Here is a 57,671-nt window from a genome sequence, read left to right as displayed (position 1 = left end):
TTAACAAATGAAGAGATACATCAGAGAATTGCCTATTTTAAAGAACAAGGCATTAAAGTAATTAATTACGGCATGTTATTTGCATATGATGCTGGGATATTGGAGAGAGCACTTAAGCCTCTAGGAGGTGAAGCGTTTGCAGATCGTTTCAACGGATAAGGAAAAATGCAAAGCGTGTTACGCCTGTGTTCGTAACTGCCCGGTGAAGGCAATAAAGATAGAAGATCAAAAAGCTGAAGTGCTGGAAGAAAGGTGTATTGCTTGTGGGAGTTGTGTTCGGGTCTGTAGTCAGGAAGCTAAAAAAATTTATTCCTTTAAAGATGAAGTTTTAGCAAGAATTAAAAAAGGGGATAAGGTGATAGGACTTTTAGCGCCTTCTTATCCGGTATCTTTTTATCCCTTAAAACCTGAAGAGGTTCATGGAAAGTTACTGGCGTTTGGTTTTTCTAAAATTGAAGAAGTAACAGCTGGGGTGGAAATTATCTTACCAGAATACGGTAATTACCTTCGGGAAGCGAAAGATTATGTTATAAGTTCGGCGTGTCCTGCTATTGTGTCATTAATTGAAAAACATTATCCAGAATTAGTTAATCATTTGGCTCCAATAAAGTCACCGATGGGAGCTTTAGCAAAGTATTTAAAAACGCAGGAGCCAAAATCTTTTTTGGTATTCATAGGGCCTTGTATAGCGAAAAAAAATGAAGCTTTAAACTTTAATGAAAGCCATATTGATGCAGTATTAACTTTTAAAGAAATTAAAGAGATGTTAAAAGAGGTAGCTCCGCGAAGGGTTTCGGAATATCCGAGAAATTTTACTCAATCTTTTCCTTTACCTGGTGGATTAATAAAATCGCTAAAACATAGAGGTTATGAAATTGAAAGTCAAAGGGGAATTTCTATTGAAGGACAAGAGCAAGTTATTGAGACTTTAGAAAGTTTAAAAGAAAAGAAAGTTTCTGGAGTTTTGTTTTACGATTTATTGTTCTGTCGAGGATGTATTGACGGACCGGAAATTGACAGTGTATTGACGTATATAGAAAGGCGCCAGTATCTATTAGAATTAAGTAAAGAAAATAAAAAGATTTTGGTAAAAAAGCCTGTTGGCAACTTTCGGGTTAAATATACGGTAAAGGCCAGGGAACTTCCGTTACCTACCGAAGAAGAAATTAGAGAAATATTGGCTTATACGGATAAATTTCAACCGGAAGATGAACTAAATTGCGGGGCTTGTGGATATAATTCCTGTCGGGAAAAGGCTATTGCGGTTTATCAGGGGCTTGCGGAAATTGATATGTGCTTACCCTTTTTATTAAAAAAGACCAGAGGGGAAGCGGAATTTTACCGTAATAAATATGAAATGGAAAATCGTAAAAAATACTATTTGGACGGGATTACTGGCCAAACGGAAAAAATAATTGAAGTAAAAAAGTTAATTGAAAAAGCTGCTCTTTCCGATGGCAATGTTTTAATTCAAGGGGAAAGTGGCGTGGGGAAGGAGATTGCGGCAAGAACTATTCATTATTTAAGCGAAAGGGCAGAAAAGCCTTTTGTTGCTATTAACTGTGCGGCAATTCCGGAAAATTTATTGGAATCTGAACTATTTGGCTATGAAGAAGGGGCATTTACCGGAGCAAAAAAGGGGGGCAAAGCAGGAAAGATTGAACAAGCTGATGGCGGAACGCTATTTCTTGATGAAATTGGTGATATGCCACTAAACATGCAGGTAAAGCTATTACGTTTTATCCAAAACCGGGAGTTTGAGCGGGTGGGAAGTAACGCACCGCGTAAAGTTGATATAAGGATTATTGCCGCAACAAATCAACCCTTAGCTAAGTTAGTTAAGGAAGGACGGTTCAGGATGGATCTTTATTATCGGTTAAACGTTTTTAATATTAGTATTCCACCCCTGAGAGAGCGCAGAGACGATATACCTCTGTTGATAAACCGTTTTATGATCGAATTTTGTGAACGGCGAAAAATGGTACCTAAGATTGTTACTCGTGAAGCTATGAGCATTTTAATGAATTACTCTTGGCCTGGAAATATTCGGGAGTTACAAAATGTAATTGAAAGAGCGTATTACCTGGCGGAAGGTAATTTAATTAAGCCAGAACATTTGCCTGCCCAAATAACATCGAAAGCACTATCCGGAGAGAAAGTGACAAAGATAACAACTTTTAAAGAAGCAGTAGCGGAAGTGGAAAAGAAATTAATAATTGAAGGATTAAAAGCAACTAATTACAATAAATTGGCATGTGCTAGGCTATTAGGAATACCCAGAGCAACCTTATATCAAAAAATAAAAGAGTACGGAATAAAAATCTAATATTACGAATTTGTACTAAAAGGAACATACTATATAAATTAATCTTATATAATTAATCCAAGAAAATTACTAATTTCACAATCATGTACGATTGTTTTATTTTTTGCTAAAAATGTCTAATTATTAGACATGTCTAAAAAATGGACAAATTAATAAAAAATTATGAAACTCGCGCATTTTTGTGTCAATCTGTCTAAAAAATAGACACATAAAAAATCCCAGACTTAAAAATCTGGGATTTTTCTTTGGCATGGAAATTGCAAGTAGTACTTTTTACGATAAAACAAAAAAGAGGGGGTTTTGGGTTTGAACAAGTTTTCCAGGAGGGAATTTTTAAAGTTTGCTTCTTTTACTGCTGCAAGTCTTGGATTGTCCCAAAGGGTTCCAGAAGTGGCTCAAGCCCTGGAAAAGGCGGCTAAGGGCCAGCCGCCAGTTATCTGGATTCAAGGCGCTTCCTGTACCGGCTGTTCAGTTTCCCTGTTAAACTCCGTCCATCCGGATATTAAAGAAATTCTTCTGGAAATTATAAGTTTAAAATTCCATCCCAATATTAGTGCAGCAACAGGACATGTTGCCGTTGAAGCGTTTTTAGGAGAAGCTGAAAAAAATAAAGGAAAATTCTTTTTGGTAGTGGAAGGGGCAGTGCCTACAAAAGATAACGGCGTTTACTGTTCAATTGGTGAAAAAGACGGTCGGGAACTTTATTTTAGTGATGTTGTAAAGGAACTTGGAGAGAAAGCGTCGGCAGTTATTGCTATTGGTACTTGTGCCGCTTATGGTGGAATTCCAGCGGCGGAGCCCAATCCCACCGGATGTGTACCAGTAACAAAAATCATTGATCCCCAAAAAGTTTTGAATATTCCTGGCTGTCCGCCCCACCCTGATTGGTTTGTGGGGAGTTTGGCGCATGTACTTTTATACAATGAATTACCGGAAACTGATAAATTTGGACGGCCCAAAATGTTTTACGGAGGAATAATCCACGACAATTGTCCGCGGCGCCAGTATTTTGATAACAGCATATTTGCCAAAGATTTTAGCGAACCGGGATGTTTGCTGCTACTTGGTTGTAAAGGGCCTGTTACCCATTCGGATTGTCCTACCAGGCTTTGGAACGGCGGGGTGAACTGGTGTATTAAAGCTGGACACCCTTGCATTGGTTGTACAGAACCAGGATTTCCGGACAAAACAGGGCCAATATACGAAAAGATGCCCGAGATTAAATTACCAGGTATTTCGGCTTCCGCTGATACCTTTGGCGAAGTGGTGGGAGCGGCTACCGCAATTGGACTTGGTGCTCATTTAATCGGAAATATTGCTACTGGCCGCTTAGGTGGGCATAAGAAAAAAGATAAGGAAGGTGAAAACTAATGGCCCAGAGAATCGTAGTTGACCCGCTTACCAGGATTGAAGGACACTTAAAAGTTGAGGTAATGGTGGACGGTGGCAAAGTAGTAGATGCCAAAAGCTCAGGGGTCCTTTACCGGGGTATTGAAACTATTTTGGTAGGAAGAGATCCGCGGGATGCTCAGCAAATTACTCAGCGGATTTGCGGGGTCTGTCCCACTGCCCATGCCACTGCTGCCACCTTTAATTTAGACAACGCTTTTGGGATTCAACCGCCAAAAAATGGTCGAATTTTAAGAAATTTAATTTTTGGAGCAAATTATTTGCAATCCCATATTTTGCACTTTTACCATTTAACTGCTTTAGACTATGTTAAAGGGCCTGATGCTTCACCCTTTATTCCCCGTTATGAAGGGGATTACCGGCTGCCGGCTGCGGTTAACCAAAAAGCGGTGGAGCACTATATTCAAGCTCTGGATATGCGGAAAAAAGCCCATGAAATGTTAGCAATCTTTGGGGGGAAAATGCCCCATGTGGTCGGGATAGTGCCCGGAGGGTCTTCGGAAAATGTTGATGCCCAAAAAATTATTAATTTTCGCTCTCGTTTGCAAGAACTTATTTCTTTTATTGATAATGTTTATATACCTGATGTATTAGCTATTGCTGAGTATTACAAAGATTATTTTGATATTGGACGGGGTTGCCAAAATCTTATGAGTTACGGAAGCTTCCCCCAAAAGGAAGATGGTAGTGAAAGATTCTTAAAACCTGGAATTTACCTGCAGGGGCAAGATCAAGAATTAAATCCGGAAAAAATTACAGAGCATTTAAAATACTCTTGGTTTGAAGATAGCGGTACCCAAAAGCATCCTAAAGATGGTGTAACTAATCCTCAACCGGGCAAAGAAGGAGCTTATTCTTGGATGAAGGCACCACGGTACGAAGGTCATCCTATGGAAGTAGGACCCTTGGCTAGAATGTGGATAGCAGGTGAAAAGAAGATTCGCGGATTGGGTGAAAAGGCTTTCTCCGTTTTAGGGCGTCATTTGGCCCGTGCCCTGGAAGCCTCACAAGTGGCTCATGCAATGGAGGAATGGCTTAATGAGCTAGAACCGGGTAAACCCACCCATACGCCTTTTGAGATTCCTAAGGAAAGTGAAGGGATGGGTTTAACCGATGCACCCCGGGGAGCTTTAGGACACTGGATTAAAATTAAAAACCACAAAATTGCCAATTACCAAGCAGTAGTTCCAACTACCTGGAATGCTTCTCCCCGTGATGATAACGGGGTGTTAGGACCTATTGAACAGGCTTTAATAGGAACTCCGGTCAAAGACCCAGAAAATCCAATTGAAGTTGCTCGAGTAGTGCGGGCTTTTGACCCTTGTCTTGCTTGTGCTGTTCATTTATTTACCCCGGGTCAGGATTTGGGTAAATTTAAAATTTATTAGGAGGTGGAGCCATGACCCGGAAGGTATTACGTCATCCCCTGTTTATTAGATTGACCCACTGGATTAATATGATAGCAATAACTTCATTGATTATCTCAGGCTTTTATATTCACAATCCTTTAAAGTACAACTTCTTTTCAACTATGGATGCAGCGAGAAAGCTTCACTTTTTTATGATGTACGTTGTCATGGCAGGATTATTAGCTCGAGTCTATTATGCAATTGCTACCAAAGATTATCAAAATATCTGGTTTAGATTTAGAGACTTAAAAAATTTTCCGGCCCTTTTAAGATATTATCTTTTCTTAACTGATGAACACCCTAACTGGGGAAAGTACAACCCGGGACAAAAGCTAGTTTATTCGGGGTGGGGTATTTTACTGATTATTCAAATCTTGACTGGACTTGCCTTATATAAACCTGGTAGCTTTCCAACTTTAGCTTATATCTTTGGGGGTTTAAACATTGCCCGTCTTATTCACTATTTAGTAAACTGGATTTTTGTCATAACAGTTGCTATCCATTTGTATCTCGATTTAACCGAAGGTTTGGGAATTATCAGATCGATGTTTACCGGCTATGTTTCTGTGGATGAGGAAGAGACAACGGTGGTAACTAAGGAACAATTAAGGCAAACCCTGTAGGTGATTTCTTTGGCAAAAATACTAGTTTTGGGCATAGGTAACAGCATATTTAAAGACGAAGGGATTGGCGTTCACATTGTTAAAGAATTAGCAGCTGAATACACTTTAGATGATGTCGAGTTCGTTGATGGTGGAACTGCTTCTTTGGACCTTCTTGACTTTATAGAAGGCAAGGATAAAGTTATTATTATCGATGCGGTCCGGGGAGGAGGCGTTCCAGGAACTATTTACCGTTTCAAGCCTACTGACATCGAAATAAATTTACCCCTTTCCCTTTCCCTGCACCAGGTAGGCTTGATGGAAGTTTTGGGAATGCTAAAGTTTCAGGATCCCTCCTCCTTAAATAGAATTATCCTTTTTGGCATTGAACCAAAAGAAATGGGCTGGGGATTAGATTTAAGTTCCGAATTACAGGCAGTTAAAGAAAAAGTAAAGAAGGAAATTTTAAAAGAGATAAATTCCGGGGATTAACCCGGTTTTCTCTTTTTGAAGGGAAGGTCGAATTTTTATGCATGAAACGGCTTTGATGGAAAGTGTTTTGGCTATTCTTGAGGAAAGTGCCAGAAAGAACGGTATTAATAAAATTACTAAAGTTAAGCTAAAAGTTGGTGAGCTGACCAATGCTCTACCAGAGGCCTTGGAACTTGCCTTTGAAGCCGCTAAAGGCGATTTATTAACTAAAAATGCTGTCTTGGAAATAGAGCAGGTTAAGGCTTATTTTAGGTGTCAATCCTGTGAGAAAATATTTTCGCTTGAAAGCCCAGGTTTTTATTGTACCTTTTGTCACAGTAGATATGTTAAAATAATTTCTGGAGACGAGCTCTTAATTGATTACTATGAGGGGGAATAAAAAGTGCAAGTCCAACTTACCACCAATATTTTAAAGGCAAATGATGCAATTGCCGCTTTAAACCGAAAAATATTTTCGGAAAAAAACATTTTTGTTATGAACATCATTAGTTCTCCCGGTGCCGGTAAGACTACTATTTTGGAAAAACTTTTACTGAAGCTTCCTCCCGATATAAAACCGGCGGTGATTGAGGGAGACTTGGCTACTACAAAAGATGCGGAAAGAATTGAGAATACCGGTGTTTTTGCTTTACAAATTAATACCTTGGGCGGATGTCACCTCGATGCAAATATGATAAACCAGGTCCTGGAAAAATTGCCGCTTGAAGAAATAAATCTTTTAATTATTGAAAATGTTGGAAACCTTGTGTGCCCTGCGGGGTTTGATTTGGGTGAAGATATGAAAATGGTGGTATTAAGTGTTACCGAAGGAAATGATAAACCTCTGAAATATCCGGTGATTTTTAGAGAAGCAGCGGTTTCTGTACTAAATAAAATAGACCTCTTAAATTATGTTGATTTTGACTTAAATCAGTATGAAGAAGATCTTATAGCATTAAACCCAGACCAGCGGCGTTTTTACATTAGTGCCCGTACGGAAGAAGGTTTAGAACCGTTAATTGAGTTTATTGTGGAAAAGGTTAGAGCCAAAAAAGGCGGAGAGTAAGAAATGAAAGTTTCTAAAAAAATAACTGTATCTGGGTTAGTCCAGGGGGTTGGTTTTCGCCCTTTTATCTGGCGGATTGCCCGGGAAAATCAAATCACAGGGTGGGTAAAAAACAGCTTAGCGGGGGTGGAAATTTTAGCAGAAGGGAAAGAACACCAAATAGCGCAATTTATCAAAACAATAAAAAAAGACAAGCCACCTCTGGCAATAATTGAAAAAATATCAGTAACGCAGGCGAAGAAAATTTATAATTTTGAAACCTTTGAAATCATTGAAAGTTATCGGGATAAGGAAGGAGTTTTGATCGTTCCTGCTGATTTACCGGTTTGCGAGGATTGTTTAAAAGAACTTTACGATAAAGAAGACCGGCGTTTCCGATATCCCTTTATAAACTGTACTAATTGCGGTCCCAGATTTACCATCATAGAAAAATTACCTTATGACCGGATTAATACTTCCATGCAAGAGTTCCCTCTTTGTCCTGAGTGTTATGAGGAATATAAAAATCCTGAAAATAGGCGTTTTCATGCTGAACCTGTGGCCTGTTCCGCCTGTGGGCCACAACTTTTTCTATATGATACGGAAAAAAACTTAATTGCACAAGATGATAAGGCGATTTACAGGGTTTATAAGCTATTAAAAGAGGGAAAAATACTTGCCCTAAAAAGCCTTGGGGGCTACCATTTGGCGGTTGATCCTCTTAATCCTCAAGCTGTCTTACATTTGAGGCAGCGAAAACGCAGGGAAGCAAAACCTTTTGCCCTAATGGTTAGGGATTTAGTTTCTGCCAAAAAATATGTTTTGTTAACTAAAGCTGAGGAAAAACTTTTGACGTCAAAAATAAGACCGATAGTTTTATGTCGAAGGAAAAAAAGTTCAAAAATAGCGCGGGAAGTAAGTCCAGATAACAACTATTTGGGCATTATGCTTCCGTACACGCCGCTTCATTATCTAATAATGGAACATTTTGACGCACTGATTATGACCAGTGCTAATCTTACGGAGGAACCAATCGTTTATCAAGATGAAGAAGCGTTTATTAAATTAAAAGGCATTGCCGATTTTATATTGACCAATAATCGACCAATATTAAGACCGGTTGATGATTCTGTGGCAATGATTCACAAAAATAAGCCGGTTATTATAAGACGGGCCCGGGGCCTTGCTCCCCTTCCCGTTAAAGTTTCGGGTATACGGGAGGGGATTTTGGCCTTAGGTGGGCAGCTTAAAAACAGTTTTGCCCTTACCAAAAAAGATTACGTTTATTTAAGTCAATATTTTGGTGACCTTGATAATTTACTCTCCAGGCGTTCGTATCTGAAGGGAATTGAAGATTTTTGCAATTTTTTTGAGTTTACCCCAAAAATTGTGGCTTTTGATTTGCATCCTGGTTATTTTACTTCTACTTTAGCAGAAGAAAAATATCCTAAGCTTCAAAAAATCCCTATCCAACACCATAAAGCTCATTTAGCGGCAGTTGTAGCAGAAAAGAGGATAAGTCCTCCCTTTATGGGGGTAATTTTTGATGGCACCGGTTATGGTGAAGACGGTATGATCTGGGGAGGAGAATTTTTTGTTGCTCTTACTGATGAAAAATATGAGCGTATTGCTCATTTAAAGTATTTTCCTCTATTAGATGGCGATGATGCAGTTAAAAAACCCTGGAAATCTGCCCTAAGTTTAATTGCGACAACTGGGGTAGACTTATCGGAGAATATTTCAAAATGGGAGGTAGCTGCAGACGAATTAGAGCTTGCTATAAATAGGCTTTCCCGGCAAACTTTGTATACTTCAAGTATTGGCCGACTCTTTGATGGAGTTAGTGCTTTACTTGGTTTAAAGACTATTATTAGTTATGAAGGACAGGCTGCAGTACTACTGGAAACCAGAGCCCAAAAAGAAGAGACAGGGCGGTATGATTTTAATATTATAGATAAATTTCCTTATGAAATAGACTATAAGCCATTAATTCTAGAAATTCTTGAGGATAAAAGAAAAGGAACAGCAATTGAGGTAATTTCAGGTAAATTTCATAATACAGTTGTTGAAATGATTGTTGCTGTGGCCGAGATAGTTAAAAAAAGTTATGGAATTGAAAAAATCCTTTTTGCCGGTGGAGTTTTTCAAAACCGAATATTGTTGCAAAAAGCTTTTAAGCGTTTGCAATCTTTAAACTTTAAACCAGTGGTTTCAGAATATGTTCCAGTAAATGATCAGGGTATAGCATTGGGTCAGGTATATATTGCCAATAAGCTTATTAGGGAGTGATGGTAAATGTGTCTTGCTGTAGTAGGTAAGGTAGAAAAAATAGAAGGAGAGCTTGCTATTGTTGACTTAGGTGGGGTTTTACAGCCGGTTAGCTTGGTAATGGTACCTCAAGTCCAGGTTGGAGATTTTGTTTTAATTCACACCGGGTATGCGGTAGAAATTATTTCCGAGGAAGCTTATAATGAAACAATGGAATTATTGAAGGAGTTAAGATGGGAATGATAAATGCCAATCTTTTAAAGATGTTTAACAATCTTATGAACCTTGCTAAAGAAAAGGGACAAACGATAAATCTAATGGAGGTTTGCGGTACCCATACCATGGCTTTGTTTGAACATGGAATTCGAAGCCTGCTTCCTGAAAATATTAACCTCGTTTCGGGACCAGGTTGTCCGGTATGTGTTACTGGAGAGGAAGTAATTGTTGAAGCCATGGATTTAATTGAAAATAACACCGTAACAATGTTTACCTTTGGCGATATGATGAAAGTACCAGGAGAAGGTCGAACCTTAAATGAACTAAAAGCCCAAGGATTTCCGATAAAAGTAGCTTATTCACCTAGGGTAGCATTGGAATTTGCTGAAAAAAACCCCAAGATTGAGGTGGTTTTTTTTGGGGCTGGTTTTGAAACTACGGCTCCGGCTTTAGGAGCTGTAATCTTAGAGGCTTTTAATAAAAAACTTAACAATTTTTCGGTGATTTTATCCGTTAAGACAGTACCTCCCGCAATCCACTTTTTATTTTCCCAAGAAATTAGGATAAACGGCTTTATTTTACCAGGACATGTTTCAGCGGTAATAGGAGCAAAATCTTTTAGGTTTATTACCGAAAAATATCAAGTACCAGCAGTGGTTACAGGATTTACCGCGGAAGAGTTACTGTTGGGAATTTCTCTAGTAGTAAATTCAATTTTAAAAAGGGAACCAGGTTATTACAACGCCTATCCAACGGTGGTCCGAGAACACGGTAACATTGTTGCCCAAAAAATTATTAGTGAGGTATTTGAGATTGGTGATGCTTATTGGCGAGGTATAGGTAATATTCCTTCTTCCGGTTTATTTTTAAAGGAAAAGTTCGCAAAATTTGATGCTAAGAAGAAGTTTGGTTTAAAAGATCGGCAGCCAATTATACCGCGGGGATGTAAATGTGGAGAAATTATGCTTGGTAAAGTTTTACCTCCCGCTTGTCCTCTTTTTGGTAAAGCCTGTACTCCCGAAAAACCGGTAGGGGCTTGCATGGTGTCTAGCGAAGGTAGTTGTGCAGCTTATTTTAAATATGGTAGGAGGTAAGGGGATGGATTTGATTACCTTAGCCCATGGGGCAGGCGGCAAATTAACGGCAAAGCTTATTGATAACCTTTTTAAAAAATATTTAGGGAATGAATATCTTTTCCAAGGTGATGATGGGGCTGTTTTATCATTACCTACTTCTAAAATTGTCTTTTCAACTGATAGCTTTGTAGTAAGTCCCCGCATTTTTCCTGGAGGGGATATCGGCAAATTAGCAGTTTATGGAACCGTAAATGATCTTGCGGTGATGGGAGCAAAACCGTTATTTTTATCGCTGGGGTTAATATTAGAAGAAGGGTTAATGATCCCGGAACTTGAAAGAATCATTCAATCAATAGCCGAAGCTGCTAAAATTACTGGGGTAAAAATAGTTACCGGTGATACCAAAGTAGTTGAAAAAGGAAAGGGCGATCAAATTTATATTAATACTTCTGGCATTGGGGTTATCAATGCTCCCTTTATTCCTACGGGGCGAGCAGCTAAACCGGGGGATAAAATTTTAGTAAATGGTTTTTTAGGAGACCATGGGGCAGCAATATTAGCTTGCCGGGAAAATATTACCGGGGATTTTATAAGTGACTGTGCCCCTTTGAATGATTTAATTGAGCTTATATTAGAGAATTTCCCAGTTCATACTATGCGTGATCCCAGCCGTGGAGGACTTGCGGCTACTTTAAATGAAATTGCCAAACAAAGCCGAGTGGGAATTGAATTATGGGAGGAGTCTATACCTATTCGACCCCAAGTTAAAACTTTATGTGGGTATTTGGGCTTAGATGCTTTTGCTTTAGCCAACGAAGGCAAGGTAGTGGTGATTTTACCTTCGGAAGTTGCAACTGAAGTTTTAGAAACAATGAAGACCCATCCATTAGGACAAAATGCTGCAATTATAGGCGAGGTAAAAAATGAGCCCCAAGGTATAGTTTATTTAAAAAATGCTTTTGGTGGTGAAAGAATTATAGATATGCCTTTAGGGGAAAATTTACCAAGAATTTGTTGAAAAAGTTTAAAAAAATTTTTTATCAGCAGGAAAAGTAAAAAGATTGTCGAATTATGAAGCTTAGAAAAGCAGTTGCTAGTTTAATTGTATTGTAATACAGTATACATTAATAGGAGGTGAAAAAGGAAAGAAAGAAGTATAATTTGGTTATTATAATATTATATATTATAAATTTTAAGGAGGATATGGTATGCGAAAATTTAAGTCTTTATTAGCAGCTTTTATTTTAGTAATATTTGCTGCATCAACTTTGCTTGCCGGTTGCGCTAAGAAAACTGAAGAACCAGCCAAGAAGGAGGAAACTAAGAAAGTTAGAGTTGGTCTTGTATTTGACGTGGGTGGCCGTGGGGATAAGTCCTTTAACGATGCTGCTTATGCTGGACTGGAGCGGGCTCAAAAAGAATTTGGGGATAAAATTGAAGTAAAATACTTAGAGCCGTCTGCCGGTGGTGAAAACCGGGAACAGCTTTTAAGATTACTGGCTCAAGATAAGTATGATCTTGTTTTTGGTGTGGGTTTTATGTTTACCGATGCTATTGCCAAAGTGGCTAAAGACTTCCCCCAAACCAAGTTTGCCTTAATTGACGGGTATGTTCCTGACTTAAAAGAAGACAGCAACATTTCTTGTTTGCTCTTTAAAGAACATGAAGGCTCTTTCTTGGTAGGTGCTGCGGCAGCTTTAAAGAGTAAAACTGGTAAAATTGGCTTTGTTGGTGGTATGCAAATTCCTTTAATTGAAAAGTTTGAAGCGGGATACATTGCGGGTGCCAAATATATAAATCCTAAGATTGTAGTATTGTCTGATTATATTGGAACTACTGGTGATGCTTTTAAAGACCCAGTTAAGGGTAAGGAATTAGCCTTAAAACAAATTAAAAATGGTGCCGATGTAATTTATCATGCTTCGGGTGCTTCCGGCGTAGGGGTTATTGAAGCAGCGGCTAGTCAGAAAAAATTGGCGATAGGGGTTGACTCCGACCAATCTTTAACTGCTCCTGAAGCGCAAAGACCTTACATCTTAACCAGTATGTTAAAACGGGTTGATACCGCGGTATTTGATACCATCAAGAGCATGGTAGAAAACAACTTTAAGGGTGGGTACCAAGAATTTGGTCTTAAAGAAGATGGGGTAGGATATGCTGTAAATGAATATAATAAAGACCTTATTGCAGATATTAAACCCAAACTCGAAGAAATTAAGACCAAGATCATAAATGGAGAAATTAAGGTACCAACCAGCAAAAAAGAGTTAAAATAACTTTAAAATTAACTTAATAAATGCTTTACAAAAAAGTTTGATGCCATTATACTAAGCGAGGGGGGGATGACAATAGTCATCTCCTCTTATAGTTTTATTGCCTTAATAGGAAAAACGAGGAAAGGGGAAATACGGTGGAAAAAGTTCTGGAATTAAAGGGTATTACCAAACGCTTCCCCGGGCTGGTTGCTAATGACAATATTTCTTTTGATGCTATTAAAGGAGAAGTTCATGCTTTAGTGGGAGAGAACGGCGCCGGAAAAAGTACCTTAATGAAGATTATAACTGGCCTTTACCAGCCGGATGAAGGTGAAATGTATTTAAAGGGACAAATTTTAAAACTTAGTGGGCCACGGGATGCGATAAAAAAAGGCATTGGGATGGTCCACCAGCATTTTATGCTAATTAGCCGGTTTAACGTGGTTCAAAACATTATCCTTGGTCATGAAAACAGTTCCGGTGGTATTATTGATTTTGTTAAAGCGCGGAAAAGAGTTGAAGAGCTGTGTGAATTATATGACTTTAAGTTGGACCTTGATGCTCCAGTGGGTGATTTATCGGTAGGGCATCAACAGCGGGTGGAAATTTTGAAAGTTCTTTACCGCGGAGCAGAAATATTAATTTTAGACGAACCAACAGCAGTTTTAACTCCCCAAGAAGTAAAAGAACTTTTTGTAAACCTTATAAAATTAAAACAAGAAGGTAAAACGATTTTATTTATAAGTCATAAGCTTGACGAAGTGTTAGAAATTTCTGATAGAATTACAGTATTGCGTCGAGGAAAAGTAATTGGTACGGTAAAGGCTTTTGAGACTAATAAAAAACAACTGGCAGAAATGATGGTTGGCCGTCCAGTATTATTTAGATTGGAAAAGCCGGAAGTTAGAGCTGGTGATACCATCTTAGAGGTAAAAAATTTAGAAGTTAAAGGTAGCTTAGATCGGCATCAGTTAAACAAGCTTAGCCTTGCTGTGCGGGCTGGTGAAATTTATGGAATAGCTGGGGTAGAAGGAAATGGCCAGCGGGAGCTGGTAGAAGCTATAATGGGACTTTTGCCTTATGACGGCGGGGAGATATTGATAAAGGGGAAAAGCAATAAAGGACTTGATACCAAAGCCATTAGAGAGATTGGTGTTGGTTATATTCCTGAAGACAGGCATCATCGGGGCTTAGTTTTACCAATGACCGTATGGGAAAATATGGTACTTGGATTAGAGCGAAATAAAGCTTATAGTACCTGGTGGAAATTATTCCGGGATAAAATTAAAGCTCTCACCAACCAAAAGGTTGAAGAATATGATATTCGCTTGGGTTCTATTGAGCTGGCTATTCGTAATCTCTCGGGGGGAAACCAACAAAAAGTAATTTTAGCCCGGGAATTAAGTTATGAACCTGACCTTATTATTGCAGCTCAGCCGGTGCGAGGCTTAGACATCGGGGCAATTGAGTTTGTGCACAAAAAGTTAATTGAAGCAAGAAACCATGGCAAAGCAGTATTATTAATCTCTGCGGACTTGGAAGAGGTGCTTTCTCTATCTGATCGGGTAGGAATTATGTACAATGGAGAAATTGTTAAAGAGTTTGTGCCGGGCGAATTAGAACTCGAGAAAATTGGTCAATACATGCTAGGGGCACATAAGGAAGCGGGGGTAGGTCAATGAATAAACGGGCAAAAATTATTTTACTACAGCTTTTGACTCCAGTTCTAGCGATACTGTTTGCTATTGCTTTAAGTTCGATCTTAATTGTAGCAATTGGGAAAAGCCCGCTGGAAGTATATCAAACGATGGTTGAATTTAGTCTTGGACGATCTGATAGTATTGGAGCTATTTTATTTAACGCAACACCCCTAATTTTTTCAGGTTTGGCAGTAGCCCTTAGTTTTAAAGTAGGACTTTTCAATATTGGTGTGGAAGGACAGTATTTCATTGGAGCCTTTTTTGCTGCTTTTGTGGGTTTTACGTTTACCGGACTTCCAGCTTTTATCCATTTACCTCTTGCAATTTTTGCGGCAATGCTTGGAGGAGTTTTATGGGCTCTGGTACCAATTTATTTAAAGATCCGGCGTGGTGTTCATGAAGTCATCAGTACTATAATGCTAAACTATATTGCCTATTCTTTAATTCACTATTTTATTGCGGACCTCTTTATGGACCGGAATCAAAAAGTGCCAGAAGGATTGGGTAGTCCTTTAATTCGAACTCCGCACTTTGCCGAATCAGCGTTAATGCCAAAACTCCATGGATTTTTAAGCTTTTTTGGTATCGATTTACCTAATTACGTTTATCTTAACTGGTTCTTTGTAATTGGTTTACTTTTAGCTGTTGGGATTTATTATTTACTTTGGCATACCCCCTTTGGCTATGAAATCCGAGCAGTAGGAAGTAATCCTAAGGCTTCTGAGGCTGCCGGAATAAATCCCAACAAAGTATATTTTAAAGGGTTTTTACTAAGTGGTGCAGTTGCAGGCTTAATTGGTCTTTCCCACCTCTTAAGCTTTTACGGATATATGGATTTGGACTTTCCGAAAAACTTTGGGTTTAATGGTATTGCCGTTGCTTTGATGGGTAACAACAACCCCTTTGGTATTATTTTAGCGGCCTTATTGTTTGGCTTTTTAAACCGCGGAGCAGAAGGTGTCCAAACTTTTATGGGGGTTCCTATGGAAACAATAGTTATCATGCAAGGAATAATTATATTAAGTGTTGTGGTTGCAGCTAATATTTTAGGAAGATACATTAAGAGATTAGAGAAGAAGGAGGCTTAATAATGGGCGATATTATGGAAATGTTAGCCTCGGCTCTTCGCATGACCATTCCTGTATTAATTACTGCCTTGGGAGCAATTTACTCGGAGCGAAGTGGTGTAACCAATATTGGTCTTGAAGGAATGATGATGACCGGTGCCTTTTGGGGAGCTTACGGTGCTTTACATTACGGCCCGGTAGGTGGTTTTTTACTGGCGATAGCAATGGGCATGCTGGTGGCTTTAATCCATGCGGTGGTTACAGTAACTTACCGGGTTGACCAAATTGTTTCGGGGGTGGCTATAAATATTCTTGCTTACGGTTTAGCAAGATTTTTCAGTATTGCTTTGTTTGGGATGGCAACTACCAGCCCCAGCGTTAATGGTTTGCCGAAAATCGATATACCCTTACTAAAAAACATTAATGCCTTAAAGCCAATTGCTACCGATATTTCTCCAATTATTATTCTTGGAATTCTCCTTGTTTTTATAACTTACTGGGTTTTGGAAAGGACAGTTTTTGGTTTACGCTTAAAAGCCGTTGGGGAAAATCCACTGGCTGCCGATACCCTGGGGGTAAAAGTTATCCCTTATCGCTATTTAGGAGTGATTATCAGTGGAGCTTTTGCTGGCCTTGCTGGGGCGTATCTTTCTATAGAACATACCCATATGTATGTAGAAGGGATGACCCAGGGCAAAGGTTTTATCGCTCTTGCTGCTATGATTTTTGGCAACTGGATGCCCTTTGGATCTTTTTGGGCCTCTTTCCTGTTTGGCTTTGCAGAAGCGATAAGTATGCGGGTTGTCCAAAGTAAAGTTATTCCCTACCAGTTCATAAAGATGATACCTTATCTTTTAACTTTATTAGTACTGGCAGGCGTAGTTAGAAAAGCACAACCCCCAGCTTCGGTAGGAATTCCATATTCCCGGGAAGGAGATTAAGGGTGTAGTTTCAAGCTACACCCTTTTTTTGCAGGAAAAGGCGTTCGCGAAAAAGAATTATTAAAGTAACACCTTAAATTGGGGGAGGAAAAGTTTGAAACCTTTAATGAACTTTCATATTCGGCAGCAAGCCATTACAATTGGACAAAATATTAGCAATTTATTCCTGAGATTAATTTTAATTAGTGGGGTTATTTTGTTATTTATAATTATATATCTGTATTTAATACCAACAAACTTGGAAGTAGCATTAATTTCAAAGGTAACAAGTTATAATCCTCCCTATAGTGTTACTTTAAAAGAATTTAAGCTAGACCGAAAAGCTACCTTTTCTTTTAAAAAAGAAAAATATTACGAATTTAAAGAAGGACTAAAAGATACCATTGCTTTTATTGGGCATGAACTTAGAAACTTTAAAGTAAAAGAAAAGGATAAAAAAGATATGAATATTTCGGCTGGTTACATCATTAAAAGCAATATTAGAAATTCACTGGTAGCTTTTGCTGATTTTTTAACAATACGAATTTATACCACCAGTGACCAGCAAAAAGTGGCTATTGGCCCTAAAAATTTTATTCAGTTTTTAGACCAAAAGCATAAAGTATTACGTTGGTCCCAATATATTTTCAAAGCGGCGGAATTATATAATCTAGATCCAGCATTAATTGCTGCAGTAATTGAGCAGGAATCGGGGGGCAATCCTAATGCTATAAGCCCTGCTGGGGCAATTGGGCTTATGCAGCTAATGCCTAGTACTGCTCGCGGCTTAGGGGTAAATCCTTATGATCCCGAGCAAAATATAATTGGTGGTGCTAAATATTTAGCTATTCAATATAAACGTTTTGGTGATTTACAGCTAGCATTAGCGGCATATAACGCTGGACCTGGGAATGTTTATAATAACAATTATCTATATATTTCTGAAACACAAAATTATTTGCGTAATGTTCCCAGACTTATGGAAAAGTACCGGGGCATTTTTGCTCAAGCAAAAGTTTTAGCTAAAGAGAAAAAGGGGGATCATAGTGCGGATTGATAAATTTTTAGCTCATATGGGATTTGGTACGCGAAAAGAAGTCCGAAAACTTCTTAAAGCTCAAAAGGTAGAGGTAAATGGTACCGTGGTAAAAGATCCCGCTTATAATTTTAATGAAAAGGAAGCTATCGTTAAAGTAAAAGGGGTGGAAATAACTTACAAACCTTTTGTTTACTTTATGTTAAATAAGCCCCAGGGGTACGTCTCGGCTACGATAGATAAATATTACCCAACGGTGGTAGAGTTAATACCTTTTCATCGCGAAATCTTTCCTGTGGGAAGGCTTGATGTAGATACTGAAGGGCTAATGATTTTAACTGATGATGGTAAGCTAGCCCATCATTTAACCTCTCCGAAAAAAGAAGTGGAAAAAGAATATTATTTTGAATTAGACCAGCCTTTAGAAGAAATGGATTTTGAAAAAATAAAAACCGGGATCAGGCTTGATGATGGTTACCTTACCAAACCTGCCCGGCTTTTAGGTAAAGGAGGGGAAAAAAAAGGTACAATTATTCTTACAGAAGGGAAATATCATCAAGTAAAAAGAATGTTTCAGGCCTTAGGGAAACGGGTAGTGTATTTAAAAAGATTAAGAATAGGAGGATTAACTTTAGATAGTGAGCTTTTACCTGGTGAATACCGGGAATTAACTCCGGAAGAAATTGAGCTTTTAAAAAAGGTTTAGCTAATTTTTTGGCTTAACATTTCCTGTTTTGCCCGCCGGTTTTGCATTTCCTCGGCATAATCTGAGGCAATTAAATAAAGATTTACCCAGAGATCGTGTTCGTTGCTTTTACCTTCAAACTCCCGGGCAATTTCTTTAAATTTTTTATTGACCCGGTCTTTAAAAGAGGAAAACTCTACCAAAAGTTCAATTACATCTTTTTGGCCAAAGGTTGTTCCCTCTCTTACCAGTTTTACCATATAATAACACCTCCCCTAATATCATAACAAAAAAATGCTAAAATAGTAAGGGTGAATTAATGTCGGATTATAAAAAAAGTTGAATTAATTTATAACTTTGATTAAAATTTTTATGTAGTATAAAAAATCTTTATTGTTTTAAAAAAAATTGGAATAATTGTGTGAAAGAGGGGAATTTAATGAATAAAACTTTTATTGTTGCTGACTCAATTGGCTATTTAACCCCGGATTATATGGAAGAAAATAAGGAAATTCTAGAAATTGTACCGCTTACAGCCCATATCGGACAATATGATTTTATCGACAGCTTAACGGAAATTAAAAGGTATTATGAAGTTTTAATGAGTACAAAAGAACGACCTACTACCTCTCAACCACCTTCCTCAGCTTTTAAAAAAATTTTTGAGGAAAAGTTAAAATTAGGGTATGAGATTGTATGTATTACGATTTCTTCGAGATTTAGCGGCACCTATAATAGTGCTTTAGCCGCAGCTAATGAGTTAGATGGACGAAAAATATACGTTTTGGATTCAAAAGCAATTGTAGGGGCTCAAACGTACATGATAAAATATGCGGTGCAAAAGGCTCGGGAGGGGGAAGAAGCGTTAAAAATTTATCAGGAGCTCAGAAGTATAGTTCCCCGAATGAAACTTTATTTTGTTCCCGATAGTTTGGAGTTTTTACATCGGGGTGGACGAATTGGAGGTGCGGCGGCACTTTTTGGAAGTATATTACAAATAAAACCGGTTCTTACTATGGTAGATGGGGCTATCGAGGTTGTGGAAAAGATAAGGACATTTAATAAAGCCTTTGAAAAGTTATATGATTTGATCCCTTCTGATGCTTTATGGGCAGGAGTAGTTGAATTTTATGCTCGTGATGCAGCGATTAAAATGCAAAATAAACTTAAAGAAAAATTAGGCCGGGACGACATTGAAATCCATTCAGTTGGACCAGTTATCGCAAGCCATATTGGGCCTGGTGCCCTTGGTACAGTTTACTTAGCAAAAGATTAAGGAGTGGTTTGTTTTGGAAAAGTTAAATGGAATAGATTATGCAAAAATGATAATAGCAGCTGCTACTACTCTTGAACAAAATAAAGAAAAATTAAATCAGTTAAATGTATTTCCGGTTCCCGATGGCGATACTGGAACAAATTTGGCTGCAACAATGCGAATAGCCGCGGAAAAAATAAGTCAGGTAAAAGATGACCATTTAGGGAAAGTAGCTGATCTTGCAGCCCAGGGAGCATTATTTGGAGCAAGGGGGAATTCGGGGGTTATCCTTTCCCAGGTTTTAAGAGGTTTTGCCCGGGGCTTTAAAAATAAGCGAGAAGCAGGAGTTGCAGAGCTATCTAAAGCTTTTCAATACGGGGTAGTTTATGCTTACCGGGCAGTTGCCCAGCCGGTGGAAGGAACAATCCTAACTGTGCTAAGGGAAATTGGTAAAGGTTTTAGAAAAAATATCCGAAGTAAAAACAATATTGTGGAGCTTATTGAAGAAGCTATCCAATACGGAGAGATGGCCTTAGCTAAAACGCCAGAACTATTACCAGCTTTAAAAAAAGCCGGTGTGGTTGATTCCGGAGGTATGGGTTTAGTGCTATTTTTACAGGGCAGTTTAGCTGGCCTTAGGGGAGAAAATCTGGTATTAAATCCGGCAACTACCAATTTAACGTCCAAAGCTGAAAGCATACCTTTAAAGGAAGAGGTTAGCTTAGACTACATCTATTGCACAGAGTTTATAATTAAGGGAGAGAAATTATTTTTAGATAAAATTCGCCAAGAATTAAATGATATCGGAGGCTCACTAATTGTTGCTGGTGATGAAAATACGGTTAAAGTTCATGTTCATACCAATCACCCGGGAGAGGCATTAGAATTAGGGTTACGCTGGGGACTTATTTATAATATTAAGATCGATAACATGTTAGAACAAAGTCAAAGTAGGCAAAATGCGTTGAAGAAACTTGGCACGGTAGCGGTATCTCCTGGTGAGGGGTTTAGCGAGATTTTTAAACAATTGGGAATTGATGAGATTATTGAAGGTGGACAAACTAATCCTTCGGTTGCTGCCATTGTAGATGCTATAAACCGTGTTCCTGCGGAAAATGTTTTAGTTTTTCCTAATAATAAAAATATTATTTTAGCAGCGGAGCAAGCTAAAAATCTTACTAATAAAAATGTATTTATCGTAAAAACTAAAAATCCAGCGCAAACTGTAACGGCTTTTTTGTATTTTAATGAAGAGGCGCGTCCTGAGGAATTGGTATCTAAGATGGAAGAACATATCCAAGACTTAAAAGTTATAGAAATAACTTTTGCTGTTCGGGATGTTCAGTTTGGTGACCTTATGATTAAGAATGGTGAATATATTGCAATTTTTAACGGGGATATTGTTGATGCGGATAAAGATTTGCTTTCGGTTGCCCTAAGAGCAACTGCAAAGGTGGTTACCGTTGATTCCGGTTTAATTTCTATCTTTACCGGAGAAGAAGTGGCAAAAGAAATAGTTGATGAGCTGGTTTTACAGTTGCAGGAAAAATATGAAAACTGTGATGTAGAGATATTTTTTGGGGGGCAAAAGAATTATCCCTTTTATATTGCTGTGGAATAGTGGGGGATTGGATGAAAACAGAGTATTTTAAAACGTTTATTACCGTAGTAAATGAAAAAAGCTTGAGTAAAGCTGGAAAAATATTGAATTTAACCCAACCGGCAATTACTAAGCATTTGCAGTCTTTAGAGGAACATTATAATACAATTTTATTAGAAAGAAACGTCAAGGGAATAAAACTAACGGAAGATGGTACACTTTTATATAAATATGCTCAGGAGCTTCTAAGTATCCTCGAAGAAGCAGAACAAAATATTTCAGGAAACAAAGAAAATCCCAAAGGTATTTTAAACATAGGTGCCAGCAATATTCCTGGGCAGTACCTTTTACCTTTAATCTTGGGTAAATATAGCAAATTGTATCCACAGGTAAAAGTAAATTTGGAAATTAGTGATACTGGTGAGGTAGTGGCTAAAATCTTAGAGGGAGTATATGATGTAGGAGCGGTAGGGTCAGAAATTAAAAATCCCCGCCTTGAGTTTATCCCTTTTTATCGGGATGAATTGGTTTTTATTTTACCCGCAAATCACCCCCTTTCCCAAAAGGAAGTATTGGAACCAGAGGATTTGTTAAAGGTGCCACTTATTTGGCGAGAAAGAGGTTCAGGAACAAGAATGTTTTTGGAAAAAGTCCTTAAAAATTTTGGGATTCAAGAAAAAAAGCTTAATATTGTAATGGAATTGGGAAGCAATCAAGCAGTATTAACGGCGGTGGAAGGCGGGCTTGGGGGAGCTTTTTGTTCGGAAATTGCCATTAGAAATGCAAAAAAACTTGGGTTGATATCGGCACATAGAATTGATGGTTTGGGTTTTCAAAGAGATTTATATCTGATATATTTAAAAAGAAAAAAACAACATCCTTTAATTAACAGCTTTATTAACTTAACTGTTTCAGAATTTACTAATTGGGGGGCGAAAAATAATGAATTGGCAGGAAAAAACCGATAAACTTGTTAAGTGGTTAAAACAAAAAGCTGCTGAAGCCAACGCTAAGGGGCTTCTCGTAGGGGTATCCGGTGGGGTTGATTCGGCGGTAGTGGCTGCTCTCATTAAAAAAGCTTTTCCTGAGGACAGTTTAGGGATTATTATGCCGTGCTTTAGCAATCCCCAAGATGAAGAAGATGCCCGTCTGGTAGTAAAGCACTTAAATCTTAGACATATTATTGTAAGTCTGGATGAAACCTATACGGCTTTTGTTAATAGCCAAAATAAAGCATTTAAGCATGAGCCAAATAAAATTGCTCTAGCAAACATTAAACCTCGACTTCGAATGGCAACTCTTTACTATTGGGCAGCTAATTTTAATTATTTGGTGGTTGGAACAGGAAACAGAACGGAACTAGAGATAGGTTATTTCACCAAATGGGGTGATGGTGGTGTTGACCTTTTACCCATAGGAGGTCTTACAAAAACCGAAGTTTGGGAATTTGCCCGTTTTCTTGGTCTTCCGGACAGAATAATTACAAAGGCTCCTTCGGCGGGCTTATGGGAAGGGCAAACCGATGAAGGAGAGATGGGTTATAGGTATAAAGATATTGACCGTTACTTATTAACAGGAGAAGGCCCAGCGGAAATAGAAAATTATGTAAAAGTGATGCAAATAAAATCCCAACATAAAAAGAATATGCCTGAGATTCCAATGTTGTAATGGGATGAGGAGGTAGGAGGTACTTTATGGCTGGTCATTCAAAGTGGGCCAACATTAAACATCGAAAAGAAAAAATGGACTCGGTTAGAGGAAAAATTTTTACAAAACTTGCTAGAGAAATAATGGTTGCTGCTAGATTAGGAGGAGGAGACCCGGAAGCAAATCCCCGGCTAAAAGCTGCCATTGCCAGGGCTAGAGAAGCAAATATTCCCAATGAAAATATTCAAAGAGCTATTTTAAAAGGGACAGGCGAATTGGGTGCTGAAAATTATGAAGAGGTCTTTTATGAAGGTTATGGTCCCGGAGGAGTGGCCATTTTATTAAAGATTATGACAGATAATCGTAATCGTACTGCGGGGGAGATTCGACACCTATTTTCAAAACATGGTGGCAATATGGGAGAAGCAGGGAGTGTTCAGTGGATTTTTGAAGAAAAAGGATATATTACTGTCTTAAAAGAAGAAAACCCGGGAGTTACAGAAGAAGAACTGCTTTTAATGGTCTTAGAAGCTGGTGCCGAGGACTTAAAAGATGATGGGGAGCAATTTGAAATTATTACGTCTCCTGAATCTTTTGAAAACGTAAAAGAAGCTTTAATAAGCTCTAACATCAAAACAAGTGTGGCGGAAATAACCATGCTACCTAAAACAACGGTACCGGTTTCGGGGGACGATGCCCAAAAACTTTTAAAACTTTTAGACCTTTTTGAAGACCATGACGATGTTCAAGAAGTCTACGCCAATTTTGAGTTAGTGGACTAAATAGTAATAAAAAGAGCCGCAAAGGCTCTTATTTCGCTTTTGGAGGTAATGATGAAAATTATTGGTATAGACCCCGGAACAGCATTAATGGGTGTAGGGATACTAGAAAAAGTTGGTAACAAATTAAAGGTGATATCTTATGAGGCTATTTCTACCCCAAAAATAACAAAAGAGCAAAGATTAAAATTGATATTTCAAAATTTAAACTCCATAATAACCAAAGAACAGCCGGAGTTAGTAGCAGTTGAAGAGTTATTTTTTAGTAAAAATGTTAAAACTGCTATTTCCGTAGGGGAAGCCCGTGGGGTTGCCTTGCTGGTTGCGGCCCTAAATAACTTACCGGTAATAGAAATAAAACCGGTGGAAGTGAAAAATATTGTTACCGGTTATGGCCATGCCCCTAAATTTCAGGTCGAGTATATGATAACAAAGCTTTTGGGGTTAAAAGAACCACCCAAACCGGATGATGTGGCCGATGCTCTGGCGATAGCTTATGCCGGATTAATAAAATTGGGGGGATCTGTTTGATTGCGGTTTTAAGGGGAAAAGTAATAGGAAAATTAGGAGATGCTGTTATTTTAGAAACTAATGGGATTGGGTTTAAAGTTACGGTTTTAGGGCGAGAAATAAATAAATTATTTTTAAATTCCGAGGCAGTTTTATTTACCTCGTTGCTAATAAGAGAAGATGGATGGTTTCTCTATGGCTTTGAAGATGAAGAAACGAGACAGCTTTTTGATTTGCTCTTAAGTGTTTCCGGTATAGGGCCAAAAGCGGCGTTAGCAATATTAAACGAATTTCGACCAAGTGAACTTAAGCAGATTATCGCCACAAAGAACGAAAAGGCGTTAACACGGGTGTCTGGAATTGGCCAAAAAAATGCCCAGCGTCTTTTTCTTGAGCTAAAAGATAAAATAGAGGGGGTTGTAACTACAGGGGATTATTTTGAGGAAGAAAACGATTTTGCGGATATCTGGAATGATGTTCAGCAAGGGCTTATAAATCTTGGGGTTTCGGCAGCCGAGGCTAGAGAACTAATCCGCAAAGTTGATAAAAAAGGAATTAAAACCCCAGAAGAAGGCCTTGCTTTTGCTTTAAAATTCCTAAATAAATAGAAAACAGGTGAGAAAATGGAAGAAAGAATCGTTTCGGGTTTTGAACTGGTGGAGGATGAAAACGAGTTTAGTTTAAGGCCACGAAAATTAAGTGAATATATTGGGCAAAAAAAAGTAAAAGAAACCCTTTCCATTTTTATTGAAGCAGCAAAAAAGCGGAATGAAGCCTTAGACCATGTTCTTCTATTTGGCCCTCCTGGATTAGGGAAAACTACTTTAGCAACAATAATTGCCAATGAGCTAGAAGTAAACATAAAGGTAACTTCAGGACCAGCCATTGAACGTCCAGGAGATTTGGCCGCCCTTTTAACTAATCTTGGGGAGAAAGATGTGTTATTTATTGACGAAATTCATCGTTTGCCAAGGATTGTTGAAGAAGTATTGTATTCGGCTATGGAAGATTACGCCTTGGATGTCATGTTAGGTAAGGGCCCTGGAGCCCGAAGTTTAAGATTAAATTTACCAAAATTTACTTTAGTGGGGGCAACCACTCGAGCCGGACTTTTGACTTCTCCCTTACGCGACCGTTTTGGCCTGGTGCATCGCTTGGAATTTTATACAGTAGAAGAATTAATGTTAATTATAAATCGTTCGGCAGCCCTTTTAAGGGTGGAAATTACCCCTGAAGGTAGTGAGGAAATTGCAAAACGTTCGAGGGGGACACCGCGGATTGCTAATAGACTTTTAAAAAGGGTTAGAGATTACGCTGAAGTCCGTGGGAAGGGCATTATTACTAAAGAAATTGCTCAAGCGGCTTTAAACCTCTTAGAAATTGATGAATTAGGGCTTGATCCTACCGACCGGTTAATTTTAAAAACAATGATTGAAAAATATCAAGGGGGACCGGTGGGAATAGAAGCACTTTCCGCCTCACTTGCAGAAGAAACGACTACTATTGAAGATGTTTATGAACCTTTTTTATTGCAAATTGGCTTTATAAAAAGAACGCCAAGAGGTAGAATAGTTACCAAACTTGCCTATGAACACTTAGGCATTCCATATAATAAAAACGAGGCAGAACAAACCCTTTGGTAGAGGTGAAACTATGGATCTTTTACTTCATATCTGCTGTGCCCCTTGTAGTATTTATCCCATAGAACGTTTAAAAGAACGGGGTTATCACATAACAGGATATTTCTATAATCCTAATATCCATCCTTATCAGGAGTTTAAAAGACGCCGCGAAACTTTAAAGCAATATGCTGCCCTTATAGATTTAGAAGTAATTTATGAAAACGAGTATCCTCTCGTTGAATTTCTCACGGGGAGTTTAAACTATCCAGGCTTTCGTTGTGACTACTGCTATGAAATCCGGCTTGATAAAAGTTTTCAAAAGGCAAAAAGTTTAGGTATTAAGAATGTGTCAACAACCCTGTTAGTAAGTCCTTATCAGAAACACGACCGTATCAAGGAAATTGGTTTTAACCTAGCCTCAAAATACGGACTTAACTTTATTTATGAAGATTTTCGGCCAGGATACCGTGCTGCATACCAAAAAGCAAAGGAACTGGAATTATATCGGCAACCTTATTGTGGTTGTATTTTTAGCGAAAAAGAAAGATACTACAAGGAAGGGAAGTAAGCAATGGGAGAAATTGGTAAATTTCTCATGTTAATCGGGGTAATTTTAATTATCACCGGTTTTTTCTTTTTTGTTGGGGAGAAACTTTTGCCCCTGGGGCGCTTACCGGGGGATATCTTAATTCGGAAAGGAAATTTTACGTTCTTTTTTCCGCTGGCTAGTTCTATTTTGCTGAGTATTTTATTAACAATAATTCTTAATCTTCTTTTCCGCCGTTAAGGCCCCCTTAAAAATTATTGTTGGCTACGAATAAGTTATTGGGGGCTTAAGTATGCAAGAATTTAATGCCGATAACAGGGAAAGTTACGATGCTTTAATTTTACAACATGAGAAGCTAATATTTAAAATTGCAGCAAGGCTTACCGGGAGATTTATTACTAAATCGGATGACGAGTACAGCATTGGTCTTTTGGCTTTACATGAAGCTAGCCAAAATTATATTAAAACAAAAGGTGCTGATTTTGAGAGTTTTGCTGCAAAAGTAGTACGGCGGAGGTTAATTGATTATTATCGCCAAAATAACCGCTTATCACAAAATTATCCATTAGATGAAAATTTACTTTCTTCTCAGGATTTCTTTGCTGAAGTAGATATGCGTCTGGAAATTGAAGAATATAAAAAGTTATTAAAAAAATTTAACATAACCTTTAAGGACCTTGTCAAAATCTCACCCAAACATAAAGACAGTCGTCAAAAGATAATTTCCTTGGCGCAAAGAATTTCCGAAGATGATGAAATTACTCAACATTTAGTAAAAACGGGAAAGCTATCTTTGCAAATTATTACTACTCGCTATGGGGTAAATATTAAAACTTTAGAAAAGTACCGGAAGTACCTGGTGGCTATCGTCTTAATGTATTGGGGAAAGTTTACGAGTTTACAAGCTTATCTTGGCCAGGGTGGTGAGGAGTAATGGGCCGGGGTGTTGTGATAGAAAAAATTAGTAAAAATAAATACTTGGTCTTAACTGAGGGTAAATTCTGCCAATTAAAGTTAAAGGGTGATTTCAATGTCGGGGATAAGGTAATAATCCCTGCTAAATTTTCTGGAACCTTATGGGTGAAGATTGCAGCATTGGCTGCAGCCTTATTACTGTTTTTTACTCCGGTCTACCTCACTTACGCCAAAGAGCGAGAAGTGGTAGCTTATTTGACAATAGGAGGCAAAGATGGGGTAAAAATTGGCGTAAATAGAAAGGAGAAAGTCGTGAAAGTTTTACCCCTTAATCCCAAAAACAATAAATACATTTTAGAGCTAAAAGGCCAGACTGTGGAAAAAGCTATTGAAAAAGTTAGTTCCGAATTAGGTGGGGATGTAAGATTCGAAATTTTACCCGGGAAAAAGTTTAACACAAAAAAGTACCAAAATTTCCTTCAAAAAAATAAAATAGACAAACAATCAAAACAAAATACTCCAAAAGAAAAGGGAACACCTCCAAAAGAGAAGGAAGATAAACAAAAAAATGCAGGTTCAAATAGCTTTAAAGAAAGCGTAAAAAATGTTAAAATAAACAACAAAATAATGAAAAATCAAGGAAGTGAGCCAAGTGGGGGAAGGAGCGAAAAGAGTGCGGAAAAAAATAATAGTAGTATTGGTAGGATTTTTAATTTTAATGCTAAGTCCACTCCCAGGGAATCTAAGCTTAGCGGGGGAACCGATAAAAGTAAGGGTGCTACTAAAAGATTTACCCAAGACCGAGAGCCAAAAAGTAAAGTTAACCGGTAATTACTTACTTTACGATGGTAATACTTTAGTAAATAATGTAGCAGCATTAATAAATCAAGATCCCGACCAAACTATTTTAACGATAAAGTTAAAAACGGTAGATATACCGGCAAGTCTTACCGAATACTGGATTGAGTTATATAAAAATAATGACCCCAATCCCTTTTTTGTTACCAAAAACACGGTAATTTTGCAGGCGTATAGTGATAGTACGGGAAATTTCAATTTAACGCCTGAGCGGTCCTACCCGCAACGTTTAGAACGCTATCGAGGGGATTTAATTCTTATTCCTAAACCTACAGGAATACGTCTTATAAATAGACTATCACTGGAAAAATATTTGTATGGAGTAGTTCCTAATGAAGTGTCTGCTTACTGGCCTACGGAGGCTATAAAAGCCCAAATCCTGGCTGCTAGAACTTATGCTTACAGTCACCGAAATCCTAATTCGGAGTTTGACTTATATTCCGACCAACGGAGTCAAGTATATGAAGGCTTAAGTAGTGAGTTTACATCGGTAAATGCTTTAGTTGACCAAACTGCCGGAGAAATAATAACTTATAATGGTGGAGCAATCTCGGCCCTTTTTCATTCCAGTAATGGAGGATATATTGAATCAAACGCAACGATTTATGGTACTTCTGAATATCCTTATCTAAAAGCTAAGAAAGATATATACGACGATGAAGCCGCTGACCTCTTAAAAGCTAGAGGTTCTAGTAGCTATAATGTTATCCGGTGGACTAAAGAGTATACAGCTTTGGAATTGCAACAGCAATTAGAAAAAAATGGATATGGTGTTGGGGCGATAAAAGAAGTAAAGGTTACAAAAGCTGCCGCTACAGGACGGGCTATGGAAGTAACTGTAATAGGAGAAAAGGGCAGTAAAATATTAAAATATGACGGAACCATTAGAAAAGCTTTGGGTTTAAATAGCTCCCGGTTTACGGTAAAAGTTTCTGATAAAAAGGATGAAACCAAGTTTATCCCTTTGAATTCCAGTGAGCAAGCAACGGTTTATGCAATTACTGGCGATGGCGAGAAAAGGGAAGTGGACAAACAGGATTTAAACGTTATTGGTGCCGATGGAATTGCCATGGAAAATGGAGGAGCTGGTTATACTATAGTTGAAGAAATTCCTCAAAAATATACCTTTATTGGTCAGGGATGGGGCCATGGGTTGGGTATGTCCCAGTGGGGAGCCTGGGCTATGGCGCAAAAAACCTCTAAACATGATCCCTTTGACTATAAGGATATAATAAAATATTATTATACTGGAGTAGAAATTACCAAGAAGTATTAGAGGTGAAAAATGGAGCTAAAAGATTTTGATTACTATTTACCTGAAGAATTGATCGCGCAAACTCCTTTAGCCCAGAGAGATGAATCAAGGCTTATGGTTTTACGGCGCCAGACTGGTGAAATTGAACATGATGTTTTTAAAAATATAAAAAGATATTTGCGACCCGGCGATCTTTTAGTTTTAAATAAAACGAGAGTTATTCCTGCCCGGCTTTTTGGGGTACGAGAACAGGGAGGAGAAGTGGAAATCCTTTTAATTAAAAGGCTTGGCATCACCGAGTGGGAGGTCCTGGTGAGACCCGGAAGGCGTGCCCGGGTTGGCACCAGGCTTATTTTTGCACCAAATATTTTAGAAGGAGAAATTATTGCCCAGACGGAAGTGGGGCGGATTATTAAATTTAGTTTTCAGGGAGTTTTTGAAGATGTTCTAAATAAGCTGGGAGAAACTCCCCTTCCTCCGTACATTAAAGAAAAGTTATCAGATCCGGAAAGATACCAGACCGTTTATGCTAAAGAACCGGGTTCAGCTGCTGCTCCTACGGCGGGCTTACATTTCACCAAAGAATTAATGGCTGATTTAAAAGATCATGGGGTGGAAATTACCGAGGTTTTGCTGCATGTTGGGCTGGGGACTTTTAAGCCGGTGAAGACGGAAAATATTTTAGAACACAAAATGCACGAAGAGTATTATGAAGTGGAGCAAGAAGCGGCTAATAAAATAAATAAAGCTAAAGACGAGGGGAGACGAATAATTGCAGTGGGAACTACCGTGGTGCGGGTTCTCGAAAGTGTGGCCAAGGATGGACAAGTTATTCCCTCCAAAGGCTATACCGATATTTTTATTTATCCCGGCTTTCAATTTCAGATAATTGATGGTTTAATTACCAACTTTCATTTACCCAAGTCAACTTTAATTATGCTTGTTTCTGCTTTTGCCGGTCGGGAAAAGGTGCTAAAAGCCTACGAAACTGCGGTAAATTTACGTTATCGCTTTTTTAGCTTTGGTGACGCAATGTTGATACTCTAAGGAGGAGTAACATGTTTTCTTTTAAGGTTCTTAAAAAAGACCCCAAGACCCGGGCGCGGCTTGGGCTATTAAAAACTTTTCACAATGCCGTGGAAACTCCGGTTTTTATGCCTGTTGGTACTTTAGCTACCGTTAAAACCATGAGCCCGGAGGAGTTAAAAGAATTAGGTGCAGAAATTATCCTATCCAATACCTATCATTTATATTTAAGGCCGGGAGAACAATTAATCGCTAAAGCCGGCGGTTTACATAAATTTATGAATTGGGACCGGGCAATTTTAACAGATTCGGGAGGATTTCAAGTTTTTAGTCTAGGACCTTTACGGACCATTACCGAAGAAGGGGTTACATTTAAATCCCATATCGATGGCAGTACCCATTTTATGAGTCCCGAAAAGGCTGTAAAAATTCAAGAAGCCCTGGGTTCGGATATAGCTATGGTTTTTGATGAGTGTGCCCCTTATCCTGCTGATTATAGTTACGCCAGAGAAGCTATGCTTCGTACCCACCGCTGGGCAAAAAGGTGTAAGGAAGTTCACCAAAGAGAAGATCAAGTCCAGTTTGGTATTATTCAAGGAAGTACTTATGCCGATTTAAGGGTGGAAAGCGCTAAGTATTTAACCGAACTTGATTTTCCGGGTTATGCTATTGGGGGGTTAAGCGTTGGAGAGCCTAAACCCTTGATGTATGAAATGTTAGAAGTGCTAGAACCTCACTTGCCTGCGGATAAACCCCGCTACTTAATGGGGGTGGGCTCACCGGATGCTTTAATTGAAGGGGTAATCCGGGGGATAGATATGTTTGATTGTGTCTTACCTACCCGCATTGCGCGGAATGGGACGGTATTTACCAAATATGGTAAGCTTGTGGTACGAAATGCCATTTTCAAGGAAGATTTTCGTCCTATTGAGGAAGATTGTCAGTGCTATACCTGTCGAAACTATAGCCGGGCTTATATTCGCCATCTTTTACATAACGATGAAGTGCTGGGAATTCGACTTACTACCATTCACAATTTACACTTTTTAATAAATCTTATGCGGGAAATTAAAAAAGCAATTCGGGAAGATAGATTACTATCCTTTGCCTGGGAATTTTTACAGAACTATGAGCAGGGAAAAGAATAATTAAGTCGAATATAAATTTAGATGTTTTTTATACTAAAAAGGGAGGTTTTAAAATGACCAGTAAAATTTTCACACCACAAGTTGTAACAATTATTTATCTTGTAGTCTTTTTTTTAATTGTTTATTTTTTAATGATTCGGCCACAAAATCAAAGGCAAAAACAGCATCAGGAGTTTTTAAAGGCCCTAAAAGTGGATGATAAGGTGATAACTGTTGGAGGTTTAATTGGTGACGTAATGAAGATTAAAGATAAAACTGTAATTCTTCGTCTTTCCGATAATGTTAAAGTGGAAGTATTAAAGTCAGCGCTTACTGGACCTTATAAAGAATAAAAACTACAGGGTGGTGGCTCTGTGCTGACCTTGGATAGGGTGAAAAAGGATCCAATGGTAGAAGCCTTTATCAAGAAAAGCAATGAGCATCTAGGGACTCTGGGTTTTACTGAACATGGCTTTAGGCATTTAGGTCTTGTCTCCTCCATAGCTAAAAATATATTGGACCGCCTTGGTTATCCTGAGCGGGAAGGAGAACTGGCGGCTATAGCTGGATACCTTCACGATATCGGAAATGCTATTAATCGCCAGGAACACGGATTAACTGGAGCTTTGCTTGCCTCGCAAATTTTAGAGCGGCTTGGCATGGATTATGAGGAAATAGCAGTAGTTATTTCAGCAATTGGCAATCACGAAGAACAATATGGCCAACCCGTAAATAACGTGGCGGCTGCCCTAATTTTAGCTGATAAGTCGGATGTTCACCGCTCTAGAGTTAGAAACCCCGATCCTGCTACTTATGATATTCATGACCGGGTAAACTCGGCGGTTGAGCATTCTTTTGTTTGGGTGAATGAACAAAAGCGGACAATTACGTTAGAATTGGTAATTAATACAAATATATGTCCGGTTATGGAGTATTTTGAGATATTTTTAACCCGGATGATCTTATGCCGCAAGGCGGCGGAATTTTTAAAGTGTCAGTTTGAATTGGTGATAAATGGCACAAGATTGCTTTAAAAAATTGACAATAATATTCATTTAAAAGTATAATAGCTTTGTTAATGCCAACGGAGGAGGAATAAGGTAGTGAGATTAGGGAAATTTACCATCTTTAGTGGAGTACTTATTTTCATCTTAATTCTTGGCTGGTACATGTTTTTAGGCTTTGGACCGGTTAAGCCCTTAGTAAAATACACCACTTTGGGGCTTGATTTACAGGGTGGTGTTCACGTTGTCTTTCAGGCGAAAGAACTTCCAGGAAGTCCGGTAAATGATAAAACGATGCAAAGCACTATCTCGATCATCGAAACCAGGGTTAATGAACTGGGTATTTCAGAACCTATAATTCAAAAACAAGGGAAAGACCGTATTATTGTGGAAATTGCTGGCTATAAAAACCCCGAAGAAGCGGTTAGAACTTTAATTAAACCGGCGGTTTTGGAATTTAAATCCCCGGAAGGTGAGCTGGTAGTATCCGGCAAAGATCTTAAAGATGCTATTGAATCGAAGGATCCCAATACTGGACTTGCTGAAGTTGACTTGACCTTTAATGCCGATGGAACTAAAAAATTTGGTGATTTTACCAGTAAAAATGTTGGTAGAAACTTAGGGATTTATCTTGATGGTAAGCTCTTACAAAATCCTGTTATTCAGGAGCCAATTACTAACGGTAAAGCAAGAATTACTGGGTATAAAGATCTCAATGAAGCCCACAGGATTGCGGTGTTATTACGTTCTGGAGCTTTGCCCTTAAAACTTGAAATTTTGGAAAAGAAAGTGGTAGGGCCAACTCTTGGGGCTGATTCCTTAAGGCGTTCGGTGAAAGCTAGTATAATTGGGGTAATAGCTATCTTTCTTTTTATGATTTTGTATTATCGTTTTCCCGGTTTTATTGCCGACTTTTCCTTAATATTATATGCAACAATCGTTTTAGGGGTAATGATAGCCCTTAAAGCAACTTTAACCTTACCGGGTATCGCTGGCTTTGTTTTATCCATGGGTATGGCCGTTGATGCTAATATTTTAATATTTGAAAGGTTAAAAGAAGAACTGAGAATGGGTAAAACTTTAAGGTCAGCCATTGATTCCGGTTTTAAAAGAGCTTTTTTAACAGTCTTTGACTCTAATGCTACCACCCTTATTGCCGCCGTTATTCTTTACTTTTTGGGGACAGGACCTGTTCGGGGCTTTGCGGTGACTCTTAGTATCGGTATTCTGGCCAGCTTTTTTACTGCTATTACCTTCACTCGTTGGCTCTTGTTCTTAGCAGCTGATTCTAAAGTAGTGAAAAATCCCAAGCTTTACGGGGCATAAGGGGGGAAGAAAATGTTTCACATTATTAAAAATAGGAAGTACTGGTATATTATTTCGCTTTTAATTATTATCCCGGGAATAATTTCTTTGTTTCTTCAAGGACTTAACTGGGGCATTGACTTTACCGGTGGTACAATATTAGAAGTTAAGTTTGCCAAAGATGTTCAATCTCAGGATATTAGGAGTATCATAACCCAAAAGGGAATAAAAGTAAGTTCCATTCAACAAACCAGTGAAGGAAATTATCTTATTAGAACTGAGGAATTAGATACTGCCAAACGGGACTTACTGGTTAAGGCCCTAGAAAATAATCTGGGTAAAATGGATGTTTTGCGGGAAGATAGGATAGGTGGCATTGTAAGTAGGGAACTTTTACAAAAAGCTTTGCTGGCTCTTTTGATTTCTTCAGTTTTAATGCTTATATATATTACCTTTCGCTTTGAGTTTTATTTTGGTGTTGCGGCCATTATTGCTCTTTTACACGACGTTTTTGTCACAATTGGGATTTTCTCTATTTTTCAATGGGAAGTTGACAGCAGCTTTGTGGCGGCAATCTTAACCATTATTGGTTATTCAATTAATGATACTATAGTGATTTTTGACCGTATCCGGGAAAACCTTAAGTATCGGGAAAAAGGCGAAGCTCTAGAAGACTTAATTAACAAAAGCTTGTGGCAAACAATGACGCGTTCAATCAATACGGTGATGACGGTAATTTTTGTTTTAGTTGCGTTATTATTGTTTGGAGGCTCCAGCATAAAAGTATTTGTTACGGCAATGTTAATTGGGGTAACCAGTGGAGCTTATTCCTCGATTTTTAATGCAAGTCCGGTCTGGTTTGATTTAAAGAGGATGAGTTCTAAAGGGGATAATGCAAAAAAGCAATAAAACGAGGTTAATGCCTCGTTTTTTTTTAAATTAACTAGCGAAAAACTACTGAAAGGGGATGTGAAAATTGCAGGAAAAAGCTTTAATAACCGTTATTGGGGAAGATCGGGTGGGCATTATTGCCAGGATTGCTACTCTTTTAGCACAGGCCGATGTTAACATTTTGGATATCAGCCAGACCATTACCGGAGGGCTATTTACAATGATCATGATGGTTGATATAACCAATTGTAAAATTGAGTTTGAAGAATTAAAAAAATTGCTAAAGGAAGTTGGGCAGGAGCTCAAATTAAACATAGAAATACAACATGAAAATATTTTCCGGGCAATGCATCGTTTGTAGGAGGGATAAGATGTTTAACTTTGGTGAAATATTAGAAACGCTAAAGATGATTCAGGAGGAGAATCTTGATATCCGGACAATTACCCTGGGAGTGAGCCTTCTTGATTGTGTTGACGGTAGTTTAGAAAAAACTTGTGAAAATATTAAGCGGAAAATTAAAGCAAAAGGACAACATTTAGTGGAAACAGCAAAAAAATTAGAGGTAAAGTATGGCATTCCAATAGTTAATGCTCGAGTTTCAGTAACTCCAATTTCTCTCTTGGCAGGGAGCTTTGATGAAGAGGGGACTCTTAAAATTGGTTATGCGTTAGAAGAAGTGGCGGAAGAAATAGGGGTTAATTTTATCGGAGGCTTTTCTGCTCTTGTCCATAAGGGCTTTACCAAAGGGGATTTAAATGTCTTTAAAACTATTCCCCGGGTGCTTTCGGAAACTGAACGGGTTTGTGCTTCAATTAACGTGGCAACTACAAAAGCCGGTATTAATATGGATGGAATAAACTATGCAGCCAAGATAATCAAGGAAACGGCGGAGTTAACTCGAGAAAAAGATGGCTTGGGATGTGCTAAAATTGTTGTTTTTGCCAATGCTCCTGAGGATAATCCCTTTATGGCGGGAGCATTTCATGGAATTGGGGAAGCGGAATATGTAGTTAACGTTGGAGTAAGTGGCCCTGGTGTTGTAAAAAGGGTTGTAGAAAAAATGCCGCAAGCGGATTTAGAAGAATTGGCTAACGAAGTCAAAAAAACCTCTTTTAAAATCACCAGGGTTGGGGAATTAATTGGCAAAGAAGCAGCTAAATTGTTAGATGTAAAATTTGGAATAGTGGATTTGTCCCTGGCGCCTACTCCGGCAATGGGAGATAGTGTTGCAGAAATTATTGAAGCAATGGGCTTGGAATATTGTGGGGCTCCAGGAACTACTGCTGCTTTAATGATGTTAACCGACGCGGTGAAAAAAGGTGGAGCAATGGCTTCGTCTATGGTTGGAGGTTTATCAGGCGCATTTATACCGGTAAGCGAAGATATGGGCATGGTACGGGCCGTAGAAGTGGGGGCTTTAAACCTGGAAAAATTAGAAGCAATGACTGCAGTATGCTCGGTTGGTCTTGATATGATAGCAATTCCCGGGGATACACCCGAAACTACCATTGCCGGGATAATTGCCGATGAAATAAGTATTGGGGTAATTAATGGTAAGACTACAGCGGTGCGGATTATCCCGGTTCCTGGTAAAAAAGCTGGGGAATACGTAGAGTTTGGTGGCTTGCTTGGGCGTACGGTTATTATGGAGGTAAGTTGTTTTGGAAGTCAAAAGTTTGTCTTACGGGGTGGGCGTATTCCGGCACCAATCCAAAGTTTAAGAAATTGATGATTTGGCTATAATAAATTTGAAAGCAGGGGTTGTGATGGAGAGTGATAAGTTAACCGCTGTAGTGGAGAAATTAGTGTTAAAACTGGAACAAGTTAAAATTAAAGAATACGTGGAAATGCTTGAACATCCCGGAAGGCTAATTTTTTTAAATTTTCTTTTAGGAGTTGGTCGGGGGGTTGGTGCGGCAGTTGGTTTTTCAATAGTAAGTGTTGTCTTAATTTATTTTTTAAAACATCTGATGGTTTTAAATTTACCTGTAATAAGTGATTTTATAGCTCAAATTGTCAAGCTTGTGAGTTTAAAGCTTGGCTATTAAAAGGAGATAGGGAAATGGAACTGGCAAAATTTAAAAAACTTTTATTGGAGCAAAAGGCGGAGTATGAATCGAGATTAGCTGAATTTAAAAAAGTTAAAGAAGTGCCTTTTTTTGAAAATATCCAGGAGCTTTCTTTTTATGATAATCACCCCGGGGATTTAGGTAGCGAAAGCTTTGAAAGAAGTAAAGATTTAGCGCTGCTTGATAATTTGCAAGTTAAACTACGTCAGATAGATGAGGCCTTGGCTTTGCTTTCCCAAGGAAAATACGGAGTATGTATCGATTGTGGCCAGAAGATTCCGGAAGAAAGGCTTCTTGCAAATCCCGTGGCAATTCGTTGCGTTGATTGCCAAAAGAAGGTTGAAGAACGAACTGTTCCTTCAATTAGACCGATCGAGGAACAAATTCTTTCCCCTTTTCTGGAGAAATTTAATCTTGATAATACCACTCAGACGATGTTTGATGGCGAAGATTCCTGGCAGGCGGTAGCTAGCTTTAATTTAAGGGAAAATATTTTTTATGAAGATTTACCCCCTGAAGAAAATAATAATAGTGTTGAAGAGGTTGATTCAATCCCCTATGAAGTTGGGGATAATGGAGTATTTTATCAAAACTATAGAGGTTTAGATGATGAAGGTAAACCACGGGAATACCATTTAAAGTGAGGTTGAAATAGGTGTTGTATTTTTTAATTATTTCTTTTGTGTTTTTTTTACTAGACCAATTGTCGAAATATTATATTATAAAAAATTTTGCAATTGGACAGTCGCTCAATTTATTACCGTTTTTAAGTATTACCCATGTCAAAAATCCTGGAGCAGCTTTTAGTTTATTACCCTATCAAACAGAAGTATTTATTGTAATAACTATTTTTGTATTAAGCGGTATCCTTATTTATCTGGTGGTAACTAAAAACAGAAACCGCTTGCTTTTAACTTCTTTAGCGCTTATTTTTGGTGGGGCCTTGGGGAATTTTTACGACCGTATTACCCAGGGGCAAGTTACGGATTTTCTGGATTTTCATTTTTGGCCGGTCTTTAACTTAGCCGATAGTTTTATTACCATTGGGCTGTTACTTTTTACGTACCAGTATTTATTTAAGAAGGAGTAGTAAAAATGGAAGCTGAAATTAAAGTTATGGTTAGCGCTGAGTTTAACGGCTTTAGGCTTGATAAATTTTTAGCGGAACAAGAGGAATTAGATTTATCGAGAAGCTTTATTCAAAAATTAATTGCTGAAGGTAGAGTTAACGTTAATGGAATAAATAAGAAAGCAAGTTATAAGGTCAAAGGGGGGGAGATCATAACGGTAGTAATTCCTCCCCCACATAAGCTTACCGTGACTCCTGAAAAAATACCCTTAGATATTATTTACGAAGATGAGGATTTGGTGGTAGTAAACAAAAAAGCCGGCATGGTAGTCCATCCCGCTGAGGGAAACTGGGAAGGCACACTGGTAAATGCCCTTCTTTATCATTGCCAAAACTTATCAGGGATTGGTGGGGTATTGCGGCCGGGAATTGTTCACCGCTTAGATAAAGATACTTCGGGTTTACTGGTGGTAGCCAAGAATGATTTAGCCCATCAGTCGTTGGCCGAACAAATAAAAACAAAAAGAGCTATCCGGGAGTACTGGGCAATCGTCCATGGTTTACTAAAAAACAAAAAAGGATTAATTGACCTACCAATTGGTCGTGATCCCAGAGATAGGCAGAAGATGGCTGTAGTGTCTCACGGGAAACCTGCCCAAACAGAGTATTTTGTCCTGGAAGAGTTTAAAAAAGGTTTTACTTTAGTTAAGGCCAAACTGTTAACGGGACGGACTCACCAGATAAGAGTACATTTTAGCTATCTTGGTCATCCGGTCTTGGGGGATCCCAAGTATGGAGCTAAAAGTAACCCCTTTGGTCTAAAAAGACAAATGCTCCATGCTTTAAAACTTTCTTTTACTCATCCCCGTTCGGGAGAATTATTGGATTTTACTGCTCCGCTACCGGAAGACTTTCAAGAGGTTCTGGAGAAGTTAAGGATTAATTAAGGCTTTTTTTCCATTCTTCAAGTAAGGGTTGAAGTTCTTTATCGAGATCTTCTGGTAAATTTGTTATAGGATAAGTAGATAACTCAACTTTTTCCGTAATGTAAATTGGAGCTTTAAAATAAAGGGCTAGAGCAAGTCCATCGTTTATTCGGCAGTTATAAAATTGTTCTTTTCGGCCTTTTAACACAGAGAGGACCGAAAACACTCTGTCCGCAAGGATATCAGTTATAGTTAATTTTTTTACTTTTAAATTATTAATTTTTAAAATTTCCAATAAAAGATTATAAGTTTCCGGTTGGTCGGGAATAAAATTTTCTAAAGAAAAAAGAATAGGTTCTAATTCTTTAGGGGTAAGGAAAAGAGGGAGAACAAACTCTTGATTTTCATCTACTAAAAGCACCACCGGATTCATTTCTCCATCAAAGACAATAGTATGAAATGCTACTTTCTTCATTTTAATTCCTCCTTTTAGCGACAAATAATTTCGCTCTTCAATAAAGATATTCCTTCTTGACAACTATAATAAAAACTGTTAATCTTAGAATAACTGAATGACCTTTAAACTAGTCCGGTGAGGCTGGTAAGGGTTTAATAACGATATTATAAACCTGCATACGCCTCCCGTGTGCAGGTTTTAATTTTTTGGAGGGATAAAAATGAATCTTAAGACCAAAGCTAAAATAATGGATGAAGATGGGGTAAGACGAGCAATACGGAGAATTGCTCACGAAATCGTGGAAAAAAATAACGGTGTGGAAAATTTAGCTTTAATTGGGGTAAGACGACGGGGTGTTCCTATTGCCCAGAGAATTGCTGAAGAAATTAAACAGTTTGAAGGGGTAGAGGTACCGGTTGGTATTTTAGATATTACTCTCTACCGGGATGACCTATCTTCCTTAAGCCACCAACCGGTAGTTCATCAAACGGAAATAAATTTTCCAATAACAGGTAAAAAACTTGTTTTAGTAGATGACGTTTTGTATACGGGACGTACTGTGCGGGCAGCTCTTGATGCTTTAATGGATTTAGGTAGGCCAATGTTGGTACAACTAGCAGTTTTAATTGATCGGGGACATAGAGAAATACCGGTTCGCGCTGATTATGTGGGGAAAAATGTTCCAACCTCCAAAAAGGAAGTTATTCATGTTCATTTAGCTGATATCGATGGGGATGATGCGGTTTATATAATGGAAAAAGAAGATGAGTAGTAAAAGGCGACCCTTTTAAATAGGTCCGGAGAGGCCTAAAAGGGGTTGACGTACTTTGTTAACTCCCGGGGCCTTCCGGGAGTTTTTTTATAAGGAGGTTTTGGAGTGAAACGAAAACATTTACTTGGCCTTCAAGAACTGTCGGCAGAAGAAATTAATACGATTTTGGATACGGCTCGTCCAATGCGAGATATTATTATGAGGGATATTAAAAAAGTTCCAACATTAAGGGGAAAAACTGTAGCAACGCTTTTTTATGAACCATCAACTAGGACCCGCAGTTCTTTTGAATTAGCGGCGAAGTTTTTAAGTGCTGATACTTTGAGCTTAAACGTGGCGGTAAGCAGTGTCCAAAAGGGCGAATCCCTGATTGATACTGTTCGAACCATAGAAGCTATGGGAGTTGAAATATTAGTGGTGCGGCATCAGCAATCGGGAGTTCCCCAGTTTATTGCAGCCCATACCAAAATGTCAGTAATAAATGCCGGGGATGGATTTCACGAACATCCGACGCAGGCTTTACTTGACTTATATACAATAAAACAAAAATTTTATAAAATTAAAGACCTTAGAGTTGCAATCATTGGGGATATTTTTCATAGCCGGGTTGCCCGCTCTAATATTTGGGGGTTACTTAAACTAGGGGCAGAAGTTACCGTATGTGGACCGCCTTCGCTAATTCCGGTAGAAATATCTAAACTAGGAGTTAGGGTAGAAACAAACTTAGACCGAACTCTGGCCTGGGCAGATGTCATAAATGTTTTAAGAATTCAAAAAGAACGGCAGGATAAAGGCTACTTAACGGGCTTTGACGAATACCGGGATTGGTATGGAATTACCCGGGAAAAATTAAACCAGCTGCAAAACAAAAAAATATTAATTCTTCATCCTGGACCGATAAACCGCGGAGTGGAAATCGATGACTATGTAGCCGAAAGCCCGCAAGCGATGGTTAATGAGCAAGTAACCAATGGTGTAGCAGTTAGGATGGCGGTTTTATACCTGTTAGCGGGGGGAAGCGATAATGGCGTTACTATTTAAAAATGGCAATGTAATAGTGGGGGCAGATCAAGCCATTAAAAAATTAGATATCTTAATCGCTAAAGGACGAATTGTCGAAATAGCACCGGAGATTAAACAGGAAAAAGTAGAGGTTATTGACCTTGAAGGTAAATATTTAATCCCAGGGTTAATTGATATGCATGTTCATTTTCGTGACCCAGGATATACCCATAAAGAAGATATTAATTCGGGAAGTAAGGCTGCTCTAGCCGGTGGCTTTACCAGCGTTTTAATGATGCCCAACACTGACCCTCCGCCGGATAATCAAACCGTTGTTTATTACTGGAAAGAAAAAAGTAAAACTATCCCTCTAAATATCTTGTTTTCCGGTTGTCTTACCAAAGAAAGAGCTGGGCGGGAATTAAGTAAGCTACACGAACTTAAAGAAGCAGGAGCCGTTGCGGTTACCGATGATGGCAATTGGGTTACCGATGGGGCGTTATTAAGACATGCTTTGGAATACGCTAAAGCCCTAGAACTTTTAGTAATAACTCATGCGGAAGAACCGACGCTAGCTAATGGTGGTGTTATGAATGAGGGGTTCTGGTCAACGGTTTTGGGATTAAAAGGGATCCCAAAGGCCGCGGAAAACGTTGCCCTTTACCGGGACCTGCAAATTGCCAAATTAACGGGGGCGAAAATTCATATTGCTCATCTAAGCACTGCTGAAGGCGTTCAACTGGTGGCAGCAGCCAAACAAGAGGGAATTACAGTTACAGCTGAAGTTACTCCCCATCATTTAGTCTTAAATGATGAAGCTCTTAAAGATTATAATACAAACTTTAAAGTAAATCCTCCTTTAAGAAGTTTAGAAGACCAAAACGCTCTTTTAAAAGGATTGCTAAATGACAGTATTGATGTAATAGCTACTGATCATGCTCCTCATGCTCAATACGAAAAACTGGTGGAGTTTAATGATGCTCCTTTTGGCATGGAAGGTTTAGAAACTGCCTTTCCGGTGCTTTTTACCGAACTTGTAGCTTGTAAAAAAATTACCTTGGAAAAGCTTCTCACCAAGATGACGATAAATCCAGCTAAAATACTACAGTTAAAGGAACAGGGGGAAATTAAAAAAGGATATATCGCTAATTTAACGGTAATTGACCCCAGGCTGGAATTAAGAGTTACCAGTGATCTTTTAGTAAGTAAATCAAAGAATAATCCTTTTCTGGGGAAGGTCTTAAAGGGTTGGCCAGTGATGACAATTTATCAAGGAGAAATAGTTTACCAAAGAAAATAGAAAGGAGGGCACCGGGTTGAAAAAAGGGGTGCTAGTTTTAGAAGATGGATCTTTGTATGAGGGAGAGATTTTTGGTTATACTGGAGAAAACTTTGGTGAAGTGGTATTTAACACTGGAATGACAGGATATCAAGAAATTTTAACTGATCCCTCCTACGCCGGACAAATTATTGTTATGACTTACCCCCTAATTGGGAATTATGGCTATATTCCCGAAGACAGGGAAAGGGAGAGAAGTTTTGCCCGGGGCCTAGTAGTGAGGGAATTGTGTGATTATCCTAGTAACTGGCGTAAGCTGGAAAGATTGGAACAATTTCTTTATGAGGAAAAAATCATTACATTAGCGGGAGTTGATACTCGGGAAATAACTAAAAAAATTCGTTTTCACGGTGTCATGAAAGGTATTATTTCGGTTTTTCCAGAAAAATTAGCAGAATATAAAGAGAAGGTAAAATCTTTACCGGATATTTCCGGTCAACAGCTTGCTTATCAGGTGGCAGGAGATAAAATTGCTTATTATCCAGGTCAAAAACCCCGCTTGGTTTTAGTTGATTATGGGGCTAAAAATAGTATTTTGCACTCGTTGTTAAAAAGAGGAGCAGAGGTATACGTGGTGCCACCTAAAACTTCAGCCGAAGAAATATTAGCTCTTTCCCCGGAAGGATTAGTATTATCAAATGGTCCAGGGGATCCGGAAGATTTACAGGAAAGTATTTTAATTATAAAAAAGTTAATTGGCAAACTTCCAATATTAGGAATTTGTCTTGGCCATCAACTGCTGGCGTTAGCCCATGGAGCCCAAACTTATAAGTTAAAGTTTGGGCATCGTGGCAGCAATCATCCTGTTGTGGAAATCGATAGCCAAAGAGTATTTATTACCTCTCATAATCATGGTTTTGCGGTAAAAGAAGAGAGTTTAGCCGGAACAGGTCTTAAAGTTTGGTTTCGCAATTTAAATGATAATACCATTGAAGGTTTACGGAATAACCAGGATAAAATTCTCTCCGTCCAGTTTCACCCGGAAGCGGCTCCGGGACCTAATGATGCAGATTTTATCTTTGATTTGTTTTTAGAACTGCTATAAGGGGGGTACTCATGCCAAAAAGAACAGATATCCAAAAAGTTATGGTAATAGGCTCAGGACCAATTGTCATAGGACAAGCGGCGGAATTTGACTATGCTGGTACCCAGGCTTGTCGGGCTTTAAAAGAAGAAGGCTATGAGGTGGTCTTAGTTAACAGTAATCCAGCAACCATAATGACTGATGCCAATATTGCCGATAGAGTTTACCTTGAGCCTTTAACGGTGGAGTTTTTAGAGAAAGTTATTGTAAAAGAAAAGCCTCAGGGAATTGTCGCAACTTTAGGCGGTCAGGCGGGATTAAATTTAACTTTTGAGCTCTTTGAAAAGGGCATTTTACAGCGGGAAAAGGTTCAAATCCTTGGGACCTCTCTCTCAGCTATAAAAAAAGCGGAAGATCGGGAGCTTTTTAAGGAAACTATGCAAGCCATTGGAGAGCCGGTTCCAGAAAGTGCGATAGTCACCGATGAAGAAGAAGGTCTGAGCTTTGCTCGAAGTATTGGTTATCCAGTGATTATTCGCCCGGCTTATACCCTTGGGGGTTCTGGAGGAGGAATTGCGAATAACGACCATGAGTTTTTGGAAATATGCAAAAGAGGGCTTAAACAAAGTTTAATTCACCAGGTATTGGTGGAAAAGAGTGTTGCGGGCTGGAAAGAAATTGAGTATGAGGTTCTAAGGGATTCTAGGGATAATGCAATTATAGTTTGTAATATGGAAAATATTGACCCGGTAGGGGTGCATACCGGAGACTCAATTGTGGTAGCTCCTTCCCAAACTTTAGCCGACAAAGAATATCAACTTTTAAGAAATGCGGCGTTAAAAATCATCCGTGCTCTTAAAATAGAAGGTGGCTGTAATGTTCAGTTTGCCTTAGACCCAAATAGCTTTAAGTATTATGTAATTGAAGTAAATCCTAGAGTTTCTCGTTCCAGCGCTTTAGCATCTAAAGCAACAGGGTATCCCATTGCCAAGGTTGCGGCAAAAATTGCCGTAGGGCTAACACTACCAGAAATTACCAATGCTGTAACTGGTAAAACCACTGCGGCGTTTGAACCAGCTTTAGACTATGTAGTAGTAAAAATACCCCGGTGGCCTTTTGATAAGTTTAAGAGTATGGATAAAAGAATTGGTACTCAAATGAAGGCAACCGGTGAGGTAATGGGAATTGATCGAACTTTTGAAGGGGCTTTAAATAAAGCATTACGTTCATTAGAAATAGGTGTTGCTGGTCTTTTTAAGAAAGACTTGGATCCTACTAAACTTGAGGAAAAGCTAAAATACCCTGATGATGAGCGCCTCTTTTATGTGCGAGAAGCAATACTTCTAGGTTATAGCTTAGAGAAACTTCATAAACTTACAGGAATTGATGAGTTTTTCTTGAAAAAAATCGAAAATATCGTACGGTTTGAACAACGGATTGCTCAAGAAGAGTTAGCCCCGGAACTTTTATTGCAAGCAAAGAAAATGAATTTTTCCGACCGAGAAATTGCTGGCATTAAAGGGATGAAAGAAGAGGAAATAAGAAAATTACGGGAAAAATATGGGATAAAACCGGTATATAAAATGGTTGACACTTGTGCGGGAGAATTTGAAGCCAAGACTCCTTACTTTTATTCTACTTACGAAAAGGAAAATGAAGCCAGGGAAGTTACTGGCAAAAAAGCCTTGGTTTTAGGTTCTGGACCAATACGTATTGGTCAAGGAATTGAATTTGATTATTGTTCGGTACATGCGGTTTGGACATTAAGGGAAGAAGGATACAATGCAATTATCATTAATAACAATCCAGAGACTGTTAGCACTGATTTTGATACTTCCGACCGCCTGTATTTTGATCCGTTAACTTTTGAAGATGTGATAAATGTCATTGAAAAGGAAAAGCCAGAAGGGGTAGTGGTTCAATTTGGTGGGCAGACGGCTATAAATTTAGCCAAACCGCTCGCCCAGGAAGGAATAAAGCTTTACGGCAGTAGTATCGAGGCCATCGATACGGCTGAAGACCGGCAAAAATTTGACGCGTTTTTAAATATTTTAGGATTAAAACGACCCGCAGGAAGAGGAGTTTATACTATTTCCCAGGCAATTGAAACTGCAAAAGAAATAGGCTTTCCGGTAGTGGTACGTCCTTCATATGTCTTAGGAGGGCGGGCGATGGAGATTGTTTATGACGAAGAAGAATTAAAAAGTTATATGAGCTGGGCTGCCCAAATTTCGCCTGAACATCCGGTATTAATTGACCGCTATTTGGAAGGTTTGGAAATAGAGGTTGATGCTTTGGCAGACGGTTTTGAAGTTTTTATCCCGGGAATTATGGAACATATTGAACGGGCAGGGGTACATTCCGGGGATAGTATCGCTGTTTATCCTACCCTTCATTTAAACCCTGAGATGATTGATAGAATTTATGACTATACCAGGAAAATCGCCTTAGGTTTAGGAATTAAAGGGCTTTTAAACATTCAGTATGTGGTCTTTGAAAATGAACTTTATGTTTTAGAGGTAAATCCTAGGGCCAGTAGAACAATTCCTTTTTTAAGTAAAATAACGGGTGTTCCGATGGTTAAAATTGCAACACTGTTATCCTTGGGTAAAACCTTAAAGGAAATTGGTTATAAAGGAGGAATTTTACCACCGAGAAAATTGTGGGGCGTAAAGGCTCCAGTTTTCTCCTTTGCTAAACTTACCAATTTGGATGTAACTTTAGGACCAGAAATGAAATCTACCGGAGAGGTTATGGGGGTGGCGGAAACGTTTCCCGAAGCCCTTTATAAAGCTTTAATTGCAGCGGGAATAAAAGTGCCGTTAAAAGGCACTGTGCTGGCAACTATCTCCGACCGGGATAAAGAAGAAGCGTATCCGATTATTAAAAAATTTACTGACCTAGGATTTAGAATTTTTGCTACTGAGGGTACTGCAAGCTTTCTAGCCAGTAAGGGATTAGAAACGGTAAAAGTAAAAAAACTCTCTGAAGGCACTTATAATATTCTTGATTTGCTGCGTGATGACCAGATTCAGTTGGTTATCAACACCTTAACCTCCGGTAGCCAACCGGAAAAAGAAGGGTTTAGAATCCGCCGTACGGCGGTGGAATTGGGTGTTCCCTGTCTTACCTCTTTGGATACCGCCAGAGCTATGGCAAATATGTTAGGGTACTTGTTGAACAAGGAAGAAGAAATTAAGGTTTATGCTCTTCAAGACTACCATTAAGGAGAGAGCTTATGCAGGATTTAAAAGGTGTAGTGGTGGATAAACAGTTTATAACCGAGGAAATTTTTAAACTAAAAGTCTACCTTTCGGAAAAAATTTTAGCTTTTATCGATCCTGGAAGTTTTGCCATGCTCAAAGTTGAAGCTAAAGGGGTTTATTTGAGGCGCCCCTTTAGCTTTGCTGATTTAGATATAAAAACGGGCATGGTAACTTTTTATGTAAAAGTGGTTGGTAGGGGAACAAAAGCTCTGGGAGAGATAAATCCTGGCCAAGAAATTAGTATGCTCTTACCTTTAGGCCGGGGTTTTACCAGGAGGCCTGGGAAAAGTCTTCTTATTGCCGGTGGTATTGGAGTAGCTCCTTTAAATTTTCTTGCCAAGAGAATAATTGAAGATGGAGGAAAAGTAAGCTTTCTCTACGGCGTAAGAAATGCTCGGCAGTTTATTGCTGAAATCTATAGTAAATTTAAAAAGGAGATGGAAGTGTATTGTGAAGAGCCGGGCTTGGGAAATCGAGGGTCAGTTCGAGACGGGCTTTTAACTAAAGAAATTATGGCTTATGACCAAATTTACCTTTGCGGACCCATGGGGATGTTAAAGGCTGTAAAACCAATTCTCAAAGACTTTCCAGGGTTAATTGAAGTTTCCTTAGAAAGCTATATGGCATGTGGTTTTGGGGCCTGCTTGGGTTGTGCGGTTCAACTAAAAAATAAAGATGGGATAATTTACAAAAAAGTTTGTCAGGATGGACCTGTATTTAATTTTAAGGATGTGGTTTTATGAGTCTTATGGTTAACATTGGAGAACTTACCTTAAAAAATCCTGTGATGCCAGCTTCGGGAACTTTTGGATTTGGATTGGAGTTTAAAGATTTTTTTGATTTAAAAAAATTAGGGGCATTGGTGGTAAAAACTATTACCAAAAATCCCCGGCTTGGCAATGTTCCTCCTAGAGTTTTTGAACTTTCGTCCGGGCTTATTAATTCTATTGGACTTGCCAATCCAGGATGGGAATATTTTCGTGAAAAAATTTTACCCCAAATCAAAGCCTTACATGAGGTATTAATTTTAAACATTGCCGGTGAAAGTGTAGAAGAATTTGTATTTTTAGCCAATGAGGCGCAAAAATTTGAGGAAATAAAAGCTTTAGAACTAAATGTTTCCTGTCCAAACGTCAAAAAAGGTGGCATGGCTTTTGGTACAGATTTGGAAGCACTTAAACAAATTGTTTCTGCGGTTAGAAAAATTTACCGAAAGCCCATCATTGTTAAGCTTACTCCAAACGTAACGGACATTACTATTTTTGCTAAAGCTTCCGAAAATGCTGGAGCCGATGCTTTAACTTTAATCAATACTTTTACCGGTATGGTAATTGATGTTAAGAACAAAAAACCGCTTTTGGGTAATTTTTATGGTGGTGTATCCGGCCCTGCTATTCGTCCTATGGCGATAAAAATGGTTTATGATTGCTTTAAAGCTGTTTCCATTCCCATAATTGGAGTGGGAGGTATTGATAGTTTAGATGCGGCGCTGGAATTTATTATGGCCGGGGCGACTGCTGTTCAAGTTGGAAGTCAAAATCTCGTTGATCCTGGGTTTTTGCCGCGGTTAGTTGAACAATTAGAGCTTTACGTGAAGGATTCAGCGTTAGGAAATATTTCTGAATTAACCGGGATTGTTCATCGGGGGGGAGAAGGATGAATGAAAAATTAATTGTGGCTTTAGACGTCCCTGATAGGATTCAGGCTTTGGAAGTTGTGGAGGAACTAAAAGACACCGTTAACTTCTTTAAAGTTGGGATGGAACTTTTTTACCGCGAAGGGCCAAGGTTAATTGATGACCTCAAAAATTTAGGCTTAAAGGTATTTCTGGACTTAAAGCTTCATGATATTCCCAATACGGTTTCCCGGGCGCTAAAAAATTTAATTAATCTGGGAATTGATATGGTTAATGTCCATGCCCTTGGGGGGCAGGAAATGCTAAGGGCGGCGTATAGGGTAAAAAATGAAGCTTTAAAGAAAAATTGTAAAGTTCCTATTATTCTTGGGGTTACTGTTCTTACGAGCATGAACCAAAAGGCTTTAGAGCAAATCGGTTTAAAAATTGAGCTTTCGCATTTAGTTTCTCTTTTAGCCAAGGAGGCCAAAGATGCGGGTTTAGATGGTGTGGTAGCTTCAGCCTTAGAAGCGTCTTTTATAAAAAAACTATGTGGGCAGGATTTTATCACGGTAACTCCTGGAATTCGACGTTTGGAAGATGGAAATTTTGATCAAAAAAGGGTTGTAACCCCCAAAAGAGCTTTAGAACTTGGGGCAGATTATTTAGTAGTTGGTAGGCCAATTGTGGCAGCAATGAACCGAAAAATTGCTGCTAAAAAATACTTGGAGGAAATGGCAGGTGGGCTAAATGGACATTTATAACTTATTTCTCGAAAAAAAAGCGTTATTAGAAGGACATTTTAAATTATCTTCGGGCTTACATAGTGATAAATATTTCCAATGTGCTTTACTAACAGTTGAACCGGAAATTTCGCAAAAATTATGTGAGATCCTTGCGGAAAAATTAAATTCTAGCAAAATAAAAGCGGATCTTGTAATTGGGCCGGCAATTGGCGGCATAATCCTGGCCTATGAAATGGCAAGAGTATTAAAGTTGAAAGCTTTGTTTGCCGAACGGGAGGACGGCATGATGCGGCTAAGAAGAGGTTTTACCATAAAACCTGGCGAAAAAGTTATAGTAGTAGAAGATGTGGTAACTACCGGGGGTTCTACCAGGGAAGTAATCGAATTAATAAAAAGCTTAGGGGGAGAGGTTGTAGCAGTTGCTTCCCTGGTAGACCGTAGCGGTGGAACTGTGGACTTTGGTGTACCTTTTGAGTCTTTATTAACGATTAAAGTTAAAACGTATGCTCCTGAAAATTGTCCCCTATGTGCTCAGGGTTTACCGGTGGTAAAACCGGGAAGTCGTGTTTGAAGTAGCTTTAAATTAGGGTCAACAAAAATTGTTTTTTCATGCTGGTAGATGACAAAACCTGGTTTTGCCCCAACTGGTTTATGGACGTACTTGCGCAAGGTATAATCTACCGGTATTTTTTTACCAAAGCGGGCGCGGCTAAAAGTAGCGGCAATTACTGCAGCTTCAAGGATTGACTGTTCATCAGGAACTTTTTCGCATTTTAAAATGACGTGAGCTCCAGGAATATTTTTAGCATGAAACCAGAGGTCATTATCTTTAGCTACTTTAAATGTTAAATAATCATTTTGCCAATTGTTTTTGCCCACATAAACTTTATTTCCATTAGATGTAGTAAAGGTTAAAAAATTGGGTGGAGTTTTTTTAAGCTTTTTGCTTTTAGGGTTATTATCTATACCTAATTCTTGTTTAATTTCTTCTAAGTCTTCTAAGCTTCGAGCATCTTCCACTTGAAATTGTAGGGTTTTATAATATTCAAGTTCTTCTTGGGTTATCTGTAATTGGGTCTGGGCTATGTTAAGCCCTTTTTTTGCTTTTTGATACTTTTTATAAAAAAGTTCGGCGTTTTCTATGGGTGATTTTGCCGGATCTAAGGAAATCTCAATTGGCGTTCCGTCCCAATTTTGAAGCTTTACCCTAGAACTACCCTTTGCGACTTGGTGCTGAAAAGCTAAGAGCAAGTCGCCAAAATTTTTAAATTCTTGAGCATTTTCATATTCTTTTATTTTAGCCTTTAATTCAACTATTCGTTCTTGAAGGTTTTTTAGTTTTTTATTAATGGCATTTTTTAAGGTAAGCGTAAGGCTATCAAACTCACGCCGATAACGATGGTATAAATAGTATTGAGCACTTACCTCACAAGGCGAGCCGGGCTGTTTTACAAAATCTTTTAAGGATTTAAGTTCAAAGGGTGCCGGGTAAAAGGGAATGTTATCATTGAAATATAAAACTGGCATGGGATTTTTGTTTACTAAAGATATCAATGTTGCATAAAGTTCCTCAATTTGCTGGGTGCTCAGTTCTTTACAGGGTGTATCCGCCTTTAAATTTGTAAGAAAAAAAACTTCTTTAAGTAAAAAGGTACCTAGACCAATGATATGTCTTTTAAAAAAATCTCCCAGGGTTAAATTGGGGCTTTGGATAAAAAGTCTTAAAAAAGTTTCTAACGTTAAATTATTAAGGAGAAAGGCTTCAGGCTTTGGCGGAGGAATATACGGTTTTCCTGGTAGTACTTCCCGGTACCGGCTTTGGTTTTCGCCATAACGCTTAATAGCATCAACGATAATAAAGTCTTGATTTACCAGTAAAAGGTTACTGTGTTTCCCCATAATTTCAAGAAATAAATACACTTTTTCTGCGGTTTTGGGATCTAAAAATTCTAGACAAACATTTCGTTCCCAAGGTGGAACTTCAATTTTAAAAAGCCTTTTTCCTAATAGGAAATTTTGACATGAGTTTAAAAAGGGAGTGGTCATTTTGGAAGCAAAAAGGGAACTTTCGGTGATAAAAATTGCTGCGAAGTCGTTACTCGCTGAAAGATAAAGGTAACTTTCTCCAAATTTTGGGTGAAAAAAGTTTAGCAAAATTGAAAGTTTATCTAAATAGAATATTTGGTCTACGCGGTGCCCTGTTAAGTTTTGCGCTAATTCTTCCACAACAGCTTTTAAGAGTAGATAATTCATTTAAATACCTCCCCATTTATCGTAATCATAAAATTATTTTTTGGCAAGTATACAGTTTTTCTTAAATTAGCGAGGTTGACGAATAATTATAAAAAAATTATTATAAAAAAAATGGTTTTTTTAGGGAGGTTTAAAATGGAGTTTTTGAAAATGCATGGTTTGGGCAATGATTTTGTGGTAGTGGATGAAATTACAAATCCTAGCTTAGCCAACCAAAGTCTCCCGGAATTAGGGCGAAAAATTTGTGACCGGCGTTTTGGAATTGGTGCTGATGGTTTAGTGTTGTTGCTTCCATCGTCTAAAGCTGATTTTAGGATGAGAATTATTAATTCCGATGGTAGCGAGGCGGAAATGTGTGGTAATGCTATCCGGTGTGTTGCCCGCTATTACGTTGAAAAATATAAGCCGACAAAAAGGAGTTTAGCTGTCGAGACTTTAGCCGGAATTATTAAACCTGAGGTTCTAGAAAATAACTTAGTGCGGGTAGACATGGGCCGACCAATTTTAAAACCACAAGAAATACCGGTTGCGGTAGAAGAAGAGCCGGTTAATATACCCATAGAAGTATTGGGGCAGAAGTTTTATTTTACTGCGGTATCGATGGGGAATCCCCATGCGGTGATTTTTGTTGATTCTTTGGCTAAAATAGAATTAGAAAAAATAGGCCCGGCAATTGAAACACATCCCTTATTCCCCCGTAAAACCAATGTAGAATTTGTGGAAATAGAAAATTCAAAAAAAGTTAAAGTCTTAGTATGGGAGCGCGGAGCTGGAGCAACTCTGGCTTGCGGGACAGGGGCTTCGGCAGTGGTGGTGGCTGGTCGAATTTTAGGTCATTTAACAGAAGCGGTAGAGGTAATATTGCCCGGTGGAAGTTTATTTATTAACTGGAACTTTGGTGAAAGTGTATATATGACTGGCCCGGCTGAGATAGTATTTCGGGGAGAATATTATTTATAATTTCTTGCTAATAGATATAAATTTGGGAAAGGAGATGCCAAATGCTAGAAGCAACACGAGTTAGAAATTTACCACCTTATTTATTTGCTCGTATTGAAAAATTAATTGCCGAAAAAAAAGAAGCGGGTGTTGATGTTATAAGCCTGGGAATTGGCGATCCTGATCAACCAACTCCTCAGCACATAATTGAAGAACTTTACCAGGCTGCCCAAAATCCTGAAAACCATCAATATCCTTCTTCAGTAGGAATGCTTTCCTATCGTCAGGCGGTAGCTTCCTGGTATCAAAGAAGATTTGGAGTGGAATTAAATCCTAAAACCGAAGTAGTATCGCTTTTAGGTTCCAAAGAGGGAATTGCTCATATTTCCTGGTGTTATGTTGATCCTGGGGATGTGGTCTTGGTTCCGGATCCAGGATATCCGGTATATGAGGGTGGTACTATATTAGCTGGTGGTACCACATTTAAAATGCCTTTAGACCCTAAAAAGGGGTTTTTACCTGATTTAGAAAGTATTTCGGAAGAGGTTTTCCGCAAAGCTAAATTAATGTTTTTAAACTATCCCAATAATCCTACCGGGGCAGTTGCCAATCTCGAGTTTTTTGAAAAAGCGGTTTTCTTTGCTAAAAAATATGAGGTGTTAATTTGCCATGATGCTGCGTATTCGGAAATTACTTTTGATGGTTATCGGGCACCAAGCTTTTTAGAAGTAAGAGGGGCGAAAGATGTAGCTATAGAATTTCATTCTCTGTCTAAAACATACAATATGACTGGCTGGCGGATTGGTTGGGCTGTAGGGAATGCTAAAGCGATTGATGCTTTGGGTCGGCTAAAGTCTAATATTGATTCCGGAGTATTTCAAGCTATTCAATATGCCGGTATTAAAGCTTTGGAAGGCCCCCAAGATGTGGTTGGCGAACTTTGTGAACTTTATGCCAAGAGACGGGATTTAGTAATTGACACCTTAAATAAATTGGGGTGGAATTTACAAAAACCAAAAGGTACTTTTTATATCTGGGCGCCAGTTCCCAAAGGATTTACCTCAGCTAGCTTTGCTGAATATTTAATTGAAAAAGCTGGAGTAGTGGTAACTCCCGGAAATGGTTATGGAACCGCCGGGGAAGGTTATTTTAGAATTTCTTTAACTCTAGCAACAGAAAGATTAATTGAAGCGTTAAAAAGAATAGAGCAACATTTAGGTAAAGTAGAATTTTAGTTTTTAATGTCCATCCCTCGGTTTTGAGGGAGTGGACTTTTTTCATGAAAAATTCAAGGGGTGAGATTGATGTTTTCAGAGCGCGCCAAACTAATTGGGGAGTCTCCAACTTTAGCAATTGATAAAAAGGCAAAAGAGCTTATAAATAAAGGGGAAAAAGTGATAAATTTTGGGGTTGGGGAGCCTGATTTCGATACACCGGAATATATAAAAGAGGCGGCAATTAATGCCTTAAAACAGGGGAAAACTAAGTATACTCCGGTGGGAGGGATTTCAGAGCTTAGGGAAAAAATAGCTGAATATGTGACCAAGCGAACCGGTTTAAAATATGAAGAAAAAGAAGTAGTGGTAACTTGTGGCGCCAAACATGGTCTTTATAATATTTTTCAAATTCTTTTAAACCCTGGGGATGAAGTTTTAATTCCCGTTCCCTACTGGGTAAGTTATGTTGAACAGGTAAAATTGGCGGGTGGAATCCCGGTTTTCGTTCCTACAGAAGAAAACTTTAAACTTAGACCAGATAAGTTAAAGGATTTTTTTACTCCAAAGACCAAGGCAATTATTTTAAATTCTCCTTCAAATCCTACGGGAGTTGTTTATTCTTTTGCTGAGTTAAAGAAAATTGGGCAGGTTATAAAAAACACGGATATATATGTCATTGCCGATGAAATTTATGAGCGAATTTATTTTAACGCAAAGCCAGAAAGTTTTGTAACTGCTAATCCAGAGTTAAAAGAAAAGACCTTTATTGTCAATGGTTTTTCCAAAAGCCACAGCATGACTGGTTGGCGTTTGGGTTATGTGGCTACTGCAAGTAATTATGCTTCTAAACTAATTGAGTTACAAAGTCACCAGACTTCTAATCCTACTTCTTTTGCCCAGTGGGGGGCGTTAGCTGCCTTAAATGCTGAAGATGAAAAGGTAGAACAGATGGTTAAAGAATTTAAAAAACGCCGGGATTATGTATTAGCTAGACTCCAGGAATTAAATCTCAAAGTTATTAAACCGGAAGGTGCTTTTTACATCTTTCCTCAAATAGACCAATATTTTGGGAAAAAACATTTAGGGCGGATGATAAATTCTAGTACCGATTTTGCCCAAATTATGTTAGAGTATTACATGGTAGCTATGGTTCCGGGAATTGCCTTTGGGGATGACCGTTTTGTCCGCCTATCCTATGCTTTGAGTCTAGAAGATATAAAAGAAGGATTAGACCGCTTGGCAAAATTTCTTACAAATTTAGAGTAGGGGATGTTTTGGATGCAAAGTATGACTGGGTATGGCCGAGCCGAAAGTATTTCCGAGTTTGGCCGCATTTTGGTAGAACTCAGGGGAGTAAACCATAAATATCTTGAAATAAATATTAAACTCCCCCGGCGTTATTTTTTTCTTGAAGAAAAAATCAAAAAAGTTGTTCAGGCTAAAGTTTTTAGAGGTAAGGTGGATCTTTTTGTCACAGTTGAAGAGGCATTAAGCAAAAATGTAAAGCTTGATGTGAATCTTGTTTATGAATATTATAACGAGTTAAAAAAAATTGGCGAAGCTCTGGGGCTAAATTCAGAAATTGAAATTGAGGATCTTTTAATGTTACCAGATATCTTTAAAATAACCGAACCGGAAGTTGACGAAGAGCTTCTCTGGAATTATTTTTTGGTTCCCTTAAATGAAGCTTTAGGGAAATTTGTAGCTATGCGTTGGGAAGAAGGTAGTCGTTTAAAAGAGGATTTAGAGGTAAAGATAAGTTTTATTAAAAACATAGTTTCCGAGTTAGAATTACGTGCCCCGGAACTTCCAAAAGAATATCGAGAAAAGCTTTTAAAAAAATTAAAGGACTGGGGGACAATTGATATTCCTGAAGAGAGGATATTACAGGAAGTACTTTTGTATACCGATAAAGTTAGTATTGACGAAGAGATTACCCGTTTAAAAAGCCACCTTACCGCTTTTCTGAGCGTTTTAAACGATCCGGGACCGGTTGGGAAAAAGCTGGATTTTATTATTCAAGAAATGTTTAGGGAAACCAATACAATTGGTTCCAAAGCTAATGACCTTTTTATATCGGAAAAAGTAGTAATTTTAAAAAGCGAGCTTGAAAAAATTAGAGAACAAGTTCAAAATATAGAGTAAAGGAGGGAAATTCGTGGAAATTAAGTTTATTAACATTGGATTTGGTAATATAGTATCGGCTAATCGCATCATTTCTATAGTAAGTCCAGAATCGGCTCCCATAAAACGGATAATTTCCGAAGCTAGGGACAAGGGAATGTTAATCGATGCAACTTATGGCCGCAGAACCCGGGCGGTTATTATAATGGATAGTGACCATGTGATTTTATCGGCAGTCCAGCCGGAAACGGTTGCTCATCGACTCACCAACAAAGAAAGTCAAGAGGAAAACTTTTAACAGAGAAGGAGAAACTATGCAGAAAGGAATGTTGTTGGTAGTTTCCGGGCCTTCTGGTGCAGGAAAAGGTACAATATGTCAGGAAATCCGGAAGAGAAATCCCAATCTTTTTTATTCCATTTCAGCAACTACCCGGGAAAAAAGAGTAGGAGAAATCGAGGGTGTCCATTATTATTTTATTGATCGTGCTAAATTTGAGCAAATGATTTCCAATAAAGAATTTTTGGAATGGGCAGATGTTTATGGCAATTATTACGGGACTCCCAAAAAACCAGTTTTTGAAGCATTAGCTCGGGGCCAGGACGTTATTCTGGAAATTGATATTAAAGGTGCAAGACAAGTAAAAAAGAGTTATCCCGAAGGGATTTTTGTTTTTATTTTACCTCCTTCTATAGCGATCCTTGAGGAAAGGTTACGTAAAAGAGGAACTGACCGCGAGGAAATTATTGCTAAACGGATGAAGATGGCTCGCGAGGAAATTGCTAATTGTGACTGGTATGATTATTTAATTTTAAATGATGATATTGACGCAGCTGTAAAAAGTTTAGAAGCGGTGATCATTGCAGAGAAATTAAGACCGAAAAGAGTTAATTATAAAGTTTTATTAGAAGGAGGGAGTTTAAAACGATGAATCAACCTTCACTGGATATTTTAATGCAAAAGGCTGATAGCCGTTATACTTTAGTAGTGGCTACTGCTAAAAGGGCTAGACAAATTACCGCCGGGGAAGCGAGCAAGATGAAGCATGTTTCAAATAAAGCGGTGACTATTGCCTTGCATGAAATTGGCAATGATCTAATTACTTATCAGCGTATTAAGTCCCAAAATAAATAAGGGGGAGCAATTAGTGGCTTCTGGCAAAATAATTTTGGGTATTACGGGGGGCATAGCCGCTTACAAAACGGTAGAGTTAGCCCGGGGATTAACTAAAAAAGGATATGAAGTGTATCCAGTATTAACTGCTGGCGCAGAAAATTTCGTAACTCCCCTTTCCCTGGCTACCGTTACTGGTAACAAAGTCTTAAAAGAAACCTTTACCGAAGAGGAACCAATTCTTCACATAAAACTAACCGATGAAGCTGACTTAATTATAATTGCTCCTGCTACAGCCAATATTATTGGTAAAATTGCCGCAGGGATTGCGGACGATTTATTAACTACTATTGTTGCTGCCAAAAATTGTCCGGTTTTGCTTTGTCCTGCTATGAATACGCGAATGTACCAAAATTCGATTGTGCAGGATAATCTAAACCGCTTAAAAGGACATGGTTTTTTTCTTTTAGAGCCAGATTCAGGGAATCTGGCTTGCGGTCATGAAGGCCCGGGGAGACTTCCAGAGGTGCAGCAAATTATTGCAGAGGTAGAAAAAATTCTAAGCGATAAATTGTTGACAGGAGTAAAGGTGCTGGTTACTGCTGGGCCGACACGAGAATATATTGATCCGGTAAGATTTATTACAAACAAAAGTTCTGGAAAAATGGGCTTTGCCCTTGCCCAAGCTTTTAGGGATTTAGGGGCCGAAGTATATTTGGTTTCTGGGCCTGTTAGCATAAAGCCGCCTTTTGGAATTACCTATATTCCTGTGGAAACTACGGAGGAAATGGCAAATAAGGTCGAGGGACTTTTTGAACAAGTTCATATTGTCGTTATGGCAGCAGCAGTGGCTGATTTTAGGCCTAAAGTTACCTACCAACAAAAATTACCCAAGGAAAATTCTACATCTATTG

63 protein-coding genes (2 of these 63 cut by a window edge) are annotated in these 57,671 nt (G+C 38.5%); 60 read left to right on the top strand and 3 right to left on the bottom strand.

Annotated features, from left to right (window positions below; all coding sequences use genetic code 11):
* The 18 genes from hydF to cpu_RS11725 form a co-directional block, all read left to right on the top strand.
* Positions 1–159, top strand: the 3' portion of a protein-coding gene (hydF, locus tag cpu_RS11810) for a [FeFe] hydrogenase H-cluster maturation GTPase HydF (RefSeq protein ID WP_075860174.1). Its footprint begins 1,059 nt before the window's first position; 159 of the gene's 1,218 nt are visible here — the last part of the coding sequence; the start codon falls outside the window, past its left edge; its stop codon occupies positions 157–159.
* Positions 128–2,326: a sigma 54-interacting transcriptional regulator gene (locus cpu_RS11805; protein WP_077177333.1), complete on the top strand. Its 2,199-nt coding sequence runs from the start codon at positions 128–130 to the stop codon at positions 2,324–2,326. The genes hydF and cpu_RS11805 overlap by 32 nt, the downstream gene beginning before the upstream one ends.
* Before the next feature lie 306 nt (positions 2,327–2,632).
* A complete protein-coding gene (locus tag cpu_RS11800) occupies positions 2,633–3,697 on the top strand; it encodes a hydrogenase small subunit (RefSeq protein ID WP_075860172.1) in 1,065 nt (354 codons plus the stop codon).
* Positions 3,697–5,124, top strand: coding sequence for a nickel-dependent hydrogenase large subunit (locus tag cpu_RS11795; RefSeq protein ID WP_075860171.1), 1,428 nt, complete (start codon positions 3,697–3,699; stop codon positions 5,122–5,124). Before cpu_RS11800 ends, cpu_RS11795 begins: the two co-directional genes overlap by 1 nt.
* Positions 5,125–5,135: 11 nt before the next feature.
* The gene (cybH, locus tag cpu_RS11790; RefSeq protein WP_075860170.1) at positions 5,136–5,768 is read left to right on the top strand and encodes a Ni/Fe-hydrogenase, b-type cytochrome subunit; all 633 of its coding nucleotides are present in this window, start codon (positions 5,136–5,138) and stop codon (positions 5,766–5,768) included.
* Positions 5,769–5,777: 9 nt separating this feature from the next.
* On the top strand, positions 5,778–6,239 hold the full coding sequence (locus cpu_RS11785) for a HyaD/HybD family hydrogenase maturation endopeptidase (RefSeq protein ID WP_159434011.1): 462 nt from the start codon (positions 5,778–5,780) through the stop codon (positions 6,237–6,239).
* 37 nt (positions 6,240–6,276) lie between these two features.
* Positions 6,277–6,618 (top strand): hydrogenase maturation nickel metallochaperone HypA/HybF, encoded by a 342-nt coding sequence (locus cpu_RS11780; protein WP_075860169.1) that lies wholly within the window; start codon positions 6,277–6,279, stop codon positions 6,616–6,618.
* 3 nt (positions 6,619–6,621) lie between these two features.
* On the top strand, positions 6,622–7,284 hold the full coding sequence (gene hypB, locus cpu_RS11775) for a hydrogenase nickel incorporation protein HypB (protein ID WP_075860168.1): 663 nt from the start codon (positions 6,622–6,624) through the stop codon (positions 7,282–7,284).
* 3 nt (positions 7,285–7,287) lie between these two features.
* Positions 7,288–9,552 carry a carbamoyltransferase HypF gene (gene hypF / locus cpu_RS11770; protein WP_075860167.1) on the top strand — a complete coding sequence of 755 codons (2,265 nt, stop codon included), beginning with the start codon at positions 7,288–7,290 and terminating at the stop codon, positions 9,550–9,552.
* Positions 9,553–9,558: 6 nt separating this feature from the next.
* Entirely contained in the window at positions 9,559–9,774 is a 216-nt protein-coding gene (locus cpu_RS11765; protein WP_075860166.1) for a HypC/HybG/HupF family hydrogenase formation chaperone, read from the top strand.
* Complete coding sequence (gene hypD / locus cpu_RS11760; protein ID WP_075860165.1) at positions 9,765–10,841, top strand: hydrogenase formation protein HypD; 1,077 nt, start codon at positions 9,765–9,767, stop codon at positions 10,839–10,841. Before cpu_RS11765 ends, hypD begins: the two co-directional genes overlap by 10 nt.
* 4 nt (positions 10,842–10,845) lie before the next feature.
* On the top strand, positions 10,846–11,841 hold the full coding sequence (hypE, locus tag cpu_RS11755) for a hydrogenase expression/formation protein HypE (RefSeq protein ID WP_077177331.1): 996 nt from the start codon (positions 10,846–10,848) through the stop codon (positions 11,839–11,841).
* 190 nt (positions 11,842–12,031) lie between these two features.
* The gene (locus cpu_RS11750) at positions 12,032–13,099 is read left to right on the top strand and encodes a BMP family lipoprotein (RefSeq protein ID WP_075860164.1); all 1,068 of its coding nucleotides are present in this window, start codon (positions 12,032–12,034) and stop codon (positions 13,097–13,099) included.
* Positions 13,100–13,233: 134 nt separating this feature from the next.
* Positions 13,234–14,760, top strand: a complete 1,527-nt coding sequence (locus tag cpu_RS11745) for an ABC transporter ATP-binding protein (RefSeq protein ID WP_075860163.1) — start codon at positions 13,234–13,236, stop codon at positions 14,758–14,760.
* Positions 14,757–15,866, top strand: coding sequence for an ABC transporter permease (locus tag cpu_RS11740; protein ID WP_075860162.1), 1,110 nt, complete (start codon positions 14,757–14,759; stop codon positions 15,864–15,866). Before cpu_RS11745 ends, cpu_RS11740 begins: the two co-directional genes overlap by 4 nt.
* A gap of 2 nt (positions 15,867–15,868) precedes the next feature.
* Entirely contained in the window at positions 15,869–16,786 is a 918-nt protein-coding gene (locus tag cpu_RS11735) for an ABC transporter permease (protein WP_088775907.1), read from the top strand.
* Positions 16,787–16,880: 94 nt separating this feature from the next.
* On the top strand, positions 16,881–17,822 hold the full coding sequence (locus tag cpu_RS14370; RefSeq protein WP_075860161.1) for a lytic transglycosylase domain-containing protein: 942 nt from the start codon (positions 16,881–16,883) through the stop codon (positions 17,820–17,822).
* On the top strand, positions 17,812–18,507 hold the full coding sequence (locus tag cpu_RS11725) for a pseudouridine synthase (RefSeq protein WP_200800682.1): 696 nt from the start codon (positions 17,812–17,814) through the stop codon (positions 18,505–18,507). Before cpu_RS14370 ends, cpu_RS11725 begins: the two co-directional genes overlap by 11 nt.
* On the opposite strand, the gene cpu_RS11720 is transcribed toward cpu_RS11725, so the two are convergent.
* The gene (locus tag cpu_RS11720; RefSeq protein ID WP_075860159.1) at positions 18,504–18,746 is read right to left on the bottom strand and encodes a hypothetical protein; all 243 of its coding nucleotides are present in this window, start codon (positions 18,744–18,746) and stop codon (positions 18,504–18,506) included. The genes cpu_RS11725 and cpu_RS11720 overlap by 4 nt on opposite strands.
* Positions 18,747–18,925: 179 nt before the next feature.
* On the opposite strand from cpu_RS11720, the gene cpu_RS11715 reads away from it, so the two are divergent.
* From cpu_RS11715 to cpu_RS11595, 25 genes are all read left to right on the top strand, one after another.
* Positions 18,926–19,762 carry a DegV family protein gene (locus cpu_RS11715; protein WP_075860158.1) on the top strand — a complete coding sequence of 279 codons (837 nt, stop codon included), beginning with the start codon at positions 18,926–18,928 and terminating at the stop codon, positions 19,760–19,762.
* Between the two features lie 13 nt (positions 19,763–19,775).
* Positions 19,776–21,362, top strand: a complete 1,587-nt coding sequence (locus cpu_RS11710) for a DAK2 domain-containing protein (RefSeq protein WP_075860157.1) — start codon at positions 19,776–19,778, stop codon at positions 21,360–21,362.
* Between the two features lie 11 nt (positions 21,363–21,373).
* A complete protein-coding gene (locus cpu_RS11705; protein WP_075860156.1) occupies positions 21,374–22,309 on the top strand; it encodes a selenium metabolism-associated LysR family transcriptional regulator in 936 nt (311 codons plus the stop codon).
* Positions 22,284–23,009: an NAD(+) synthase gene (gene nadE, locus cpu_RS11700; RefSeq protein WP_075860155.1), complete on the top strand. Its 726-nt coding sequence runs from the start codon at positions 22,284–22,286 to the stop codon at positions 23,007–23,009. The genes cpu_RS11705 and nadE overlap by 26 nt, the downstream gene beginning before the upstream one ends.
* Positions 23,010–23,035: 26 nt before the next feature.
* Entirely contained in the window at positions 23,036–23,770 is a 735-nt protein-coding gene (locus tag cpu_RS11695; RefSeq protein WP_075860154.1) for a YebC/PmpR family DNA-binding transcriptional regulator, read from the top strand.
* Between the two features lie 48 nt (positions 23,771–23,818).
* Entirely contained in the window at positions 23,819–24,298 is a 480-nt protein-coding gene (gene ruvC / locus cpu_RS11690; protein WP_439951478.1) for a crossover junction endodeoxyribonuclease RuvC, read from the top strand.
* Positions 24,295–24,885: a Holliday junction branch migration protein RuvA gene (gene ruvA, locus cpu_RS11685; protein ID WP_075860152.1), complete on the top strand. Its 591-nt coding sequence runs from the start codon at positions 24,295–24,297 to the stop codon at positions 24,883–24,885. The genes ruvC and ruvA overlap by 4 nt, the downstream gene beginning before the upstream one ends.
* 15 nt (positions 24,886–24,900) lie before the next feature.
* Positions 24,901–25,920: a Holliday junction branch migration DNA helicase RuvB gene (gene ruvB / locus cpu_RS11680; RefSeq protein ID WP_075860151.1), complete on the top strand. Its 1,020-nt coding sequence runs from the start codon at positions 24,901–24,903 to the stop codon at positions 25,918–25,920.
* A gap of 10 nt (positions 25,921–25,930) precedes the next feature.
* Positions 25,931–26,467, top strand: coding sequence for an epoxyqueuosine reductase QueH (locus tag cpu_RS11675; protein ID WP_075860150.1), 537 nt, complete (start codon positions 25,931–25,933; stop codon positions 26,465–26,467).
* A 3-nt stretch (positions 26,468–26,470) separates the two neighbouring features.
* The gene (locus cpu_RS11670) at positions 26,471–26,686 is read left to right on the top strand and encodes a DUF2905 domain-containing protein (RefSeq protein WP_075860149.1); all 216 of its coding nucleotides are present in this window, start codon (positions 26,471–26,473) and stop codon (positions 26,684–26,686) included.
* A gap of 52 nt (positions 26,687–26,738) precedes the next feature.
* On the top strand, positions 26,739–27,380 hold the full coding sequence (sigI, locus tag cpu_RS11665) for an RNA polymerase sigma-I factor (protein WP_075860148.1): 642 nt from the start codon (positions 26,739–26,741) through the stop codon (positions 27,378–27,380).
* Positions 27,380–28,192: an anti-sigma factor domain-containing protein gene (locus tag cpu_RS14045; RefSeq protein ID WP_075860147.1), complete on the top strand. Its 813-nt coding sequence runs from the start codon at positions 27,380–27,382 to the stop codon at positions 28,190–28,192. The genes sigI and cpu_RS14045 overlap by 1 nt, the downstream gene beginning before the upstream one ends.
* Positions 28,080–29,495 carry a SpoIID/LytB domain-containing protein gene (locus tag cpu_RS11655; RefSeq protein ID WP_143299320.1) on the top strand — a complete coding sequence of 472 codons (1,416 nt, stop codon included), beginning with the start codon at positions 28,080–28,082 and terminating at the stop codon, positions 29,493–29,495. The genes cpu_RS14045 and cpu_RS11655 overlap by 113 nt, the downstream gene beginning before the upstream one ends.
* Before the next feature lie 9 nt (positions 29,496–29,504).
* Positions 29,505–30,521 (top strand): tRNA preQ1(34) S-adenosylmethionine ribosyltransferase-isomerase QueA, encoded by a 1,017-nt coding sequence (gene queA / locus cpu_RS11650; RefSeq protein WP_075860145.1) that lies wholly within the window; start codon positions 29,505–29,507, stop codon positions 30,519–30,521.
* An 11-nt stretch (positions 30,522–30,532) separates the two neighbouring features.
* Positions 30,533–31,648: a tRNA guanosine(34) transglycosylase Tgt gene (tgt, locus tag cpu_RS11645; protein WP_075860144.1), complete on the top strand. Its 1,116-nt coding sequence runs from the start codon at positions 30,533–30,535 to the stop codon at positions 31,646–31,648.
* A gap of 53 nt (positions 31,649–31,701) precedes the next feature.
* Positions 31,702–31,980 carry a preprotein translocase subunit YajC gene (gene yajC, locus cpu_RS11640; protein ID WP_075860143.1) on the top strand — a complete coding sequence of 93 codons (279 nt, stop codon included), beginning with the start codon at positions 31,702–31,704 and terminating at the stop codon, positions 31,978–31,980.
* Positions 31,981–32,001: 21 nt separating this feature from the next.
* Complete coding sequence (locus cpu_RS11635) at positions 32,002–32,661, top strand: HD domain-containing protein (protein WP_200800681.1); 660 nt, start codon at positions 32,002–32,004, stop codon at positions 32,659–32,661.
* Positions 32,662–32,730: 69 nt separating this feature from the next.
* On the top strand, positions 32,731–33,957 hold the full coding sequence (gene secD, locus cpu_RS11630) for a protein translocase subunit SecD (protein ID WP_075860142.1): 1,227 nt from the start codon (positions 32,731–32,733) through the stop codon (positions 33,955–33,957).
* Between the two features lie 12 nt (positions 33,958–33,969).
* On the top strand, positions 33,970–34,845 hold the full coding sequence (secF, locus tag cpu_RS11625) for a protein translocase subunit SecF (RefSeq protein ID WP_075860141.1): 876 nt from the start codon (positions 33,970–33,972) through the stop codon (positions 34,843–34,845).
* A gap of 67 nt (positions 34,846–34,912) precedes the next feature.
* Positions 34,913–35,188 carry an ACT domain-containing protein gene (locus tag cpu_RS11620; RefSeq protein WP_075860140.1) on the top strand — a complete coding sequence of 92 codons (276 nt, stop codon included), beginning with the start codon at positions 34,913–34,915 and terminating at the stop codon, positions 35,186–35,188.
* Positions 35,189–35,198: 10 nt separating this feature from the next.
* A complete protein-coding gene (locus cpu_RS11615; RefSeq protein WP_075860139.1) occupies positions 35,199–36,557 on the top strand; it encodes a PFL family protein in 1,359 nt (452 codons plus the stop codon).
* Between the two features lie 37 nt (positions 36,558–36,594).
* On the top strand, positions 36,595–36,876 hold the full coding sequence (locus tag cpu_RS11610; protein ID WP_075860138.1) for a DUF5665 domain-containing protein: 282 nt from the start codon (positions 36,595–36,597) through the stop codon (positions 36,874–36,876).
* A gap of 14 nt (positions 36,877–36,890) precedes the next feature.
* Complete coding sequence (locus cpu_RS11605) at positions 36,891–37,541, top strand: TraR/DksA C4-type zinc finger protein (protein ID WP_075860137.1); 651 nt, start codon at positions 36,891–36,893, stop codon at positions 37,539–37,541.
* A gap of 11 nt (positions 37,542–37,552) precedes the next feature.
* Complete coding sequence (lspA, locus tag cpu_RS11600; protein WP_075860136.1) at positions 37,553–37,987, top strand: signal peptidase II; 435 nt, start codon at positions 37,553–37,555, stop codon at positions 37,985–37,987.
* Between the two features lie 5 nt (positions 37,988–37,992).
* A complete protein-coding gene (locus cpu_RS11595) occupies positions 37,993–38,913 on the top strand; it encodes an RluA family pseudouridine synthase (protein ID WP_075860135.1) in 921 nt (306 codons plus the stop codon).
* Here cpu_RS11595 and cpu_RS11590 read toward each other — a convergent pair.
* Positions 38,906–39,367 (bottom strand): bifunctional nuclease family protein, encoded by a 462-nt coding sequence (locus tag cpu_RS11590; RefSeq protein ID WP_075860134.1) that lies wholly within the window; start codon positions 39,365–39,367, stop codon positions 38,906–38,908. The two genes, cpu_RS11595 and cpu_RS11590, sit on opposite strands and share 8 nt — an antisense overlap.
* Before the next feature lie 202 nt (positions 39,368–39,569).
* Here cpu_RS11590 and pyrR point away from each other — a divergent pair, with 202 nt between their 5' ends.
* From pyrR to pyrE, 9 genes are all read left to right on the top strand, one after another.
* On the top strand, positions 39,570–40,121 hold the full coding sequence (pyrR, locus tag cpu_RS11585; RefSeq protein WP_075860133.1) for a bifunctional pyr operon transcriptional regulator/uracil phosphoribosyltransferase PyrR: 552 nt from the start codon (positions 39,570–39,572) through the stop codon (positions 40,119–40,121).
* A 105-nt stretch (positions 40,122–40,226) separates the two neighbouring features.
* On the top strand, positions 40,227–41,162 hold the full coding sequence (locus cpu_RS11580; RefSeq protein WP_075860132.1) for an aspartate carbamoyltransferase catalytic subunit: 936 nt from the start codon (positions 40,227–40,229) through the stop codon (positions 41,160–41,162).
* Positions 41,146–42,423, top strand: coding sequence for a dihydroorotase (locus cpu_RS11575; protein ID WP_075860131.1), 1,278 nt, complete (start codon positions 41,146–41,148; stop codon positions 42,421–42,423). The genes cpu_RS11580 and cpu_RS11575 overlap by 17 nt, the downstream gene beginning before the upstream one ends.
* A gap of 16 nt (positions 42,424–42,439) precedes the next feature.
* Complete coding sequence (carA, locus tag cpu_RS11570) at positions 42,440–43,507, top strand: glutamine-hydrolyzing carbamoyl-phosphate synthase small subunit (protein ID WP_075860130.1); 1,068 nt, start codon at positions 42,440–42,442, stop codon at positions 43,505–43,507.
* Positions 43,508–43,518: 11 nt separating this feature from the next.
* Positions 43,519–46,713 carry a carbamoyl-phosphate synthase large subunit gene (gene carB / locus cpu_RS11565; protein WP_075860129.1) on the top strand — a complete coding sequence of 1,065 codons (3,195 nt, stop codon included), beginning with the start codon at positions 43,519–43,521 and terminating at the stop codon, positions 46,711–46,713.
* 11 nt (positions 46,714–46,724) lie between these two features.
* A complete protein-coding gene (locus cpu_RS11560; protein WP_075860128.1) occupies positions 46,725–47,495 on the top strand; it encodes a dihydroorotate dehydrogenase electron transfer subunit in 771 nt (256 codons plus the stop codon).
* Positions 47,492–48,412, top strand: coding sequence for a dihydroorotate dehydrogenase (locus tag cpu_RS11555; RefSeq protein ID WP_075860127.1), 921 nt, complete (start codon positions 47,492–47,494; stop codon positions 48,410–48,412). The genes cpu_RS11560 and cpu_RS11555 overlap by 4 nt, the downstream gene beginning before the upstream one ends.
* Positions 48,409–49,131 (top strand): orotidine-5'-phosphate decarboxylase, encoded by a 723-nt coding sequence (gene pyrF / locus cpu_RS11550; protein ID WP_075860125.1) that lies wholly within the window; start codon positions 48,409–48,411, stop codon positions 49,129–49,131. The genes cpu_RS11555 and pyrF overlap by 4 nt, the downstream gene beginning before the upstream one ends.
* Positions 49,118–49,684: an orotate phosphoribosyltransferase gene (gene pyrE / locus cpu_RS11545; RefSeq protein ID WP_075860124.1), complete on the top strand. Its 567-nt coding sequence runs from the start codon at positions 49,118–49,120 to the stop codon at positions 49,682–49,684. Before pyrF ends, pyrE begins: the two co-directional genes overlap by 14 nt.
* Here pyrE and cpu_RS11540 read toward each other — a convergent pair.
* The gene (locus cpu_RS11540) at positions 49,645–51,366 is read right to left on the bottom strand and encodes an Rqc2 family fibronectin-binding protein (RefSeq protein ID WP_075860123.1); all 1,722 of its coding nucleotides are present in this window, start codon (positions 51,364–51,366) and stop codon (positions 49,645–49,647) included. The genes pyrE and cpu_RS11540 overlap by 40 nt on opposite strands.
* A 135-nt stretch (positions 51,367–51,501) precedes the next feature.
* Here cpu_RS11540 and dapF point away from each other — a divergent pair, with 135 nt between their 5' ends.
* The 8 genes from dapF to coaBC form a co-directional block, all read left to right on the top strand.
* Positions 51,502–52,326, top strand: a complete 825-nt coding sequence (gene dapF, locus cpu_RS11535) for a diaminopimelate epimerase (protein ID WP_075860122.1) — start codon at positions 51,502–51,504, stop codon at positions 52,324–52,326.
* A 41-nt stretch (positions 52,327–52,367) separates the two neighbouring features.
* Positions 52,368–53,540, top strand: a complete 1,173-nt coding sequence (locus cpu_RS11530; protein ID WP_075860121.1) for an LL-diaminopimelate aminotransferase — start codon at positions 52,368–52,370, stop codon at positions 53,538–53,540.
* Between the two features lie 69 nt (positions 53,541–53,609).
* On the top strand, positions 53,610–54,788 hold the full coding sequence (locus cpu_RS11525) for a pyridoxal phosphate-dependent aminotransferase (RefSeq protein WP_075860120.1): 1,179 nt from the start codon (positions 53,610–53,612) through the stop codon (positions 54,786–54,788).
* Positions 54,789–54,800: 12 nt separating this feature from the next.
* Entirely contained in the window at positions 54,801–55,667 is an 867-nt protein-coding gene (locus cpu_RS11520) for a YicC/YloC family endoribonuclease (RefSeq protein WP_075860119.1), read from the top strand.
* 13 nt (positions 55,668–55,680) lie between these two features.
* Positions 55,681–55,944: an extracellular matrix/biofilm regulator RemA gene (gene remA, locus cpu_RS11515; RefSeq protein ID WP_075860118.1), complete on the top strand. Its 264-nt coding sequence runs from the start codon at positions 55,681–55,683 to the stop codon at positions 55,942–55,944.
* A gap of 16 nt (positions 55,945–55,960) precedes the next feature.
* Entirely contained in the window at positions 55,961–56,575 is a 615-nt protein-coding gene (gene gmk / locus cpu_RS11510) for a guanylate kinase (RefSeq protein ID WP_075860117.1), read from the top strand.
* Entirely contained in the window at positions 56,572–56,778 is a 207-nt protein-coding gene (gene rpoZ / locus cpu_RS11505) for a DNA-directed RNA polymerase subunit omega (RefSeq protein WP_075860116.1), read from the top strand. Before gmk ends, rpoZ begins: the two co-directional genes overlap by 4 nt.
* Positions 56,779–56,791: 13 nt before the next feature.
* A protein-coding gene (gene coaBC / locus cpu_RS11500; protein WP_077177327.1) for a bifunctional phosphopantothenoylcysteine decarboxylase/phosphopantothenate--cysteine ligase CoaBC crosses the window boundary here: on the top strand, positions 56,792–57,671 show its 5' portion. Its footprint extends 320 nt past the window's final position; only the first 880 of its 1,200 coding nucleotides appear in the window; it begins with the start codon at positions 56,792–56,794; the stop codon falls past the right edge of the window.

This window comes from Carboxydothermus pertinax (genome assembly GCF_001950255.1).
GTDB classification, from domain to species: domain Bacteria; phylum Bacillota; class Z-2901; order Carboxydothermales; family Carboxydothermaceae; genus Carboxydothermus; species Carboxydothermus pertinax.
The sequence above is the reverse complement of the archived record's forward strand: the minus strand, read 5'-3'. Positions and strand labels throughout refer to the sequence as shown.

Bases quoted from the DNA above. Each gene is read 5' to 3' on its own strand.
- cpu_RS11795 (WP_075860171.1), top strand. From the start codon at position 3,697: ATGGCCCAGAGAATCGTAGTTGACCCGCTTACCAGGATTGAAGGACAC.
- cybH (WP_075860170.1), top strand. From the start codon at position 5,136: ATGACCCGGAAGGTATTACGTCATCCCCTGTTTATTAGATTGACCCAC.
- cpu_RS11780 (WP_075860169.1), top strand. From the start codon at position 6,277: ATGCATGAAACGGCTTTGATGGAAAGTGTTTTGGCTATTCTTGAGGAA.
- hypF (WP_075860167.1), top strand. From the start codon at position 7,288: ATGAAAGTTTCTAAAAAAATAACTGTATCTGGGTTAGTCCAGGGGGTT.
- cpu_RS11765 (WP_075860166.1), top strand. From the start codon at position 9,559: ATGTGTCTTGCTGTAGTAGGTAAGGTAGAAAAAATAGAAGGAGAGCTT.
- hypD (WP_075860165.1), top strand. From the start codon at position 9,765: ATGGGAATGATAAATGCCAATCTTTTAAAGATGTTTAACAATCTTATG.
- hypE (WP_077177331.1), top strand. From the start codon at position 10,846: ATGGATTTGATTACCTTAGCCCATGGGGCAGGCGGCAAATTAACGGCA.
- cpu_RS11750 (WP_075860164.1), top strand. From the start codon at position 12,032: ATGCGAAAATTTAAGTCTTTATTAGCAGCTTTTATTTTAGTAATATTT.
- cpu_RS11740 (WP_075860162.1), top strand. From the start codon at position 14,757: ATGAATAAACGGGCAAAAATTATTTTACTACAGCTTTTGACTCCAGTT.
- cpu_RS11735 (WP_088775907.1), top strand. From the start codon at position 15,869: ATGGGCGATATTATGGAAATGTTAGCCTCGGCTCTTCGCATGACCATT.
- cpu_RS11720 (WP_075860159.1), bottom strand. From the start codon at position 18,746: ATGGTAAAACTGGTAAGAGAGGGAACAACCTTTGGCCAAAAAGATGTA.
- cpu_RS11715 (WP_075860158.1), top strand. From the start codon at position 18,926: ATGAATAAAACTTTTATTGTTGCTGACTCAATTGGCTATTTAACCCCG.
- cpu_RS11705 (WP_075860156.1), top strand. From the start codon at position 21,374: ATGAAAACAGAGTATTTTAAAACGTTTATTACCGTAGTAAATGAAAAA.
- nadE (WP_075860155.1), top strand. From the start codon at position 22,284: ATGAATTGGCAGGAAAAAACCGATAAACTTGTTAAGTGGTTAAAACAA.
- cpu_RS11695 (WP_075860154.1), top strand. From the start codon at position 23,036: ATGGCTGGTCATTCAAAGTGGGCCAACATTAAACATCGAAAAGAAAAA.
- ruvC (WP_439951478.1), top strand. From the start codon at position 23,819: ATGATGAAAATTATTGGTATAGACCCCGGAACAGCATTAATGGGTGTA.
- ruvB (WP_075860151.1), top strand. From the start codon at position 24,901: ATGGAAGAAAGAATCGTTTCGGGTTTTGAACTGGTGGAGGATGAAAAC.
- cpu_RS11675 (WP_075860150.1), top strand. From the start codon at position 25,931: ATGGATCTTTTACTTCATATCTGCTGTGCCCCTTGTAGTATTTATCCC.
- cpu_RS11670 (WP_075860149.1), top strand. From the start codon at position 26,471: ATGGGAGAAATTGGTAAATTTCTCATGTTAATCGGGGTAATTTTAATT.
- sigI (WP_075860148.1), top strand. From the start codon at position 26,739: ATGCAAGAATTTAATGCCGATAACAGGGAAAGTTACGATGCTTTAATT.
- cpu_RS14045 (WP_075860147.1), top strand. From the start codon at position 27,380: ATGGGCCGGGGTGTTGTGATAGAAAAAATTAGTAAAAATAAATACTTG.
- cpu_RS11655 (WP_143299320.1), top strand. From the start codon at position 28,080: ATGCTAAGTCCACTCCCAGGGAATCTAAGCTTAGCGGGGGAACCGATA.
- queA (WP_075860145.1), top strand. From the start codon at position 29,505: ATGGAGCTAAAAGATTTTGATTACTATTTACCTGAAGAATTGATCGCG.
- tgt (WP_075860144.1), top strand. From the start codon at position 30,533: ATGTTTTCTTTTAAGGTTCTTAAAAAAGACCCCAAGACCCGGGCGCGG.
- yajC (WP_075860143.1), top strand. From the start codon at position 31,702: ATGACCAGTAAAATTTTCACACCACAAGTTGTAACAATTATTTATCTT.
- secF (WP_075860141.1), top strand. From the start codon at position 33,970: ATGTTTCACATTATTAAAAATAGGAAGTACTGGTATATTATTTCGCTT.
- cpu_RS11615 (WP_075860139.1), top strand. From the start codon at position 35,199: ATGTTTAACTTTGGTGAAATATTAGAAACGCTAAAGATGATTCAGGAG.
- cpu_RS11610 (WP_075860138.1), top strand. From the start codon at position 36,595: ATGGAGAGTGATAAGTTAACCGCTGTAGTGGAGAAATTAGTGTTAAAA.
- cpu_RS11605 (WP_075860137.1), top strand. From the start codon at position 36,891: ATGGAACTGGCAAAATTTAAAAAACTTTTATTGGAGCAAAAGGCGGAG.
- cpu_RS11595 (WP_075860135.1), top strand. From the start codon at position 37,993: ATGGAAGCTGAAATTAAAGTTATGGTTAGCGCTGAGTTTAACGGCTTT.
- cpu_RS11590 (WP_075860134.1), bottom strand. From the start codon at position 39,367: ATGAAGAAAGTAGCATTTCATACTATTGTCTTTGATGGAGAAATGAAT.
- pyrR (WP_075860133.1), top strand. From the start codon at position 39,570: ATGAATCTTAAGACCAAAGCTAAAATAATGGATGAAGATGGGGTAAGA.
- cpu_RS11575 (WP_075860131.1), top strand. From the start codon at position 41,146: ATGGCGTTACTATTTAAAAATGGCAATGTAATAGTGGGGGCAGATCAA.
- carB (WP_075860129.1), top strand. From the start codon at position 43,519: ATGCCAAAAAGAACAGATATCCAAAAAGTTATGGTAATAGGCTCAGGA.
- cpu_RS11560 (WP_075860128.1), top strand. From the start codon at position 46,725: ATGCAGGATTTAAAAGGTGTAGTGGTGGATAAACAGTTTATAACCGAG.
- cpu_RS11555 (WP_075860127.1), top strand. From the start codon at position 47,492: ATGAGTCTTATGGTTAACATTGGAGAACTTACCTTAAAAAATCCTGTG.
- pyrF (WP_075860125.1), top strand. From the start codon at position 48,409: ATGAATGAAAAATTAATTGTGGCTTTAGACGTCCCTGATAGGATTCAG.
- pyrE (WP_075860124.1), top strand. From the start codon at position 49,118: ATGGACATTTATAACTTATTTCTCGAAAAAAAAGCGTTATTAGAAGGA.
- cpu_RS11540 (WP_075860123.1), bottom strand. From the start codon at position 51,366: ATGAATTATCTACTCTTAAAAGCTGTTGTGGAAGAATTAGCGCAAAAC.
- dapF (WP_075860122.1), top strand. From the start codon at position 51,502: ATGGAGTTTTTGAAAATGCATGGTTTGGGCAATGATTTTGTGGTAGTG.
- cpu_RS11530 (WP_075860121.1), top strand. From the start codon at position 52,368: ATGCTAGAAGCAACACGAGTTAGAAATTTACCACCTTATTTATTTGCT.
- cpu_RS11525 (WP_075860120.1), top strand. From the start codon at position 53,610: ATGTTTTCAGAGCGCGCCAAACTAATTGGGGAGTCTCCAACTTTAGCA.
- cpu_RS11520 (WP_075860119.1), top strand. From the start codon at position 54,801: ATGCAAAGTATGACTGGGTATGGCCGAGCCGAAAGTATTTCCGAGTTT.
- gmk (WP_075860117.1), top strand. From the start codon at position 55,961: ATGCAGAAAGGAATGTTGTTGGTAGTTTCCGGGCCTTCTGGTGCAGGA.
- rpoZ (WP_075860116.1), top strand. From the start codon at position 56,572: ATGAATCAACCTTCACTGGATATTTTAATGCAAAAGGCTGATAGCCGT.